The organism is Billgrantia zhangzhouensis, assembly GCF_021404465.1.
GTDB classification, from domain to species: Bacteria; Pseudomonadota; Gammaproteobacteria; order Pseudomonadales; family Halomonadaceae; genus Halomonas; species Halomonas zhangzhouensis.
In genome coordinates this window covers 111,007-166,750 of the sequence record NZ_JABFTT010000006.1, presented here as the reverse complement: position 1 = coordinate 166,750, position 55,744 = coordinate 111,007, and the positions used below count along the sequence as shown (strand labels likewise).

The window sequence follows — 55,744 nt, the reverse complement described above, 5'->3', positions numbered from 1 at the left end:
GACCTTGAGCTGGGAAACCTTCTGGAACGCCGTGACCCACCGCCAGGTCATCGCCTCCTACAAGCTCTCCTTCGGCAGCTCGCTGATCGCCGCAACGATCAACCTGGTGTTCGGCGCCCTGGTGGCCTGGGTGCTGGTGCGCTACCGCTTTCCCGGCAAGAAGCTGGTCGACGCTCTGGTAGACCTGCCCTTCGCCCTGCCCACGGCGGTGGCCGGCATCGCCCTGGTAACGCTCTACGCCAGCACCGGCTGGGTGGGACAGTACCTCGACGTCTTCGGTATCCGCGTCGCTTACACCCAGCTCGGCGTGATCGTGGCGCTGACCTATATCGGCCTGCCCTTCGTGGTGCGCACCGTGCAGCCGGTGCTGGAGGATCTCGACGCCGAGTGGGAGGAAGCCTCCGCCAGCCTCGGCGCCGGCCGCCTCACCACCCTGCGCCGGGTGATTCTGCCGGCGCTGCTGCCGGCACTGCTCACCGGCTATGCGCTGGCCTTCGCCCGCGCGCTGGGCGAATACGGCTCGGTGGTATTCATCTCGGGCAATCTGCCGTTCCGCACCGAGATCACCCCGCTGCTGATCGTCGCCCGGGCCGAACAGTACGACTACCAGGGCGCCGCCGCCATCGGCACGGTGATGCTGGTCGCCGCCTTCCTGATGCTGCTGGTGATCAATGGTCTGCAGTGGTGGACCTCCCGCCGCTACGGTTAACGAGGAGTGATACGTGAGTGACAAACTGGCCAAACGCGTTGGCCTGAGCAGCGTGACGGTGGCACAGGCCCACCCGCGCCAAGGTCCAGCACCGCTGTGGCGCCGCGCCACCGAGGAACCCGCCTGGGTGCGCGTCGCGCTGATCGGCACGGCGCTGACCTTCCTCGCGCTGTTTCTCATGCTGCCGCTGGCGGTGGTGCTCTACAGCGCCTTCGAGCGCGGCCTCGGGGTCTGGTACTCGGCGATTACCGAGCCGGACGCCCTGGCCGCCATTCGCCTCACCCTGCTGGTGGTGGCGATCGTGGTGCCGCTCAACACTCTGTTCGGCATCGCCGCCGCCTGGGCCATCGCCAAGTTCGAGTTTCGCGGCAAGCCGATCCTGATCTCGCTGATTGACATGCCCTTCGCCATCTCGCCGGTGGTGGTGGGGCTGATCTTCGTGATCCTGTTCGGTTCCCAGGGCTGGTTGGGGCCGTGGCTCTCGGCCTACGACCTGCGCATCATCTTCGCCGTGCCCGGCATTGTCATCGTCATTGCCTTCGGTACCCTGCCGTTCATCGCCCGGGAACTGATCCCGCTGATGCAGCAGCAGGGCAAGGAGGAGGAGGAAGCCTCGCTGACCCTGGGCGCGAGCGGCTGGAAAACCTTCTGGCATGTCACCCTGCCTAATATCAAGTGGGGGCTGATCTACGGGATCATCCTGTGCAACGCCCGCGCCATGGGCGAGTTCGGCGCCGTGGCGGTGGTTTCCGGGCGCATCCGCGGCGAGACCAACACCATGCCGCTGCATATCGAGGTGCTCTACAACGAGTACATGTTCACCGCCGCCTTCGCCGTCTCCTCGCTGCTGACCGGGCTCGCCCTGGTGACCATCGCCATCAAGAGCGTGGTCGAGTGGCAGGAAGAGAGGCGCCAGAAACTGGCGGAAGCCTGACATCCCGCTAGCCCCCCCCGCCCTGGAGAACGTATCAAATGAGCATCGAGATCGATCACGTCAACAAGCATTTCCGCGACTTCATCGCCGTGGACAACGTCAGCCTCACCTTCCGCGAAGGCGAGCTGACCGCCCTGCTAGGCCCCTCCGGCTCGGGCAAGACCACTCTGCTGCGTATCATCGCCGGGCTGGAGCAACCCGACACCGGGCGCATCCGCTTCCACGGCGAGGACACCACCGAGTTGCATGTCAGCCAGCGCGGCGTCGGCTTCGTGTTTCAACACTACGCGCTGTTCAAGCACATGACGGTGTTCCAGAACGTCGCCTACGGCCTGACCGTGCGCCCGCGCCGCACCCGGCCCGGCAAGGCCGAGATCCGCGATAAGGTGATGCGCCTGCTGGAGCTGGTGCAGCTCGACTGGACCGCCCACCGCTATCCGCACCAACTCTCCGGCGGCCAACGCCAGCGTATCGCCCTGGCCCGCGCCCTGGCGGTGGAACCCAAGGTGCTGCTGCTCGACGAGCCCTTCGGGGCGTTGGACGCCAAAGTACGCGCCGAGCTGCGCCGCTGGCTTCGCCGGCTGCACGACGAGATCCACGTCACCAGCGTGTTCGTCACCCATGACCAGGAAGAGGCACTGGAGGTCTCCGACCGGGTGGTGGTGATGAACAAGGGCAAGGTAGAGCAGGACGGCTCGCCTGAGGAGGTCTACGACAACCCCGCCAACCCCTTCGTCTACCAGTTCCTGGGCAACGTCAACCGCTTCCGCGCCGGTATCCACGCCGGCGAGGCACGTATCGGCGATATCCGGCTCCCCGCACCGGAGTTCCACGACCGTCGCAACGAGAGCGGACTCGCCTATGTGCGCCCGCATGAGATCGAGGTCTACGCCGAGGCGGTCGCCAGCGACACCCTGCCCGCCAGGATCGAGTTGATCTCGGTAGTCGGCCCCACCGTGCGCCTGGAGTTGCGCACCGACGCTGCCGACGACCTAGTACACGCCGAGCTGCCCAAGCACCGCTTCCACGCCCTCGGCCTGACCCAGGGCAACGACGCCTGGATTCGCCCGGTACAGAGCCGGGTCTTCCTGCCCGACTCGCAAGTGAGCAATGGATAAGCGCAATGGATAAGCAAGGGCGCCGTCGCAGCGTTGTCTATGCCCTTTGGCATGGATGCCTGCGCTGGTGGCGAGCGCCTGGTGGGAGCCAGTGCGGCGGCAAGCCGTGGTTCGGCCCGCCGGATATTCGCGATTGGGTCGATGGACCCTGAAACTGAGCGTCAGGCGTGTTGGTTAACAGCCCCCGCCCCCCCTCCTAGCATCTCGCCCACTAGGTTGCCGCTGACCAGGGTCGGTTCCAGAGGCGTCACGATACCGAGATCTCCTGGGTTGTCGACCATCGGCCACCAAACCGTCAAGCCCGCTGTACGCGCCTCGCGATTCCACTGCGTGAGCCTTGCCCAGTGCTGGCGCCCCTGGCGGGCCAGGCTCATGGCATGGGGTTCGGGCGTGACCCACTCAACACCAGCGTCCAATAGCTGGCGCCAGGCCGAGGGCTCGGTATCCAGCGGTACTCTATGAGCCAGCAGGTGGTAGCCATGTGCGTGAAAGCTTCGGCTTGCATCATGCGCGTGAGCGTCCGTCAACAACCGTAGTGCGCTCAGGCGCAGCACGACCTGGCGTGGGTATAACCCCAGGCGAGCCAACAGCGCCTCGAAGACCGTCCCATGGGAGGCTTCCACGGCTTGGAGATGGCGCCAATGAACGTCGACGATCAGCGGGGCGGCATCGACCCCATGGCGCGAGAGGTGGTGCAAGGCATGTAATACGCGCAGGAAACGGTCCAGAAAGATCACATCCTCCCTATCCCAGCTCAGGAAATAGAGCGGGTCGGTCGTCTGTTGGGCACTATGGTGGTCAAGCAGTTGGATATGGCTGTCGTGGGCCACCGCCGAGAGACCGGCAAGCTCGAAGATAGGCTGCTGGCCTGGCTGTACGCGCTTGCCCGCCAGTTCGGCAGACACCCTGCCGTTCTCATAGAGAAAGCGGGCATGTCGACGCAGGCTGGCTTGGGGGTTGAAGGCCTCTAGATGGGCATTGAAGTAATCGATCACTTGGGTGAGGGGCATGTCGGCTCTCCTTGTCAGATGACGATCAGGGTGGGCGTGCCGCGGTCAGAAAAGAGCGCGCCCGCCGCTCAGTGCACCATGCCCCAGCGCTTGACGGTGATGCGTTCCAGGCTATTGAAGATAAGGTTCTCCACCAGCAGGCCGATCAGGATCACTACCACCAGCCCGGCAAAGACGTTGTCGGTATAGAGCTCGTTACGGTTCTGGAAGATGTACCAGCCGAGCCCGCCTTTCCCAGAGGAGGCGCCGAACACCAGCTCGGCGGCGATCAGGGTGCGCCAGGCGAAGGCCCAGCCGATGCGTAGCCCGGCCAGCAGGGCCGGCAGCGCGGCGGGGATCAGGATATACGCCACATAGCGCAGCCCGCGCAGCCCATAGTTGCGGCCGGCCATGCGCAGCGTCTCGGAGACACCCTGAAAGCCCTGGTGGATATTGACCGCCATCGGCCACAGCACCGAGTGCACCAGCACGAAAACCAGGCTGGCCTCGCCAAGGCCGAACCACAGCAGCGCCAGGGGCAGCAAAGCGATGGCCGGCAGTGGACTGAACATGGATGTCAGACTGCTGAGCAGGTCGCGCCCCAGGCGGGTGGAGACCGCCAGCGTGGTGAGTGCAAGGGCCAGCACGGCGCCCAGGGCGTAGCCCTTGAGCAGCACCGAGAGCGACACCGCACTGCGTTGGATCAAGGTGCCGGAGACCAGCCCCTGCCAGAGAGCCGTTGCGGTATCGCTGGCACCGGGAAGCAGCAGAGGGTTGGCCTGATAGCGGGCGGCCAGCTCCCACAGGAGCACGAGTGCCAGCAGGATCATCCCTTTGCGCACGGCGCTCAGATCCCAGAGGCGTTGCCAGAGGGGGCGAGCCACCGCCAGCTCGCCGGGCTCGACAGGGGGCAGGTCGTGTATTCGGTCGGGCCGGTTGTCGCGACCGAGGCTCAGGGTATGTAGGCTCATGACGGCCTCCTCGTCGTAGACTCGGGGATGGGAAGCGCCTCATCGGCGGCCAGTCGTGGCACCCCGAGGTCGCGGTCATCCGGATACTTGATGCCGGCGCCGGTGTTGAGGGCGACGACCCTCGCATCGGCGGGAATCTCCCCCAGGGTGCTCAACTCCCGAGCGGCGGCCAGTACGGCAGCCCCCTCAGGGCAGACGAAGGTGCCCTCGAGCTGTGCGGCGCGACGCTGCTCCCAGTCGATGGCGGCTTCGCTGACGGCGATGGCCCGACCGTCGGTCGCGTAGAGGGCTTCCAGCACCAGGAAGTCGCCCAGCGCCTTGGGTACATTGATGCCGAAGGCCCGCGTTCTGCTCTGATCCCAGAAGCGCGACTCGCGAGCGCCCTCCTGCCAGGCACGCACGATGGGTGCGTAACCCTTTGCCTGGACGGCGACCAGTCGTGGCAAGGGCCCCTTCACCCAGCCGATGGCCTGGAGCTCCTGCAGCGCCTTGTAGATGCCGATCAGGCCTACGCCGCCCCCGGTGGGGTAGAGAATCACATCGGGCAGCTGCCAGCCGAGCTGCTCGGCCAGCTCCAGTCCCATGGTCTTCTTGCCTTCGATGCGATAGGGCTCCTTGAGTGTGGAGGCATCGAAGACGCCGGTGGCTGCGACGAAGCCTGCCACCTGACGACCGGCATCGCTGATCAGGCCATCGACCAGCGACAGGTGGGCGCCAGCCAAGGAACACTCTTGCCGCGTAATGTATGGAGCATCCTCGGGCATGGCGATGGTGGCCTGGATGCCCGCACGGGCGGCATAGAGGGCCCAGGCGGCCCCGGCATTGCCGTTGGTGGGCATGGCCAGATGAGTGACGCCCAACTCCCGTGCGCGGGAGATGCCGACCGCCGCGCCACGGGCCTTGAAAGAGCCGGTAGGGAGCAACCCTTCGTCCTTCATGACAAGCCTCGGTAGCCGCATGTCGTCGCCCAGTCGAGGCAGCTCGACCAGCGGGGTCACCACCTCGCCCAGGCTGACGATCGCCTCGGGCTGGGCCAGCGGCAGCAGCTCGTGATAGCGCCACAGGCTCCAGGGGCGCTCGGCTAGCTGCTCAGGCCGCCAGGTCGCCGCCAGGCGCGTCAGGTCGTAGCGCACCAGCAGCGGTGAGCCGCAGGCGCAGAGCTGTCGCAGGCTGTCCAGCGCGTAGTCAGCCTCGCAGCGTGGGCAGGCCAGGTGGCTGGCATAGCGATAGGGACGGGATTCGCTCATGACGGCCTCTCGTGCTCGAACAACAGCCGGTGAATCTGCTGGGTGCGCGCCTTAGTGGCGGCGCTGCCGAGGCTCGTCAGGTTATCCATTTCGCAGCCCAACTCGGCGCGGACGCGTCCGGGGTGAGGTGAGAGCAGCAGCATCCGGTTGCCGATGATCTGCGCCTCCTCGATGGAGTGGGTGACGAACAGCAGGGTGAAACGGACTTCCTCCCATAGGGCCAGCAGCTCTTCCTGCATCTTGCGTCGGGTCAGCGCATCCAGCGCGGCGAAGGGCTCGTCCATCAGCAGGATACGCGGCTGCATGGCCAGCGCCCGGGCGATGGCGACCCGCTGCTTCATGCCGCCGGAGAGAGTGTGGGGATAAGCATCGGCGAAGGCGGCGAGCCCCACCTTTTCAAGCGTTGCCAGGGCTCTTTGTTCCGCTTCGCGGCGCCCCAGGGTGCGCGAGGCCAGCAGGGGGAACATCACGTTCTGCTTGACCGTCTTCCAGGGCGGCAACTGGTCGAACTCCTGGAATACCACCACTCGGTCGGGCCCCGCTCCGGCGACCCGCTGGCCATCGAGCCGGATCTCTCCCTCTACCGGTGAGAGAAAACCGGCCACTGCCTTGAGCAGGGTCGATTTGCCACATCCCGAGGGACCCAGCAACACGTAGCGGTCTCCTTCCTGCACATCGAAGCTGACCCGCTGGGTGGCCTTCACCACCTGGCGGGGCGTGCGGTACTCCAGGGTGACGCCATCCACCGCCAGGCGCGGCGTGCCGGTGTGTGGGTGCGGTGTGGTGCTGGCTTGCCGCCTGGCCAGGGAAGTTGCCGTAGCTGCCGTCATCAGCTTCCCTCCCAGGCATGAGCCTCGTCGAAGAAGTACTCTTGCCAGCTTTGCGGCAAGTGGCCAATCGCCTCTACCTGGTGCAGAAACTCCGCCAGGGGATAGGTGTTGCGCGGCACCAGCGAGAAGCTCACCTGTTCGTCGGTGATCAGGGACGTTAGAAAGCCATTGTCCAACTGGCTACCGGTGACGCGGCGGTAAGTCTCTGCGGCGCTGGCCGGGTCTTGCTCAATGTAGTCTCGGGCCTCGGCCAGGGCCTCGAGAAAGACGGCATATACCTCTGGGTTCTGCTCGCGGTAGCGTTCGGTGGCATAAAGCAAGGTGGGGGAGATAGGGCCGCCGAAGATCTCGTAGGAGTCGGTCACCTTGTGGATGCCTTCTTGCTCCAGCGCCTGGTACTGGAAGGGAATGGCCGAGAAGTGAGCGCTGATCTCGGTGCCGTTGGAGAGCAGGGCGGCAGTGGCATCCGGGTGCGGCAGTGCGACGGTATTGACTTCCAACTGATCGTAGGATTCGAGGCCGAAGGTGTCGGCCACCGCCTTCTGCAGGAAGCGCGACTGCACCGACACCCCGACGGCGGGTACGGCGATGCGGTGTTCCGGGCCGAAGTCCTCGAGCGAGGACACCGCGGGATCGTTGGTCAGCAGAAAGTTGGGAAATTCGCCCAGAGAGGCCACGCCCTTGACGTTGGCACTTCCTCGGGTGCGATCCCATACCGTGAGCAGCGGGCCCACGCCGGCACTGGCAATATCGATCGCGCCTGAGAGCAGTGCGTCGTTGACCGCCGCGCCGCCGGAGAGCTGGCGCCACTCCACCTCGATATCGAGGCCCCGCTCGGCCCCGAGCATCTCGATCAGTGCCTGGTCGCGGACTACGTGCAGCAGCAGGTAGGTAATGCCGAACTGCTCGGCGATGCGAATGCGCTCGTTGGCTTCTACGGGCTGTCCGCCGACGGTAGTGGCCAAGGCCAACAGGGCGATTCCGGTGACACGAGAGTGCTGTATTGGCATGGATGGCTCCCAGTTCCAGGATGAGTCAAGGAACTGTCACCTTGCCGACGTTGGAAAGTGCTCGCCAATGAGTTGTCCTGCTGTGCAAATCACTTAACCAGCGAAATATTTTTCAGCTCTTGTCGAATCTGCTTATCGTGATGTGTTAAGCGGGAATTGCCATTGGGAAGCTGCCATGGCCACTGCTTGTATAGGGCAACCCAATCCCTGCAGATAATGGAGAACTCCCATGCCTGAACAAGCGCCCAAGGTGAGAAAACTAAGCGGCCATATCGGTGCCGAGATCAGTGGCCTGGATCTGGCTAGACTGGACGACCGGGGGTTTAAACGACTGCATGACCTGTTTCTGGAGCATCAGGTTCTTGTACTGCGCGACCAGATGCTGACTCGCGACCAGCATATCGCCCTTGGGAAGCGCTTCGGTGAACTCCATGTCCACCCCATGGCCAAAGGACCGGAAGGCTATCCGGAAATATTCCCTATCGAGGCGGGGGCCAACTCCTCCAACGATCCCAAGGCGATCCGCGCAGGCAAGAAAGCCGTCAATGGCGGGCATTGGCACTCGGATGTCTCCTGCGACCCGGAGCCGCCTTTGGGCAGTATTCTCTACCTGCGCGAGGTACCCGAGTTTGGTGGCGACACCCTGTTCTCCAGCGGTTATGCCGCCTATGAGGCGCTGTCGCCCGCCATGCAGATCTTTCTTGAGGGGCTGACCGCCGTGCACTCGGGGGAGGCCACCTACCGGCTCCACTATGGTAACCAGGCTGCCCAAGATCGCAGCTGCTTCGGCATCAAGAGTGACACGCCCTATCCTGAGGCGGTGCACCCGGTGGTGCGACGTCACTCGGAGACTGGCCGCAAGAGCCTGTTTGTCAATCGGGGGTTCACCCGCGAGATCGTTGAGCTGGGGCATGCGGAGAGCCAGGGCCTTCTGGAGTTTCTCTATCGCCACCAGGAGACACCGGAGTTCCAGGTGCGCGTGCAATGGACAGCCAACACGGTGACCCTCTGGGACAACCGCTGCACCCAGCACCGCGCCGTGTTCGATTATGCCGGGAAGGCCCGGCGAGGGGAGCGGGTCACGATCAAGGGCGATCGCCCTCATGCCGTGGTGCGACATGAGTCGCTGCAGAGCACCTTGGCCGGGGCCTGAGCTAAGCACTCGGCCAAGTAATGCACGTAAGTCATGGCCAAGCACGCCCTCTCCAGATACTCCATAGCCAGGTATTTCATGACCATCGCTAGGCGCCTTGCCGTTTTCGACATGGCAGGGGTGCGCCACGGGTGCCATGCTGAAAGCCTACCGCTTGCATGCTGGAGAGATTCATGTCACTGCCGTTTCGCTGGCATCGCCTGCTATCGCTGTTGTGCGGTGCCATGTTGTTGACAGGCTCGATGGGAGTCGGTGCGCGGGAACTGGCCGCCGATATCGACGAAATGGTCGAGGTGGAAGTCGCCACGGTCGGGCTGGCGGGCTTCGGTGGGCCGCCGGTGGTGCTGCTGCGCGAGCCGGGGGAACGTGAGGTGATCCCGATCTTCATCGGCATCAACGAGGCCGGTGCCATCCTGCGCGGACTGTCCGGTGAGAGCTCGCCGCGTCCCATGACCCACGAGCTGCTGGGCAGCATGCTTGACGAGTTCGACGCCATCCTCGAACGGGTCTTCGTCGATGCTATCGTCGACCATACGTTCCTCGGCATGCTCGAGCTGCGCCTGCAGGGGCGCGAGGAGATGCTGCTCATCGACAGCCGGCCCAGCGATGCCATTGCCCTGGCCATTCACGCCGGGGCGAGCATCCACGTGGCACCGCAGGTGCTCGAGGCGGCCCGGAACATTCAATACGAAGGGTTGGACGATCAAGTGGTCGTGGCACTGGGCATTACCGTTGCGCCGGTCACCGATGACCTGCGTGAAGCGCTGGGCCTGCCCGGTCGGCCTGGCGTGCTGGTCAGCGATGTGCATGGCCCGGCCGCCGAGGCCGGCCTCGAGCCTGGTGCACTGGTGCTCGAAGTGAATGGCGAGGTGCCTGATACGCCCCTGCGCTATCTCGAGCTGGTGCGCGATACCGCTGTGGATGAGGATGCCCGGCTGCGCTACTGGCAGGATGGCGAGGAGAACGAGATGGAGATCACCACCGACGTGCCTCCGCGCCAGCCCATGCCGAGGCCTCGGCAGGACGTACCCGGTATTCGCACCTGAGCAGAGCGCCTCGCGCGGAGAAGGGACTAGGGGCGAGCCTCATGCAGTCGCGTCAGCCCCTCCTGTGCCGTCGAGGCCACCAGCCGCCCGCTGCGGTCGTAAATGCTGCCGCGGGCGAAGCCGCGGGCGCCGCCGGCCCAGGGGCTGTCCATGTCGTAGAGCAGCCAATCATTGACCTTGGAATCGTGGTGGAACCATAGCGCATGATCGAGGCTGGCGATCTGCAGCTTGGGGTCGCGGAAGGTGATGCCATGCGGCACCAACGAGGTGGTCAGCAGGTTGAAGTCAGAGCTGTAGGCGAGCAGGTAGCGGTGCAAGGCCGGGTCGTCAGGCAACTCGCCGGTGAGGCGGAACCATAGTCGCTTGCGCGAGGGCTGGCCCGGTTCGGCCTCGTCGCCTAGGTGCAGGAACTCGATGGGGTGGCCGGGGAAACGCTCCAGGCGCGCATGCGGCACCCCTTCCAGCGCATCGGGTGGTATGACGTCGGGCATCGCCATCTGATGGGCCATGCTCTCTTCGCGACCATGAAAGGAGGCGCTGCAGAAGAAGATGGGGCGCCCCTTCTGGATGGCGGTGACGCGCCGGGTAGTGAAGCTGCCGCCGTCGCGCACGGCGTCGACCTGATAGACTACCGGGCGATGAGGGTCGCCGGGACGCAGAAAATAGCCATGCAGCGAGTGCGCCCGACGTGAAGCATCCACCGTGTGGGTGGCGGCCGAGAGCGCCTGGCCGAGTACCTGCCCGCCGAACAGCTGCGGCAGGCCAAGGTCCTGGCTGCGGCCGCGAAACAGGTTCTCCTCGATCTCTTCCAGGCCGAGCAGGTCGACGAGCTCATTCAGGGCGTCGGTCATGGGGCATCCTCAGGGCGACTCATACGGTTGTTTCAGGCATCAGCATAACGGAGTCGACGCCGATGCGCAGTGACGAATTCTACATGCACCGGGCGCTGGATCAGGCCCGCGAGGGGTTGGCCGTCGGCGAGGTGCCGGTGGGAGCCGTGGTGGTGGATCCTGCGGGAGAGATCGTCGGTGCCGGCTATAATGCGCCGATCTCGGGCCACGACCCCAGTGCTCATGCCGAGATTCGTGCGCTGCGCGCGGCGGCCGAGCGGTTGGGCAACTACCGTCTCGATGGCTGCACCCTCTATGTCACCCTGGAGCCTTGCCTGATGTGCACCGGGGCGATCATTCACGCACGCATCGCGCGTGTGGTGTATGGCGCCGCCGAACCGCGTACCGGCATGGTGGAATCCAAGGCCAATCTCTTTGCCCAGCCTTGGCATAATCACCGGGTTGCGGTGGAAGGGGGCGTGCTGGCGGCACGCGCTTCCCGTCTGCTCAAGGCCTTCTTCGAAGCCAGGCGCGAGGGTGGCGAAGCGGCATCAGGCACGCTCGATGGTGGTTAACGACGGAGCGCCCCTGACCCGATTGCGTCCTTCGGCCTTGGCGCGGTAGAGCGCATCGTCGGCGGCCTGCATGATGGCCGCTACGTCCAATGGCCCTTCGACCAGCGTGACCGCGCCCTGCCGGCCGAGGAGCGCCTAGTGAGCGGCACGAAGGCCAGGCAAGTGAAGAAGACGGCACGACGATACATGGTCACGTTCTTCTAGAGCAGAGGGGAAATGATGTCGAACAGAGGCGCTTCATCGTCCTCGCCGTTTGCCAGTTCGTTGAGCTGCAGGTACTGCTGCTGGCTGCGATCGACGTAGGTCAGGATCTCGTAGTAGCGCCGAATGTTGCGCACGTAAATGACCGGCTCGCCACCACGGGCATAGCCGTGACGGGTCTTGCTGTGCCACTCGTGCTGCTGCAGCAAGGGCAGGGCCTCGCGGACGTCTTCCCAACTGTCGGGGTCGCCCCCCATTTCCTCGGTGATAGTGCGTGCGTCGTACAAATGGCCGAGCCCTACGTTGTAGGCTGCCATGGCCATGTAGAGGCGATCGTCGCCTTGGATCGACTCGGGCAGACGCTCCTTGAGCTGGCGCAGGTAACGCGAGCCCCCATTGATGCTCTGGGCCGGGTCGAGACGATCCTCCACCCCCACCTCTCCGGCGGTGGGCAGCGTCAGCATCATCAGGCCCCGCACACCGGTAGGGGAGGTGGCTTCGGGATCCCAGTGCGACTCCTGGTAGCCCAGCGCTGCCAGCAGTTTCCAGTCGAAGCCGGTGTTGCGGGCCGCCTCGCGGAACAGTTCGGCATAGGTGGGCAAGCGCTCGTTGAGGTGATCGATGAAGACCCTGGCGCCGACGTACTCCAGATAATCGTCATGGCCGAAGTGGCGGGCGACCAGTTCGTCGAGCCACCCTTCGCGCTGCAGCTCGGCGAGGAAACGGTTGGCCTCCTGCTGGAGTCCGAGGCCGCCCCGGGCGGGAAAGGCCCAGGCCATGGTCAGCGGTTTGCCCAGCGGGAAACCGCGCTCCACCCCGGGAAAGAAAATGCGGTTGATACGGAATTGGTGCTCGAAAAGCACGGCGGCATCCAGGCTGCCGTTCTCTACACGACCGAGCAGTTCAGCTACTTCCAGGTCCGATGATTCCTGCCAGCCCAGCTCCGGGTGCTCGGCCTGCAGCTCGCGCAGTACGCGGTCGGTACCCGAGCCGCGAATGGTGCCGATGGTCAGGCCCGCAAGGCCTTCGGGGGAGTTGACCGGCGGCAGGCCGCGGCGATAGACCAATAGCGGTTGCAGGTCGAGGATCGGACGGCTATAGATGAGATCCTGCTGGGTCAAATCGAGAGGCAGGGAGGCGGCGGCCAGGTCGCCTTCCTCGCGCACCGTGTCCAGCGCGCTCTGAATGTGATGGCGGGCATCCAGCGTCAGGCTGACGCCGAGGAACTCGGCGAAACGGCGCATCAGCTCATACTCGAAGCCCGTCGGGCCGTGACGTCCCTCGTAATAGGTGGTTGGCGTGTTGCGCGTGTGGATGCTGATGAAGTCGCGCTCGCGTACCTCTTCCAGCAGGCCGCCGGCGGGCTTGAAGTGGCGATAGGGTGTCAGGCACAGCACGACCCCCAGCAGCAACAGGGCGGCCAGGCGCAAGCGGCTCAGCAGGATACGGTTATCAAGCTCGGGCATTCAGGTGACGATCGGCGATGAGAGCTTCACCATAACGGCACGAGCCGCGGCTGTCACCCGCTGCATTTCGTATGCCCACTGCTTTCCAGTATCATAGCGCCTTTCTGCGCCGCCTTGCGGCCCCTTCCTCCGCTTGCTTCAGAGGCTTCAAGACATGCTCGAACTTCGAGGCGCGCCTGCCCTTTCCGCTTTCCGTCACGACAAGCTGCTGGCTGCCCTGCGCGCACGGGTTCCCGAGGTCGAGTCCCTGCACGCCAATTACGTGCATTTCGTGGATCACGACGATCAACTGTCCGACGATGAACGGGCTCTCCTCGGCCGACTGCTCGACTACGGCAGCAGGAGCGCGGGCGATGACTCCCAGGATGCGGACCATGCCGAAGGCCAGTTGTTCCTGGTGGTGCCGCGAATCGGCACCCAGTCGCCATGGTCGTCCAAGGCCACTGACATTGCCCACAACTGTGGTCTGGCCCGGGTACGCCGACTCGAGCGCGGCATCGCCTATCGGGTGGCGCTCAAGGCGCCGATGTCCGAGGCGGCTTTCACCGCAATGGTCGAGATCCTCCACGACCGCATGACCGAGAGCGTACTGACCGACGCCTCCGATGCCGCTCGGCTGTTTGCCCATCACGAGCCGGCTCCGCTGGGGCGGGTGGATATCCTGGAAGGCGGTCGCGCAGCGCTGGAGGAGGCCAACGTCGCGCTGGGCCTGGCGCTGGCCGAGGACGAGATCGACTATCTGGTCGGGGCGTTCCGCGAACTTCAGCGCAACCCTACCGACGTCGAGCTGATGATGTTCGCCCAGGCCAACTCCGAGCACTGTCGGCACAAGATCTTCAACGCCGACTGGATAATCGACGGCGAGGCGCAGAGCCACTCGCTGTTCAAGATGATCAAGAACACTTACCAGGCCTCGCCCGCGGACATCCTTTCGGCCTACAGCGACAACGCTGCCGTGATCAAGGGCACCGAGGCAGGTCGTTTCTTCGCCGCGCCGCTGACCGGCAAGGCTGCGGAGCGCGCGGTGTACGCCGCGCATCGCGAGCCGATCCATATCCTGATGAAGGTGGAGACCCACAACCATCCCACTGCCATTGCCCCCTTCCCGGGTGCGGCCACGGGCGCCGGCGGCGAGATCCGCGACGAAGGGGCGACGGGTATCGGCGGCAAGCCCAAGGCGGGCCTGACCGGCTTTACCGTTTCCAACCTGCGTATTCCCGAGTTCGTTCAGCCCTGGGAGGCGTTCGATTACGGCAAGCCCGAGCGCATGCAGTCGGCGCTTTCGATCATGCTCGAAGGACCGATCGGTGGGGCCTCGTTCAACAATGAGTTCGGTCGTCCCAACCTGACTGGCTACTTCCGTACCTACGAACAGGACACCCTGGGAGCCGGCGGCATCGAGCGTCGCGGCTACCACAAGCCGATCATGATCGCCGGCGGCTACGGCAACATCCGCGAGGGCCACGTCCAGAAGGGCGAGATCCCGGTGGGCGGCAAGCTGATCGTGATGGGCGGGCCCGCCATGCTGATCGGCCTGGGCGGCGGTGCGGCCTCGTCGATGGCCTCCGGTGCCTCCAGCGCCGACCTCGACTTCGCCTCGGTGCAGCGCGAGAACGCCGAGATCGAGCGGCGTGCCCAAGAGGTGATCGACCGCTGCTGGGCGTTGGGCGAGGCCAACCCCATCCGCTTCATCCATGATGTCGGCGCCGGCGGTCTCTCCAACGCCCTGCCTGAGCTGGTCAAGGACGGCGAGCGCGGTGGCCGCTTCGAGCTGCGTGCGGTGCCCAACGCCGAGCCCGGCATGAGCCCGCTGGAGATCTGGTGCAACGAGGCCCAGGAGCGCTACGTGCTGGCGGTGGCGCCGGAGGATCTCGATACCTTCGATGCGCTGTGCGAGCGTGAACGTTGCCCCTACGCGGTGGTGGGCGAGGCCGTCGAGTCGCATCATCTCGAAGTGCGCGACGGCCATTTCACGACGAAACCGGTCGACCTACCGATGAGCGTGCTGTTCGGCAAGCCGCCCAAGATGCAGCGCGAGTTCCAGCGCGAGTCGCTGGAGCTGCCCGGCGTAATGCTCGACAACCTCGATCTGCGCGAGGCGATGGAGCGTGTGCTGCGCCTGCCTACGGTGGCCTCGAAGAGCTTCCTGATCACCATCGGCGACCGCTCCATCACCGGCATGGTGGCCCGCGACCAGATGGTCGGTCCGTGGCAGGTGCCGGTGGCCGACGTTGCCGTGACCACCGCAAGCTTCGATACCCATGCCGGTGAGGCGATGGCCATGGGCGAGCGCCCGCCGGTGGCATTGATCGACCCGGCCGCGAGCGCCCGGCTGGCAGTGGCCGAGACCATTACCAACCTGGCGGCAGCGCCCATCGCTAAGCTCGGCGACATCAAGCTCTCCGCCAACTGGATGAGCGCCGCGGATCATGTCGGCGAGAACCAGGCGCTGTACGATGCCGTTCACGCCGTGGGCATGGAACTCTGCCCGAAGCTCGGCATCGCCATTCCGGTGGGCAAGGACTCCATGTCCATGCGCACCGCCTGGCAGGCCGGGGAGGGTGACGAGGCTGAGGAAAAGAGCATCACCGCGCCGCTGTCGCTGGTGGTCACCGGCTTCGCCCCGGTCACCGATGCGCTGAAGACCCTCACGCCGCAGATCAACCTCGACCAGGACGAGTCAGACCTGATCCTGATCGACCTGGGCGGTGGCAAGAACCGCCTGGGCGGCTCTGCGCTGGCGCAGGTCTACGGTCAGCTCGGCGACGAGTGCCCCGACCTCGACGACCCTGACGACCTCAAGGCCTTCTTCGCCGTGATCCAGGGGCTCAACGCCGATGGCAAGCTGCTGGCCTATCACGACCGCAGCGACGGCGGCCTGCTGGTCACGTTGCTGGAGATGGCCTTTGCTGCCCATGCCGGTCTCGAGATCAAGCTCGACTGGCTGATCGATGAGCCGACCCAGGCGGTGGATGCGCTGTTTGCCGAGGAGCTTGGCGCAGTGATCCAGGTCAATCGGCAACATACCGAGGAAGTGCTGGCCCAGTTTGCCGCCGCCGGTATCGAGACCTGCGGTGTCATTGCCCGGCCACGCTACGATGACCAAGTGCGCGTGACCCTGTTCGAGGAGCCGCTGCTCGAGACCACCCGGCTGCTGGCCCAGCGTACCTGGGCCGAGACCAGCTATCGCATGCAGGCGCTGCGCGATAACCCCGACTGCGCCAAGAACGAGTTCGACGGCCTGCTCGATGGCCGCGACCCGGGCCTCTCGGTCAGTGCTACCTTCGAGGTCGACGAGGACGTTGCGGCCCCCTTCGTCAACACGGCGCGCCCGGCGGTGGCCATCCTGCGTGAACAGGGCGTCAACGGCCACCTGGAGATGGCTTGGGCCTTCGACCATGCCGGCTTCGAGGCGGTGGACGTGCACATGAGCGATATCCTTGAAGGGCGGGTCTCCCTCGAAGCGTTCAAGGGGTTGGTCGCCTGCGGCGGCTTCTCCTACGGCGACGTGCTGGGTGCCGGTGGCGGCTGGGCCAAGTCGGTGTTGTTCAACCCGCGCGCACGGGAGCAGTTCGCGGCGTTCTTCGAGCGCGACGACAGCTTCGGCCTCGGCGTGTGCAACGGCTGCCAGATGCTTGCCCAGTTGAAGGAGTTGATTCCCGGCGCCGAGAACTGGCCGCGCTTCGTGCGCAACGAGTCCGAGCAGTTCGAGGCGCGGGTGGCCATGGTGCAGGTGGAGCAGAGCCCATCGATTCTGCTGGCTGGCATGGAGGGCTCGAGGCTGCCTATCGCCGTGGCCCATGGCGAGGGGCGCGCCGAGTTCCGCAACAGCGCTCATCTGCGCAGCATGCAGGGCAGTGCGCAGGTCGCCCTGCGCTATATCGACAACTACGGCCAAGTGACCACCCATTACCCGGCCAACCCCAACGGTTCGCCTTCCGGCATCACCGGCCTGACCACTCCGGACGGTCGTGTCACCATCATGATGCCGCATCCCGAGCGCGTGGTGCGGGCGGTAACCAATTCCTGGCGCCCCGCGGAATGGACCCGCGACGGGGCCTGGATGCGTCTGTTCCGCAACGCTCGCGTATGGCTGGGCTGAGTTCGCTCCCGGCAAAATGAATGAGGCGGCCCCGGGCCGCCTCTTCGTTCCACGCTGTTCTGGCTCGTCCCAGCCGTGATGCTGTGAATCCGACAGGCGCTGCCTAGCCTCAGGCGCGCTGTTCCATCTGAGCAAACTCGTTACGGGAGGCGAGAAACCCCTCCAGCACGGCCTGTTCCGCCTGTTTCTGCTTGATTACCGAGGTCAGGGCGGGATAGAGAGCCGGAACGGTACTGGCTTCACGCAGATGCTTGTGGAAGCGCAGCGAGGTTTCGGCATCGTTCACCGCCTGGGTCAAGGTCTCGAAGGCCAGGAAAGGCGTATCGATGAAGAAGGGAGGAGGCACGGTGGCCTGAGAAGGCTGAATCGCATGGGGTTCCGATAGGTCCAGTTGGCGCGAGAGGCGGCGCAGTTCCTCGACGCGCATTTCGCACTGGATACCCAGCGAGGCCATCAAGCGGCTCACGGCGGTATCGAAGGGTAGGAAACTGAAGGCGAGGCGTCGGTAGCGTGCCACCTCGGCGCGCTCGTGTGCCTCTGCGAGTGTCAAGAACTCATCCAGTACCAGGGCGAGCCTAGCGTTCGTGGTTGGTCTTTCTGGCATGGCAGTGTCCTCTTGTCGAAGGTCGAGCAACAGTCACTCCCACCGCAAATCCTGCGGTTGACATGGTGCTCTAGAAATACCCCCGGTTTGCATGACCTTCATCAAGTTTCGCGACGTCTAGGTCTGATGAAGCAGTGATTCCATCCACTGGTATGACGTAAGCCACATGCATCACCTATGCCCTCTCGTGGCCTCGTCCGACACAGCACTGAATCTTTACTATAGACGAACCGGCGAACAACCATTGAAGGAAATTGAAACGAATGTTTGACAACTGTAGCCGTCGCGCCAGACTGCCTGGGTGGACGACACGAGGCAGCAGGCATGACACGACAAGTTTTCCATGAACGGGTGACACTGGCGTTTCAAGACCACGTCGCCGAGGTTACCCTGGCACGGCCGCGCGAGCACAATGGTCTCGACTGGGCAATGATCGACGCGCTGCTGGCGGCACAGCAGCACCTGTGCGAACTCGAAGGGCTGCGTGCCGTGGTGCTCGAAGGTGAGGGAGAGAGTTTCTGTGCTGGACTCGACATGGCCGCGATCATGTCCCGCCCGGAGCGGCTGCCCTCGCTGCTGGCTCCCGACGAGCAGGGCATCAACCCGGTGCAGCGCCTGGCGCTGGGTTGGCGCGACGCCGGCGTACCGGTGATTGCCGCCTTGCATGGGCATGTCTATGGCGGTGGGTTGCAGATCGCCCTGGGCGCTGATGTTCGTGTCGTACATCCCGAGGCCCGGTTGGCGTTGCTGGAGATCGTCTGGGGCATCATTCCCGACATGGGCATCAGCGTGACAGGAGAGAGTATTCGCAGCGACGTGTTGCGCGAGCTGGCCTGGACCGGGCGCAAAGTGGACGGTCGCGAAGCCGTTTCGCTCGGCCTGGCCACTCGTCTGGCCGACGACCCCCATCGTATCGCACGCGATATCGCCACGTCGGTGGCGGCCCGCTCGCCCAAGGCAGTGGCTGCGGCGCGTGAACTCTTCGCCCGCTCGGCCGGCATGTCCGAGCGCGAGCGCCTGGCGCTGGAGGCCAGTCTGCAGCGCGGCCTGCTCGGCGGCGAGGAACAACTGGAAGCGGTGGCGGCCCGGATGGCCGGTCGTGAGCCGCGCTTCAAGGGTTCGTAGTGACCGCGCCATCGCTGCGGCCCTACCAGCACGAGGCCGTGCACCGCGTCGTAACACACTTTCGCAACTCCGACGAGCCGGCGGTGGTGGTGTTGCCCACCGGCAGCGGCAAGTCGCTGGTGATCGCCGAGTTGGCGCGACTTGCTCGCGGGCGGGTACTGGTGCTGGCCCATGTGCGCGAGCTGGTGGAGCAGAACCATGCCAAGTTCCTGGCCTATGGGCTCGAGGCGGATATCTTCAGCGCCGGGCTGGGGCGCAAGGAGAGTGCCCGTCAAGTGGTGTTCGGCTCGGTACAGTCGGTGGTGCGCAACATCGAGTACTTCGATGCGTCCGCTCAGGAACAGGGCCAATTCACCTTGTTGGTGATCGATGAATGCCACCGGGTCTCGCCGGACAAGGATGCCAGCTACCGTCGTGTGATCGAACGCCTGCGCCGGGCCAATCCCCGGCTGAAGGTGCTGGGGCTGACCGCCACGCCTTATCGCCTGGGGCAGGGCTTCATCTACCATCGCCATCATCACGGTATGGTGCGCGGTGACGAGGATTGCTTCTTTCGCGATTGCGTGTTCGAGCAGCCGCTGCGGCTGATGGTCAAGCAGGGTTACCTTGCGCCGCCGAGACGTATCGATGCGGCGGTCGAACGCTACGATTTCTCGGCGCTGGCGCCAAGCGCGAACGGCCTGTTCCGGGAAGAGGAACTCAACCGGGTGACGGCGGGCAACCGCGCCACGCCGGGCATCGTCGCCGAGATCGTCGAGCGCGCCGCCAAGCGTCGTGGTGTGATGCTGTTCGCTGCCACCGTGGCTCATGCCGAGGAGGTGCTCGGCTACCTGCCGGCCGCCGAGGCGGCGCTGATCACCGGCGAGACGCCATCGCGCGAGCGAGAACGCATCATTGCCGCCTTCAAGGCCTGCGAACTCAAGTACCTGGTCAACGTGGCGGTGCTCACCACCGGCTTCGACGCGCCTCATGTCGATCTGATCGCCATTTTGCGGCCTACCGAGTCGGTGAGTCTCTACCAGCAGATCGTCGGTCGCGGCCTGCGCCTGGCCCCGGGCAAGGGCGACTGCCTGATCCTCGACTACGCCGGCAATCCCTGGGACCTCTACGCGCCGGAAGTGGGCAGCCCGCGCCCGGCCTCGGACACCGAGCCGGTACAGGTCGAGTGCCCCGCCTGCGGCCACGCCAACCTGTTCTGGGGTCGCAAGGAGGGCGAGATCGTCATCGAACACTTCGGCCGCCGCTGTCAGGGGCTGGTCGAGGACGAATCGGGCAAGCGCGGCCAGTGCGATTTTCGCTTTCGCTTCAAGGTGTGTGGCGACTGCGGCGCCGAGAACGATATCGCCGCGCGGCGCTGCCACGGCTGCCAAACCCTGCTGGTCGATGCCGACGACAAGCTCAAGGAGGCGCTGCGCCTCAGAGATGCCCGCGTGCTGCGGGTAGCCGGCATGCAGCTCGAAGCCACCGTCAATGGGCGTGGGCTGCCACGGCTCAAGGTCACCTATCATGACGAGGATGGGGCGAGCCTGAGTGAGTGGTTTGCCCTGGAAACCCCCGCCCAGCGTGCCGCCTTCGGTGCCGTGTTCCTACGCGACCACCTGCGCGCACCGGGAGCGCGCTGGCAGCCAATGAGCGCGGAGGAAGTCATCGCCGAGCGTCGGCGTCTGCGCCACCCCGACTTCGTCGTGGGGCGCAAGGTGGGGCGCCACTGGCAGGTGCGCGAGAAACTCTTCGACTACACCGGCCGCTTTCGCAAGGCCGAGACGGCGGAGTAGGCGAATCGGGTCAGGTCGAATCTTCCGCCTGCCGGGGCTCGCTATCTTGCCTAGGTTCGGTGAAGGGCTCGCCGGAGCCATCCTTCTCGGTGTCGCCATCCTCGAACGGCGAGAAGGAGGGGGCTTGTCTGCTGGCGGCAAGCTCTCCGAAAGCCTCCTTGAGAAGGGCATTCTCGGGATCCATGTCGATATTGCCATGGAAAGCGCTGCCATCCTCGAGCATCAGGCACGGTGTCACGATCGTTCCCCTGACATTGGCGCTCTTGTGAATCGTGGCCCGGTGCGATGCCACCAGGTTACCTTCGACCTCACCAGAAACATGCAGGGTATGGGCGTAGACATCGCCGAGAATACGGCTCCCATCCCCCAGGGTGACGGTATTCTGCTTGCAGGTGATCGTTCCCTCGACGTGTCCTTCGACGGTCAGGTCCTCACCGGCATCGATGGTCCCGTGTACGCTAGTGTGGCTGCCGATCACCGAAACGCTGGATCGTGGCGCGGACATCTCCTGGCGGAGCGGAGTCCGGTCGGTATCGGTGGTGACGACGCTGGTCGCCGTTGCCTCCGGTTGACGATGCTTTGCCTTGTGGAACATGCAGCCCTCCAAGATCGACGAGTAGCCAAGCAGCCTAGCTCGCTTGTGGTGATATCAAAGCGTTGAGCTATGCAGTATCCAGCAGCCTTTTCTCGACACCGTGCGCGAGACCTGACACCTATAAGGAATGATACGAGGACATGGAGTAGGAACGTGGGCATTCAGACATGGCTTATCTTTCTTGGCGTGGCCACCATGACGCTGATCGTCTGGGATGGCGGACGGCGCAAGAAACAACGCCTGGCGGCGGACCTGCCGCCGAGCGCGGCGCCGGAAGTGGCGGCTGCCCGAGCGCATCCGCTTCCGGCCGAGCCAATGAGCGAGCAGGTTGTCGAGACGGCAAGTGTCGAGACGTCGCCCACCGCCCATTTTCCCGAAGGCAGCCGTATCGGCTTGGCGACGCACGTGTCGGGCAACCTGGTTGCGCGTGAACCGGTAGTGGTCAAGGGTCGCATCGAAGGCGCCATCATTGCCCAGGACCATCCTGTCATGGTGACGATGAGCGGTAGGGTATCGTCGTATCTGGAAGGCCATAAGGTCAGCGTAGATGGGCAAGTGGCAGGCATGGTCAAGGCCGGCGACAAGATCACGCTGCTATCGCAGGCGCGCGTTGAGGGCTCCCTGGAGGCCAGGCGGCTGGAATGCGTCGCCGGCGCCCGCATTCGCGGGGAGGTGGCATCGGTGGAGCCGCTCGGCGGGATCCCGATGGACGCTGGTACGAAGGCTGAATCGGGCTTACCCTGACCCTTGCGCTCTTGCTAGACTGTGCGATCGACCTTCAGACGAGCCCTGCCGGGAGGCCAGGCCCCGCGTGAGCGAGATGCCCCAGATGGACACGCCGGAGCGGCACGAGACGTCCGATGCCGCGGTGCAGACGGAGGCACTGGCGCGTCTGTTCGACGAGCCGATCACCGAGCTGCCCGAGGATCTCTACATTCCGCCGGAAGCGCTGCGAATCTTTCTCGAAGCCTTCGAGGGGCCGCTCGACCTGCTGCTTTATCTGATTCGTCGCCAGAACCTGGATATCCTGGCCATCGACGTGGCCGCCATCACTCGCCAGTACATCGAATACGTGGAGCTGATGAAGGCCATGGAGATCGAGCTGGCCGGCGAGTATCTGCTGATGGCAGCGATGCTGGCCGAGATCAAGTCGCGTACGCTGCTGCCGCGCCCGCCCAAGGAGGCGGGCGATGACGAGGAGGAGGATCCGCGCGCCGAGCTGATCCGCCGCCTGCAGGAGTACGAGCAGCTCAAGAGCGCTGCCGAGGCGTTGGCCGAGCTGCCGCGGGTGGGCCGCGACTGGTTTCCGGCGCGGGCGGCGCTGCCGCCGTTGCAGGCAAGGGTGATCCACCCCGACGTGGAGCTCGACGAGTTGCTCGGGGCCCTGGCCGGCATCCTGCGCCGTGCCGAACTCAACCAGGCCCACCAGGTGGGACGCGAGGTACTATCGACCCGCGAGCGCATGCTGGCGATCATGGACCGGCTCAATCACGAGCACTACACGCCGTTCGAGGCGCTGTTCACCCTGGAGGAGGGACGCGCCGGTGTTATCGTCACCTTCATGGCCATTCTCGAACTAGCCAAGGAGGCGATGATCGAAATCGTGCAGAACGCCCCGCTATCGCCGATCCATGTGCGTGCCCGGGCGCCGCGAGAGCAAGCCGAGGAGGAGGTCTACGACGACGGTACCGATGTCGAGAGCCCTTTTGCCGTAGAATCCTTGGTCGAAGCAGAGGAGAGGATGTCCGGGGAGGGCGATACCGCATGACGGCCATGGAGCTGCCTGACAGCCTCGACGAGATCCTCGAGGCGGCCCTGCTTGCTGCCGCCGAGCCGCTGTCGCTGGAGCGCCTCGAAGGGTTGTTCGACGACCACGAGAGGCCGCAACGGCGCAGTCTGCGTGAGGCGCTGGAGCAAGTTGCGGCGCGCCACGACCGTGGTGCCATGGAGCTGATCGAGACGGCTTCGGGCTACCAACTGCGTATTCGTCCACGTCTTTCGCCTTGGGTGTCGCGCTTGTGGGACGAGCGTCCACAGCGCTACTCCCGGGCTTTGCTGGAAACCCTGGCGTTGATTGCCTATCGCCAGCCGGTGACTCGCGGCGACATCGAGGAGGTGCGCGGGGTAGCGGTGAGCAGTTCGATCATGCGCACACTGGCCGAACGCGGCTGGATTCGGGTGGTCGGACATCGTGACGTACCGGGCCGCCCGGCGGTTTATGCCACCACTCGCCAGTTCCTTGACGACTTCGGGCTCAAGACGCTGGACGAACTGCCGCCCATGCATGAGCTGAAGGGGATGGCGGAGCCGATATTCGAGGATGAGGCGCCGCCGCCGCCCAGCACTCTGCTGGCGCAGGCCGATGAGGCATCGAGCGGAAGCGAGGAAGACGTCGGTGACGGCGGTGACGACTTCGAAGACGAAGACGGCGAAGATAGCGAAGATGGGAATGAGCGTATCGCCACAGAGGATACGCTTGCCGAAGCGACGGCCGGGACGGCCGACGTAGCACACGCCGGGAAGGCGTCCGACAGGCCAGGGCTGAGCTTTGCCGATCTCGAGGCACGCCTGGCCGAACGTGCCCGCACCAGCGTCGATGATGACGGCGGAGCGGGGGCGGAATCCACCGTAGACGAGAAGTCAGACGACACATGACCAGCAACACCGAAAAACTGCAGAAGGTCCTGGCCCGCGCCGGCCTGGGCTCGCGCCGCGAGATGGAAGCGGCCATCGAGGCCGGGCGCGTCAAGGTCAACGGCAAGGTTGCCTCCCTCGGCGACCGCATCGAGATGCGCGACCGGGTCGCCTTCGACGACCGCCCGGTGACCCTGCGTGGGGCCGAGGAAACGCCGCGCCGGGTGATCATGTACAACAAACCGGAAGGCGAGTTGTGCACGCGCAAGGATCCGGAAGGCCGGCGAACCGTGTTCGAACGCCTGCCGCGCCTGAAGGGCGAGCGTTGGATCGCCATTGGCCGCCTGGACATCAATACCAGCGGTCTGCTGCTGTTCACCACCGACGGCGAGCTGGCCAACCGGCTGATGCATCCTTCCACCCAGATCGAGCGCGAGTACGCCGTGAGGGTGATGGGAGAAGTGCGCAAGGAGCACGTGGTGGCCATGGTCGAGGGCGTCATGCTCGAGGACGGGCCGGCGCGCTTCACCGACGTGCAGGAATTCGGCGGCGAGGGCATCAACACCTGGTTTCACGTGGTGATCATGGAAGGGCGCAACCGCGAGGTTCGCCGCCTATGGGAGTCCCAGGGGCTGACGGTCAGCCGCCTGAAGCGGGTACGCTATGGCAATATCTTCCTCGACAAGCGGGCCAAGGCCGGTGAGTGGGTGGAACTCTCCCAGGACGAAATCGACGACCTGGCCCTGGCGGCCGGCCTGGCGCCACGCAAGGTGCCCGAGCTGACGCCGGACGAGAAGAACCGCTGGAGCCGTGACAAGCACAAGCGCCGCCCGGTGCAGGCGATGCGTAAGCCCAGGAGCCCCAAGGGCAGATAGCGAACGCAGGCAGGACGAAAGTCAAAAAAAGTCCTTGCCAGCCAAGGGTGTGATCAGTAATATCTGCACCCGTTCGGAAGGGTCGTTAGCTCAGTTGGTAGAGCAGTTGGCTTTTAACCAATTGGTCGTAGGTTCGAATCCTACACGACCCACCACTTCCGGGCCTGGAAGCTTGCTACAAGTGCTGGGTCGTTAGCTCAGTTGGTAGAGCAGTTGGCTTTTAACCAATTGGTCGTAGGTTCGAATCCTACACGACCCACCAGATTGCCGACGCCCCCGTCTCGCTTGCGAGGCGGGGGCGTGTCCGTTTTACGCGCCGGTGAGCGGCGCGACGCCAGCGAAGGCCAGCATATCCCGATAGCGGCATAGAGTCGGGGTATGCAGGGTGAGTGTGGTGCAGCTCGATGCGAAGCGCCGGTAACGCTCTACGAGATGGCGTTCCAGTTCGGCATGGCTGGCCACGCTGAGCGCGCGAGTACGATAGGCGAGCGTGATATGGAAACGGTAGGCGTCGTCTCCGCTGCGCCGATGACGCAGACGGTGGTGCAGGGTATGGCGCGCCGTGGCGAGGGCCCGTTCGGTGGCCGCGTCCTTCCCGCGCAGGATCAGTTGGATCTCACCGCTGGCATTGAGCGTCAGTGCGCAGGGGCGCATGGGGAAGCGTTCCGGTAGCCGGACCCCGGCCAGGCGTTGCAGAAAGATGTCCGTCACGCTGTCCAGGGGGGTGTCGAGGTCGATGTCCTCCGGCCATTCCCGGGGATCGCGCAACCGGTCGTTGACACCGCGAAAGAGCGTCATGTGGAAGCTGTCGCAGGGCAGGAAGGTGTGGGCCCGAGTGCCAGGGGCGGTGCGTAGCTCCCGCGACAGTTCAACCAGGGCGGCGAAGTCGGCCCCGTGGGGGGCCAGGTGCGTGACGATGGTGTTGCCGGGATAGGGCCGTGCGCGGCCGTCGGCGAAGAACTTGGCGCGGGTGGCGGCCGCTACCGGCAGCATCTCTTGAGGGTCTCGTGGCATCTCGAAGCGTCTCGCGTTGCGTTACCTGGGGGCTGCCTCGCTCCGTGGCCTGGCTTCAGGCCGCCGGTTCGATGGTGACGGCGATGAGTTCATGGTCGGAGAGGGGCGTGTCACCGTCGAGAGCCGGCACGATGCGAGGGGCCGTGCCGACCAGCCCCCGGGCGAAGAACCAGTCGTAATGAGCGTCGGCCTGCTGGGCAGCGTTGGGTACGAGGCTGTGGCGTGAGGTCGGCGCGGACAGATTGAAGTCTTCCCAGGCATAACCGTGGTCGCGGGCGATATCGAACAGCGGCTCGTCGCGATGATCTCGGTGGGGATGGCGGGCGCCGGCATTGAAGTCGCCGCCGATCAGCACGGGGTCGCCAGCGGCGAAGGCATCGACGGCCTCGAGCAGATGGGCCATCTGACGCCCCCGCCCCGCCGGGCCGGTGTCGCTCTCGAGGTGCACCGAAACCACGACGATGCTGCCGCCCGCTCGCGCGAAGCGTGCCGCTAGCGCCATGCGTCCGCCCAGGCGGTGCTGGCCGCGGCGCGGTGCGCTGAACCAGTCCGCCTCGCTGGGGAGATGGATCAAGCCGACGGCGGAGGGCTGTGCCGCTGCGGTGAGGCCGTTGCCATGGAAACCGTGCAGGTTGGCCTCGACGCTCCGCGTCGGGTGGAAGGGGCTGGCGGGGGCGGTCAGTTCGAGAAATTCAAGCCCGAAGGCGTGACCATGGCGCTGGGCTTCGGCCAGCAGGCGAATCGAGTCGTGCTGGCCGGTACGGCGCATGCCCACGTCGAGTTCGCTCAATAGCACGATGTCGAAGCCATGGGCGGCGAGCAGTCTGCCGCTGCGCAGGGGAAAGTGGCACTGCTGCACGTTCCAGGCGGCGACCCGCAGCGGGCCCGGTGGCAGGGGGCGCTCGGGAAAGCCCGCCAGGGCGACCTCGCCGAACGCCGCGACTTGCGCATGCAGATGGGCATGTTCGGCGCTGTTGCCGGCGGCGGCCAACATGGCGCGCCGCCGCTTGGGGGCAACGGGAGTGAGGGAGGTGACCGGACGAGTGGCGCTCATGGGCGGGCTCCACGGAGGATGCCGGCCCGCTTGAGCCGTGGCAGGAACAGGATTAGGGCGATGAGGGCGAGCATGCCGAGCAGAATCGGGCTCTGGAAGAAGACCCACTGGTCGCCCCGCGCCAGCTTGACGGCCAGGCGATAGTTATCCTCGAGCATGGCGCCGAGGATCAGACCCAGCACCAGGGGCACGAGGGGATAGCCGGCTTTCTTGATCGCGTAGCCGATCAGGCCCATCGCCAGGGCGACGCCCATGTTGTAGGTGGCCTTGGTCACGGCTTGGCCGTCCACCGCGAAGGTGCCGACGAGGGAGAGTAGCAGTACCAGGGGGATCAGCAAGGAGAGTGGCACGCGCAGAATGTGCGGGAACAGCCTCACGCCGATGAGCTGGAAGGCGAACATGGCGACCAGGGCGAAGGCCATGCCGATGAAGATGGCGTAGACCAGTGGCATGTTGTGCATGAACAGCTCATTGCCCGGCACCACCCCCTGGATCATCAGCGCGCCCAGTACCACGGCGGTGGCCGCGTCGCCAGGGATGCCCAGGGTGAGAACGGGGACCATGGCGCCGCCGGTCACCGCATTGTTGGCCGATTCCGGTGCCATGACGCCCTCGACGCTGCCGCTACCGGTGCTTTCCAGGCCCGAGTCCGGCGTGTGGGTCAGCGCCCGGGCCCTGTCGTAGGCGAGGAACACGGCAATGCTGGCGCCCGCGCCGGGCAGCATGCCGACGAGGGTACCGATGCCACTCGATTCGAGCAGGACGCGCCACATCCGCTTCAGCCGCGCGGCGGAAGGAAACAGGTTGCGCAGGCGCAGGGCGGGGACCGCCGGCCTGGGGGCCTTGAGGCGTTCGAGATCGACCAAGGCCTGGGAGACGCCGAACAGGCCGATCAGGGCGGGAATGAGTTCGATGCCGTTGTGCAGGGGCGTGCGTGCGAAGATCTCGGGGAAGGGCATGCGCGGCGCGTTGGTATAAGGGTCGGAACCAAGCAGGGCCAGGAGGATGCCGAAGGCCGCCATGGCCATGCCGCGCACGACCTGACCGCCGGAGATGGAGGCGATGAGCGTTAGGCCAAGCAGGGCCAGGCCGAACTTCTCCACCGGCCCGAACAGCAAGGTCGCCCGCGCCAGTAACGGAGCGAAGCTCATCAGCACGATGAGGCTGAACAGGCCGCCGATCAGCGAGGCCAGGGCCGCGCTGCCTAGCGCCAGTCCGGCGCGGCCCTGCTTGGCCATCTTCAAGCCGTCGGCGATGGTGGCGATGGCGTTGGGGTTGCCCGGGGTGCCGAGCAGGATCGCCGGTATGGAGGCGCCGGCCACGGCGCCGGCGTAGACCGCGAGCAGCATTGCCACACCGGTGGCGGTGGGCAGGTGGAAGCTGACCGGCAGCATCAGCGCGACGCCCATGGTGGCGGAGAGCCCGGGCAGGGCGCCCAGCACGATGCCGAGGATGGAGCCGGCGGCGATCCACAGCAGGGTCTCGATGCTCAGTATGAGCTGCAACCCGGCGGCCAAATCATGCATGGAAATACCTTTGAGGATGGGGGCCCGCCATCACCAGCTCAGCAGGCCGGCGGGCAGTTGGACGAGGAACAGCAGACGGAAGACGACATAGACGGCCATGGTCGCGCCGACCGACACCTGGATCAGCAGGCGCCGCTGTGGGTCGGCGATCAGCCGGCGCAGCGCCTGCCCGGCCAGGAGCATGGCCAGGGCGAGCGCGAGGGCGACACACAATGCCTGGGCGTTGGGCTCCCGGGCCAGGGTCGCGCCATGCTCCCGGGCCAGCCAGAAGCCGGCGCGGATCGTCCCGCGCGCCAGTGAGTAGAGGGCGGTGGCATAGGCCAGGGCGACGGCCAGCCCGGCCAGCCCGGCGAGGCCGCCGAGCATGCCGATGCGATGCGTCACGTGGCGCAGGTTGAGCAGGGTCAGGCCATAGAGCAGCAGGGTGGAGGCGAGAATGAAGCCCAGGGGCCGAAACAGTACGACGAAGGCGACCGCCAGGGCGACATGGAGTGCCAACAGTCTCGGTGCCGGCTCCACTCCCGCCTCGCCGCCGTGCTCCGCCGAAGCCGTCGCCCCATGGCGTGCCTTGAGTGCCTCCCACAGCATGGTGACGGCCAGGATCAGGGCCACCGTGAGCGGCACGATCCGGCTGCCCGGATCGTAACCCGCGTCATCGCCGATCATGCGCTCCACATCGAGGCTCAGGGTGAAGGCGATGTAACCCAGCGCGAACAGGAACAGGGAAAGGGGGAGCGCCAGCGCAAGGGGAGGCCGAACAGGCATCGCCATCACTCGCGATAGAGGCCGGCTTCACGCACGACCGGCTCGTAGCCCGCCACCAACTCGTCGAAATAGGCCTGGGCCTCGTCGAGCACGGAGAAGGTGGAGATGATGCCCTGCTCCTGCATGAAGCGCTGGTAGGCGTCGGATTCGTAAGCCGCGCCGATCGCCTCGGCCAGCGCCTGCTTGGCTTCGTCCGGCGTGCCCGCGCGCACGGCGATGGAGCGGAAGGAGCCGCCGGGCACCTCGAGATTGTCGAAACCCGCCTCGGCCAGTGTGGGAACCTCGCGGAATGCCTCCAGGGTGCTGCGCTCGTCGGTCAGGATAGCCAGCGGCTGGAAGTCGTCGAGATTGGAGAGCAGTTCCGACTGGGAGAAGATGCCCGCTTCGCAGCGCCCCCCGAGGACGTCCGTGCGCAGATTTTGCCCGCCGTCGAAGGGTGTGACGTTGAAGGCGTGGTCGAAAGCGAGGTTGATGGCGACCGAGGCGATCCCCGTCGCGCCGCCCATGCCGGCGTTGCCGAGGCAGAGGGTGCCGGGTTCCTCCTGGGCCGCTTCCACCAACTCGGCGAAGGTGGTGTAGGGGCGGTCGGCGAGCACGGCGACGATGAAGGCGTCCCAGTTGAGCGCGGCGACCTGCTCGAGTTCATGGTAGCCCTCGGTCAGACCCTGCATGGTGGCCCCGATGGTGTGGGTGCCGGCAATGAGCAGGGAGTAACCGTCGGCGGGCCGGCTCAGCAACTCGTCGGTGCCCTGGGCGCTGCCGGCACCGCCGATGTTGGCCACCTGCAGGCGCGCCGGCAGATGCTGGCGCATCTCCTCGACCAGTGGCCGTATGGCGGAGTCGGTGCCGCCGCCCGCGGCGTGCGGCACGATCACGCTGATCACCAGTTCTTCGTTGGGCCAGTCCTGGGCCAGGGCCGGCATGTTGGGTGCGGCCACCAGCAGCGTGGCCGCCAGCAGGGTCGCTTGGGTCTTGCTCGGACGCATATCGCCTCTCCCGGTTCTGTGCAGTGGCGCAGCCCGTGCAGGTGCCGGGGCCGCGTGGCAACGGAGCGCTCAGGGGCGCCGTTCGTCTGGGCATGATATTAAATTGACGGTGTCAATTTAATGACACCATGACAGTGCCGGGCGTGGTGGCGTCAGCCGCGGGGTGAGGGGGACTGACCCAGGCGTGGAGAGGAGGTGCGATAGATCGGCAGGAAGGCCGCGCCGAGCGCCGAGGCAAGAGGCCCGAGAGGCGAGACGCGAAAGCGGGTGTCGCGACCTTGCTGGGCGCGCAGATGGGAAACCGCGTCGCCGAGCCTGGCGGCGAGGGGAGCGGGAATCTGGCCGCCGAGGACAATTTCGTCGGGTGCGAGCGTGCAGTCGAGCAGAGAGATGGCATGATGCAGTTGGTCGCCGGCGCGTTCGATCCAGGCGTCGAGGCGGGGATCGGCGCGTTCCAGGGCGGCATCGATGTCGGCCCCGCCCGCGATCCGCGTGCCGCTCGCGCGGAGGGTCTCGACCAAGTCCAGCGCCGAGGGGCGCGGCGTGCCACGGGGATAGAGGCGGCCGATCTCTCCGGCGTTGCCGTGGCGGCCGCGATAGAGTTTGCCGTCGATCACGAAGCCGGCGCTGAAGCCATAGCCGACGTTGACCAGGGCGAGGTGGCGTACCCGGTGATCGGTGCGGCTGTAGTACTCGGCCAGCGCGGCGGCGGTGGAGTTGTTCTCCACCCAGGTCGGGCGCTCGAAGGCGGAGAGAAAGATGTCGAGGTCGACCCCGGCGAGCTCGACCAGGGCGTCGAAGGTCTCCATGACGATGGGCCTGCCGGGGCGGAAATAGCCGGGCAGGGCGATACCGACGCCGATCACCGGTCACCGCGGCAGCATGCCCTCCAGTTCGCGCACCATGGCGCTGCACTGCCGGGTCAGCGCCGTGGCGCCGTGGCAGCGCAGCGGGCGGCTCAACCGAGCGACACGAATGCCGCGGAAATCGATGCCGACGACCTCTATTTCATGCAGGGAGAAGGCCAGGCCGATGGAGTAGGCCGCCTCGGGGCGCAGCGAGAGCGGCAGGGCGGGCTGGCCGCGCAGCCCGGAGCGCCGGGCGCCCTCCATGACCAGGCCGAGATCCAGCAGTTCCTTGATCTGGCGCGTCAGGGCCGCGGGCGAGAGGCCGGCGAGCACCGCCAGCTCGGCGCGGGATGAGCCCTCGTGGTTGCGCAGCAGATCCAGGATCGTGCGCTGGCTGGGCGAGAGCTCCTGGAGTCGACGTTTGACCGGCACGAGTCCGTTCCGTTGTTGGCAGGCTGGGCAAGATAGCATTCGCCCACGGTCCGTTCCAGGCGGGGAGGGTTGAACTTCTCGGGTATGGCTCCATCTCAAGGGCAGAGCGTCCCGCGGAGTGTCACTTCGCCGCGGAATCTGGTGTAAGATGACGTGACGGGCCCGGTGGCGAGAGACGCTGCCGGCCCAAGGCGTATCGCCCGTACGGAGCGTACGACTCGCGATATACCCGGTACACGCAGGGGGAGCCCCTGCCAGTCACAGTGGTAGACACGATGACGATCATGACTTCCCGCGTCGAGGTGCGTGAGCATCTCGCCCGCGCCTACTGCCCCACCCGCATTCCCGCCGAAGACGAGGCTCGCATCGAGGAGATCAAGCGTCTGCTCGTTCAGCACAATGCGGTGCTCGTCGCCCATTACTACACCGACGATGCCATCCAGCAGCTGGCCGAGGAGACTGGTGGCTGCGTGGCCGACTCGTTGGAAATGGCCCGCTTCGGTGCACGCCACGATGCCGATACCCTGGTAGTGGCCGGAGTGCGTTTCATGGGCGAGACGGCCAAGATCCTGTCGCCCGAGAAGCGTGTGCTGATGCCTACGCTGGAGGCGACCTGTTCGCTCGACATCGGCTGCCCGGCCGAGGAGTTCAGTGCCTTCTGCGATCAGCATCCCGACCGTACCGTGGTGGTCTATGCCAACACATCGGCGGCGGTCAAGGCGCGCGCCGACTGGGTGGTGACCTCTTCCATCGCGGTGGACGTCATCGAGCACCTGCAAGCCCGCGGCGAAAAGATCCTGTGGGCGCCGGACAAGCATCTGGGCAGCTACATCCAGCAAAAGACCGGTGCCGACATGCTGCTGTGGGACGGTGCCTGTATCGTCCACGAGGAGTTCAAGGCCAAGGGAATCGAGGACCTGAAAAGGCTCTATCCCGAGGCAGCCGTGTTGGTGCACCCGGAGTCGCCGGCCTCGGTGGTGGCGCTGGCCGACGTGGCCGGCTCCACCTCGCAGTTGATCAAGGCGGCCAAGGAGCTGCCTCACGACAAGCTGATCGTTGCCACCGACCGTGGCATCTTCTTCAAGATGCAGCAGATGGTGCCCGAGAAGACCCTGTTCGAGGCGCCCACCGCCGGCAATGGCGCGACCTGCAGGAGCTGCGCTCACTGCCCGTGGATGGCGATGAATGCGCTGGACAACCTGGCCGGCGCCTTGCGCGAAGGCAGTGGCGAAATCTTCGTCGACGCCGAGCTGCGTCGGGCCGCGCTCAAGCCGCTGGAGCGGATGCTCAATTTCAATTCCTGAGCTTCGGGCTTCGGGCTTTTTTACCCTAAACTGCTCGTGGCTCGCGGCTCGCGGCTCGCGGCTCAGAACTTCTCCATCGTCTCGCGATAGCCGACGAAGTCCTCGCGCCGCTGCTCGATGCGCGCCCGGGCGTTGGTGTCGCCGCTCTGCTCGGCGACCTGGCGGGCCACGTCGAGCTGACGAATCGCGCGTTGAATGTCGCCGGTGAGCTGCATCTGCTCGGCCCGGGCCAGGTGGCCCCAGGCCTCGCGGCCGCTGCGGCCCGCAGCTTCGGCGAGCAAAGTGAAGACCTGCGGGTCCTCGGGACGGCGGTCGGACAGCTCGCGCAGGATGCGGTAAGCCTCGTTAGGATCGCGTTGCAGCAGGGCCTCGCCCAGGATGCGGGTGGCCGGCATATGGCCAGGCATCAGGCGCAGGATGCGTCGGCTGCGTTCGATGGCATCGTCGTAGCGGCCGGCATCGAACGCCACTTCGGCGGCACTCACCGGCATGATGGCCAGGTCGGGCAGCTCCTGGGCCAGGGAGTCGAGCTGAGTCAGCGCGGTATCGGTCTGCCCCTGATGGGCAGCGATCAGGGCGTCCAGATAGCGCCTGGCAACTTCCGGGGCGTTGTCTTGGGCCAGACGCGTTGCTGCTTGCTGCGGATCGCGCTGATGAACCGTCAGCAATGCCCGGGCGCGGACCAAGTGATAGCTCGGGTCACCCTCGCGGGGGCGCACGGCGGTGAGCTGAGAGGCACGGGATTCGGCATCGCTGATACGCGACTCGGTGAGCGGGTGAGTGAGAAGGAACTCCGGTGGGTTCCCCCCCTGCAGGCTCACCTGGCGCTGCATGGCGCGGAACATCCTGACCATGGCGTCGGGGTCGAAGCCGGCCTGGGCCATGGTCTGCATGCCCAGGCGGTCGGCTTCCTGCTCGAAGCGCCGCGAGTAGGCGAGCTGATCCTGAATGAAGGCCGCCTGGGAACCCATGGCGGCAGCGATGCCGGCGTCACCTCCGCCGCTGGCAGCAATCAACATACCGGCCAGCATCGCGGCCATGGCGGGTAGCTGGGTTTGTTCGGCCCGCGCCTGCCCCCGGGCAAAGTGGCGCTGGGAAAGGTGGCCCAGTTCGTGGGCCAGCACCGAAGCGACGGCATCCTCCTCGTTGGCGAAGGCGAACAGGCCGGTATTGACACCTATCACCCCACCCGGCACGGCAAAGGCGTTGAGGGCGCGGTTGTCCACCAGCGTGACCACGGTGCGAGTGTCGGAGAGACCGCTGTAAGGAATCAGGCGCGATACCAGCGATTCCATGTACTCCTGTGCGATAGGGTCCTGCCAGAGTGGAGCCCGGGCGCGAAACTGGCGCAGCCAGGCTCGGCCCAGGCGGAACTCCTCGCCGTGCATGGCCTGGCTGCTGCCGGTCAGGCTGGGTAGTCTATAGTCCTCCGTGGCGACCGTCGGGGCGGGGGCCGCCAGGGCCAGGGCCAGGGCCGTGGCAGCGGTGGTCAGGCTGAGTCGGGAGTTGCGCAGCATGTGCCTATCTCGTTCGAAGCGGCGGAGGATAAACCATCCGACATTGATTCGGCCCGCAAAGTGCCTTTAAATCTCAAGGGTTTTGCACTTTCCTGCAAGGGCCGCTGCCTAACTTGCAGGAACGTTCGATATTTTCCCGGGAGACGACATGGCTGTGCAACCAGATGATGTACTCGATGCCTGCGGCCTGCCCTGCCCGCTGCCATTGTTGAAGGCCAAGCAGGCGCTGGCCCGGCTCAAGGCTGGCCAGGTACTCGAGATCATGGCGACCGATGCTGGCTCCTGGCGTGACTTCGAAACCTTCGCCGAGAACAGCATTCATGTGCTGGTGGGACGAGAGGAGCGCGGCGAGATCTACCATTACTGGCTGCGCAAGGGCGAGGAGCCTGTCGCATGACCTTGCGCGCGGTTTTCAAGGGCTGGATCGAGCACTACTTCTCCGACGAGGAAGCGGTCATCCTGCTGGTGCTGCTGGTGTTCGGCTTCGCCGTGGTGATTCTCTTCGGCCGCATGCTGGCGCCGTTCCTCACCGCCCTGGTCATCGCTTTCCTGTTGCAAGGCGGTGTCAACGCCCTGACGCGGCGCGGCGTGCCGCACCTGATGGCGGTGACGTTGGTCTTTCTTGCCTTCATCGGCGTATTCCTGGCCCTGGCTTTCATTCTGATGCCACTGATATGGAACCAGCTCGTGGGGCTGGTGCAGGAAACGCCACGAATCGTCGCCAGCGGCCAGCGCTGGCTGGACGACGTGCAGGAGCGTTACCCCAACCTGGTCACACCGGACCAGGTCCAGGAGTGGATCGCCGTGGCGGGACGCGAGCTGACCCAGTTCGGTCAGCGCGCCCTGACCCTTTCACTGGCCTCGCTGGGTAACATCCTGGCCCTGATCATTTACCTGGTGCTGGTGCCGATCCTGGTCTTCTTCCTGCTCAAGGACCGCGAGCAGTTGGTGAATTTTACGCTATCGCTCCTGCCCCAGCAGCGTTCGCTGATGACGCGAATCTGGCAGGAGATGGATACCCAGATCGCCAATTACGTACGCGGCAAGTTCGTCGAGATCATCATCGTCGGCACGGTATCGTTCTTCACCTTCGCCTTCTTCGGGCTGCCCTATTCGGCGCTTCTCGCCGTGCTGGTGGGGTTCTCGGTGCTGGTTCCCTACATCGGAGCCGCCGTGGCGACCCTGCCGGTGGCCGCCGTGGCTGGTTTCCATTTCGGCATGAGCGAGCAGTTCCTCTACGTACTGATCGCCTATGGCGTGATCCAGGCGCTCGATGGCAACGTGCTGGTGCCGATCCTGTTCTCCGAGGCGGTCAACCTGCACCCGGTATCGATCATCGTGGCCGTGCTGTTCTTCGGCGGCGTCTGGGGGTTCTGGGGCATCTTCTTCGCCATCCCCCTGGCAACGCTGCTCAAGGCGCTGGTCTATGCCTGGCCAAGAGGCATCCGGCAATACCATGACGAGCAACAGCCCGATGAACTGGAGCACCAGGCAGAGGAATGAGGAAGCGCTTCGTCAGCGTGCCTGACGAAGCGCCTTCGGGCCTCAGCCGGCGGCGTGAAGCGCCTGGGCGGCTTCCAGTACCTCCTGGGCATGCCCCTTGACCTTGACGCCGCGCCACTCACGGGCGAGCTTGCCTTCGGCATCGATCAGGAAAGTGCTGCGTTCGATGCCAAGATGCTCCTTGCCATACAACTTCTTCAGCTTGATGACGTCGAACAGCTTGCAGACTTCCTCGTCCTTGTCGGAAATCAGTTCGAAGTTGAAGGCCTGCTTGGCCTTGAAGTTCTCCTGGGCGCGAATGCCGTCCCGGGAGACTCCGAGGATGACCGTATTGGCCGCCTCGAAATCGGCCTTGCGGTCGCGGAAGTCGCCGCCTTCGGTGGTGCAGCCGGGAGTGCTGGCCTTGGGGTAGAAGTAGACCACCACCTGGCGTCCCTTGAGCGCGGAGAGCGAGACGGTGGTATCGCCGGTGGCGGCGGCGGTGAAATCCGGTATGGGTTGGCCGATGGCAAGCGTCATGCGAGGCTCCTTGGTCGTAGTGAAGGCGTTTCATTACACGCAGGCCGGGGCGCGCTGTCAAAGCGAGTGGCAAGAGCGCGTCGGCCGTGCTGTACAGGCTTGTGCGGCCTGAGTACCATTTACCCTTTGCTCGTGGCTCTTTCGATGAACGATGTCGATGTGCAACGCCCGAGCGCGGCATGAGCGGATATGGCGTAGAGGACAAGAGGATGATCACTGGCAGTATCGTCGCCCTGGCGACGCCGATGAAGGCCAATGGCGATATCGACTGGGAGGCGTTGCGCCGCTTGGTGAACTTCCACCTGGACAACGGTACCGACGGTATCGTGGCGGCCGGTACCACCGGCGAGCCGACCACCATGTCCTTCGCCGAGCACTTCGATGTGATTCGTGCGGTGGTGGAGGAGGTCGACGGACGCATTCCGGTGATCGCCGGCACGGGGGCCAATGCCACCTCCGAGGCCGTGGAGCTGGCACGCTACGCCAGCGAAGTGGGGGCCGACTACTGCCTGTCGGTATGTCCCTACTACAACAAGCCCACCCAGGAAGGGCTCTATCGTCACTTCAAGGCGGTGGCCGAGGGCAGCCGCTTGCCGGTGATCCTCTACAACGTGCCCGGCCGGACCTGCTCCGATCTCTACAACGAGACCGTGATGCGTCTCGCCGAGGTCGACAACATCATTGGTCTCAAGGATGCCACCGGCAACCTGGAACGCGCCGAAGACCTCATCGCGCGGCTCAAGGGTAGCGGTTTCATGCTCTACTCCGGTGACGATTCCACCGCCTGCGAGTTCATGCTGATGGGCGGCAATGGCGATATCTCGGTCACCGCCAACGTTGCGCCCAGGGCCATGCATGAGCTGTGCGTCGCCGCGGTCGCAAGTGACGCCGACCGAGCTCACCAGATCAACACCCGGCTGATGCCGTTGCATACCAACCTGGGCATCGAGTCCAACCCGATTCCGGTCAAGTGGGCCCTGCATCGCATGGGTATGATCGAACAGGGTATCCGTCTGCCGCTCACCTGGTTGTCCGGCAAGTACCATGCGACGGTGGACGAGGCCCTGCAACTGGCTGGTGTAATCGACGATTGAGGCGGCGTGGAACGCTCCCGCCGCCCCGATACTCTGACTGCAAGGTGAATGCATGAACTCTGCGCTGAAATGGATGCCGCTGGTGGCCCTCGCTGCCCTGGCCACTGCTGGCTGCGCCCGCGAAGGCTTCTACGACGATCGCAACATCGACTACGTGAAGGCTCAGCGCAGCGCACCCTTGGTGCTGCCGGAGGGGCGCAATGAGCAGCGTTATCGGGACGTCATGCCGGTGCCGGAGGCTCAGGGCAGCCTGCGTACCGGCGACGGGCGCTTCCGGGCACCGACGCCGGAGCGCCTGCCGGCGGGCCGCGAGGTGGAGCGCGATTTCGTCGAACGGCGCGAGGTCGGCAGCGACCACTGGCTGGTAGTCGGGGCCGACCCTGGCATGGTGTGGCCGCAACTGCAGGATTTCGCTCGCGCTCGCGGTCTGCAGGTACAGGCTAGCGACGATGTGCGCGGCATGCTGGAAACGGCCCAGGGACGACTGAGCGTGCGCCAGGGACTGCGTGCCGGTGACAGCGAGGTGCGTTGCGACCAGAACGGTCGTCCCGTGTCGGCCTGTCTCGATGCCCTGGAGCAACACTTCAGCGCGCGGACTGCCACCGCCAGTGCCGCGTCGCTGGCCGGCCAGCAGATCGCCCGCGAGGATCGCCTGAGGCTCGAGCAGCTCGATAGTGGTGAGTGGGTGGTACGCATCCCGCTCGATATCGACCGTGTCTGGGCTGAGTTGAGCCACCAACTGGAAGCCGATTTCAGCGTGGAGGATCGGCGCGAGCTGCTCGAGCAGAATCCTCAGCAGCATGACTTCCTGGTTAATTACATGACTCTCTCCGAGCAGGGTCGTAACCCTCTTCAAATCGTTTTTAGTCCTGATGTGCGTCGGATGCCCCAGGAGATCCGCCTGGTTCTCGAGTCCAACGGTCCCGAGCGCACCACGCTGAGGGCGGTCAACGAGAGCGAGCGACGTTTTAGCGAAGAAGACACTCGCGAGCTGCTCGACCGGGTGTCGGGTCTGCTGCGCTGATGCCTCTCGAGGGGGGCATCGAGCCGCTGTCGGTCGCAGGCAAGCTTCGCTTTGCCTCTCTCGGCAGCGGTAGCAAGGGCAACGCCACGCTAGTCAGCGATGGCGAGACCATGGTGCTGATCGATTGCGGCTTCGGCCTACGCGATGCCGAACGTCGCCTGGCACGCTTCGGTGTTCATCCTCGTCAGCTCGATGCCGTGCTGGTGACCCACGAACACGGCGACCATCTGCGTGGCGTGGGTCCCCTGGCACGGCGCCATGCCGTGCCGGTCTACATCACGCCGGGGACCTGGCTGTCCGGGCGGCTGGGCGAGGTGCCCCAACGCCACTGGATCACGCCGCAGTCGCGTTTTGCCGTGAAGAGCCTCACCATAGACCCCATCACGGTACCCCACGATGCCCGCGAGCCGGTGCAGTTTCGCTTCGAGTCCCGCGACTGTCGGTTGGGGGTGCTGACCGACCTGGGGCACCCCACCGAACATGTCACGGCTGCCTTTCGTGGCTGCGATGCGTTGATTCTCGAATGCAATCACGATCGTCACATGCTCGAGGTCGGGCCTTATCCGCCGCGACTCAAGCGCCGGGTGGGGGGCAACTGGGGACATCTGGCCAACGTCCAGGCGGCGGCGCTGCTCCAGTGCCTGGGACTCGATCGCCTGCAGCGTATCGTCTGCTCCCATCTTTCGGAACACAACAATCGCCCCGAGCTCGCCCTCGAGGCCTTGACGCCGCTGCTCGACGGCGACGCGTCTCGCCTGACGATTGCCGCCCAGGACAGCGGGCTGCATTGGCAGGCGATCCACTGAACGGCCATCCTTATCGTCACGCGTCATCTTTCTGGAGACTCCCATGGAAAAGCGCCAAGAACTCTATGCCGGCAAGGCAAAATCGGTGTATGCCACCGACGATCCCGATCTGCTCGTCCTGCATTTCCGTGACGACACCAGTGCCTTCGACGGCGAGCGCATGGAGTCGTTGGCGCGCAAGGGCATGGTCAACAACCGCTTCAATGCCTTCATCATGGAGAAGCTGGCTGCGGCGGGCATTCCCACCCACTTCGAGAAGCGTCTCTCCGATACCGAGAGCCTGGTCAAGAAACTCGAGATGATTCCGGTGGAGTGCGTGGTGCGCAACATCGCCGCCGGTGGCCTGGTCAAGCGCCTGGGCGTGGAGGAGGGACGCGAGCTCACTCCACCCACCTTCGAGCTGTTCCTCAAGAACGATGCGCTGCACGACCCGATGATCAACGAGTCGCTGGCCGAGACCTTCGGCTGGGCCACGCCCGAACAGCTCGCCGAAATGAAGTCGCTGACCTATAAGGTCAATGAGGTGCTCAAACAGCTGTTCGCCGACGGTGACCTGTTGCTGGTGGACTACAAGCTGGAATTCGGCCTGTTCAAGGGGCGCATCGTGCTGGGCGATGAGTTCTCGCCGGACGGTTGTCGCCTGTGGGACGCGAAGACCCGCAACAAGATGGACAAGGATCGCTTCCGTCAGGGGCTCGGCGGTGTAATCGAGGCCTATGAAGAGGTGGGACGTCGTATCGGTGTGGAATTTGCCTGATCGTGACCAACGCGCTTGTCGCTTCCGGAGGGCCCTACGGGGCCCTTCGTCGTTTCAGGCGGTAACGATTTCCACCACTTCCATCACCGGCGCGCCGTCCTCGTCAGTGCTGCGAAAGCGCACGTCGACGTCGCGCAGGCGCACACCATATACCCTCTCTTCCGCTCCCTTGCGATAGGCCGGACGCGGATCCTGGGCCAGCACCTGGCGGATCAGTTCGCGCAGCGAAGCGGCGTCCTCACGTGCGGCCAGCGCCGCTCTGGCCTCGTCGCTGAAGCGCACCGCCAACTGTGGAGGCGGTTCGGGCGCATAGCCGGCGCGCGCTTCTGGATGCGACTCGGCCCAAGGCAGGTAGGGTTTGATGTCAAGCACTGGAGTGCCGCTGATCAGATCGCAGCCTGCCAGTACCAGGCGTATCCCTGCGCGGGTATCGACTGCACTTAGTTGCACCAGCGACTGTCCCAGACGGTTGGGTCGATGAGTGCTGCGGCTGGCGAAGACGCCGACCTTGGCATTGCCGCCAAGCCGTGGTGGGCGCACCAGCGGTGTCCATCGCGGTGGACTCTGATGAAAGACGAAGGTCAGCCACAGATGGCTGAAGGCCTCGAGGCCGCGCACGGCAAGCGGGTCGTCATAGGGCGGGACGAGGACAAGGCTGGCGCATGCTGCCTTTGCCAGTCCGGGCTGGCGCGGTACGCCGAACTTGTCGGGGAAATCGCTCTCGATGTAGCCGATGGGCTGTACCGAATAGCGTTCCATGGGGAGAGGCGGGTTGCTCATGCCAAGGATTATGCCTGCCATTGGCCGCAGCGGCGAGCTTGTGTACTCTGCTTGCCGTGATGGTTCACGTGAGACATGAGCAGAGACGATGGGAACGATGACGACGAACGATTCGCCGAACTCGGCGGCGCGCTCGCTACGGATTCTTTACCGCCAAGCCAGAGCCCGCGACGGCGCCGATCAGGCCGAGGTCTTCCATCACGCCGTGATGCAGGGCGCGGCTGCTCACTACAGCGTGGAGGAACGTGAGTCATGGGTTGCCACGATGCCCCGGGAAGCCAGCGTATGGGCGGCACGCCAAACGCTCTACACGACGCTGGTGGCCACCTGCGATGGGCGCTGCGTCGGCTTCTTGGAGCTAGACGTGCCCGGCGCCCACGTCCATACCCTCTACGTCTGGCCTTCGCTGGTGCGGCGCGGAATCGGCAGTACGCTACTGCTGCATGCCGAGCGGTTGCTGCTCGAGCATGGTCATGGTCGTGCCACCCTCGATGCCAGCCGCATGCTGGCCGAGAGCCTGCTGCGCCACGGCTGGCAGGATCTCGGCGTCGAGTGGGTCACACGTGGCGGAGTGAAGCTCGAGCGAAGGCGCCTGGAAAAGCGCCTCTCGGCAATAGAGACGTAACGCCACCCGTGCGGGGCTCGTTCAGGTGTTGCGTAGCTCAGTGATACGCATCGACAAGTCGATCGCCTTGACGTCCTTGGTCAGGGCGCCGCTGGAGATGCAGTCGACGCCGGTCTCGGCAATCTGGCGCAGAGTGGTCTCGTCTACGTTGCCGGAGGCTTCCAGCGTGGCCTGGCCGGCGTTGCGCTTCACTGCCTCACGCATATCATCGAGGCTGAAGTTGTCCAGCATGACGATGTCGGCTCCCGCTGCCAGTGCCTGATCGAGTTCCTCGAAGCTCTCCACTTCCACCTCCACCGGCAGGTCGCGGGCGATGCTGCGCGCCTCCTTGACAGCGGCTGCAATGCTGCCGCAGGCGGCGATGTGGTTTTCCTTGATCAGGAAAGCGTCGTAGAGCCCAATGCGGTGGTTGTGACCGCCGCCGCAGGTGACGGCGTACTTCTGCGCCAGTCGCAGACCGGGCAAGGTCTTGCGGGTGTCGAGCAGACGCACCCCGGTACCCTCGAGCAGGTCGACGTAGTGCCGAGTGCGGGTGGCGGTGGCGGAAAGCGTCTGCAGCAGGTTGAGGATGGCGCGTTCGCCGGTGAGCAGGATTCTTGCGGGCCCCTCGAGTTCGAGGAAGCACTGGTCGGCTTCCAGGCGGTCACCGTCGGCAGCGCTCCAGCGCAGGCGAACGCTGGGGTCGAGGCGTCGAAAGATCTCCTCGACCCAGGCCACGCCGCACAGGACCGCTGGCTCGCGAGTGATGACCCGGGCCGTGGCCCACTGCGTTTCCGGAATCAACTGCGCGGTGATGTCACCCGGCCCGACATCCTCGGACAGTAGGTGAGCGGCGGCTTCACGGATCGCTTCGACAAGGGCGTCCTGATAATGCATGGCGTGCCTTTTCATGTTCATGGAGCGTCGGGACCGTCATTATAGGGAATCCATGTCCGTGACGTCAGGGGAGCAAGATGAGAATCGAGAAAGGCTGGCTTGAAGGCGTCCGACGCGTGCCGTCGCCGAATCAGGACGCGCGTCCGGAAGGCGAGGTGTCGGCAGTGGTGTTGCACTCGATCAGCCTGCCACCCGGCGAATTCGGCGGCGAGCACATCGAGCGGTTGTTCACCAATACGCTCGATGCCGATGCTCACCCATTCTTTTCCGGTATCGCGCAGCTGCGCGTTTCCGCTCACCTGTTGATTCGGCGCGACGGTGAATGCGTGCAATTCGTGTCCTTCGACCGGCGTGCCTGGCACGCCGGCCGTTCCTGTTGGATCGATGGGGGACGGGCGCGGCGGGCGCTGAACGACTTCACCGTAGGCATAGAACTGGAAGGTGACGAGGTTCATGCCTATCGCGACGTTCAGTACCGCGCTCTTACCACAGTCACGAAGGCTCTCAAGGTAAACTACCCTGACATGAACTTGGCGCGCATCACCAGCCATGCGCGAGTGGCGCCGCTGCGCAAGACCGATCCCGGTGCGGCCTTCGATTGGGCCTATTTTCGCCAGTGTCTCAAGACGTTGGGTTGATCGATGCGGAGGTGGTCGAGACAGGGCTCAAAGTGATCATACGGTAGTTTTATTACATTCGAACATTTTCGGATGAAACTATTGGCAGGACTGCGTAACAGCTTGTGTTGCAATGCAATATTGCGAATGTGGAAAAAAATTCCACTCTTGTTCGATTGGCAGGAAGGCCACTTTACGGTATGTTCTACGCCATTCGTTGTATGCGCCGCTGTAAAATGACTACAACAGCCGCGTCGCGGCCTGACATTCCCCTGATCGTCAGTAGTGCAACCTGCCTCGGCGCCTGCCGCATGGGGCCACCTGACATCACATTGTCACTCGGAGAGACGTCTATGAGTCTGGAGGCAAGAGAGGATTTCGATCCGGTCGAAACCACGGAATGGCTGGATTCCCTGGAGTCGGTCCTGGATCGTGAGGGCGAGGAACGCGCCCGGTTCCTGCTGTCACGCTTGGCCGATCGGCTGCGCCGCGACGGCATGCAGGCACCCTTCTCGGTGACGACGCCGCATCGCAACACCATTCCGGTGCACCGTGAAGCGCCGATGCCGGGCGACCTGTTCATGGAGCGTCGCATCCGTTCGCTGATCCGCTACAACGCCATCGCCCAGGTAATCCGCAACAACCGCGCCAACCCGGGCCTGGGCGGACACATCGCTAGTTTCATGTCTGCCGCCACGCTCTACGACGTCGGCTTCAATCACTTCTTCCGCGCGCCCAACGGCGACTTCGAGGGCGACCTGGTCTACATCCAGGGCCACGTGGCGCCTGGCGTGTATGCCCGCGCCTACCTGGAAGGGCGCCTCACCGAGGCGCAGATGGACAAGTATCGCCAGGAAGTCGACGGCGATGGCCTCTCTTCATATCCGCACCCCTGGCTGATGCCGGACTTCTGGCAGTTCCCCACCGTTTCCATGGGGTTGGGGCCGATCCAGGCGATCTACCAGGCCCACGTGATGAAGTATCTCGATTCGCGTGAGCTGAAGAACATGCACGATCGCAAGATCTGGTGCTTCATGGGCGACGGCGAGTGCGACGAGCCGGAATCGCTGGGTGCCATTCACCTGGCCTGCCGCGAGAAGCTCGATAACCTGATCTTCGTCATCAACTGCAACCTGCAGCGCCTGGATGGTCCGGTGCGCGGCAACGGTCGCATCATCGACGAGCTCGAGGGCGTCTTCCGTGGTGCCGGCTGGAACGTGCTCAAGGTGGTCTGGGGCCGGCTGTGGGATCCGCTGTTCGAAAAGGACAAGAAGGGTATTCTGCAGAAGCGCATGGACGAGGCGGTCGACGGTGAATACCAGAACTACAAGGCCATCGACGGCGGCTACACCCGCGAGCACTTCTTCGGCAAGTACCCGGAAACCGCCGAGATGGTCAAGGACATGTCCGACGAGGACATCTGGCGTCTGAACCGCGGCGGCCATGATCCGTTCAAGGTATATGCGGCCTATCACGAGGCGGTGAACAATGCCAACGGCCGTCCCACCGTGATCCTGGCGCATACCGTCAAGGGCTACGGCATGGGTAGCGGCGAGGGCGAGGCTTCCATGGAAGCCCACCAGGTCAAGACCATGGAGTACGAGGCGCTGAAGAAATTCCGCGACCGCTTCGGCATTCCGCTGACCGACGAGCAGCTCAAGGAGGTGCCGTACTACAAGCCGGACGACGACTCGCCCGAGCTCAAGTACATGCATCTGCAGCGCGAGCGCCTGGGCGGCTACCTGCCACAGCGCCGCAGCGACTTCCAGGCGCTGACGATCCCCACCCTCGAGGACAAGACCTTCGCCACCCAATTGGCTGGTTCCAAGGGGCGCGAGATCTCCACTACCATGGCCTTCGTGCGCATCCTCAACGGCCTGGTGAAGGACAAGAAGATCGGCCAGCAGGTGGTACCGATCATCCCTGATGAGGCGCGTACCTTCGGCATGGAGGGCATGTTCCGCCAGCTCGGTATCTATACCTCCGAAGGCCAGAAGTACGAGCCCGTCGACAAGGGTCAGATCATGTTCTACCGCGAGGATCAGAAAGGTCAGATCCTCGAGGAAGGCATTACCGAGGCGGGAGCCATGTCGGCCTGGATGGCGGCGGCGACCTCCTACAGCAACCACAACTTGCCGCTGCTGCCGTTCTACATCTACTACTCGATGTTCGGCTTCCAGCGTATCGGCGACCTGGCCTGGGCCGCCGGCGACCTGCAGGCACGGGGTTTCCTGGTCGGCGGTACCGCCGGACGCACCACGCTCAACGGTGAGGGTCTGCAGCACCAGGATGGCCACAGCCACCTGCAGGCGGCGATGATCCCCAATTGCCGCAGCTACGACCCCACCTATGCCCATGAGGTCGCGGTAATCGTCCAGGATGGCCTGAAGCGCATGTTCGCCGACAAGGAGAACTGCTTCTACTACCTGACGGTGATGAACGAGAACTACGAGCACCCCGAGCTAGAGAACGTTCCGGTCGATGACATCATCAAGGGCATGTATCTGCTGCGCGAGCAGCAGGGCGACAAGGGCCACGTGCAGTTGCTCGGCTCCGGCACCATCCTGCGTGAGGTGGAAGCCGCTGCCCAGATGCTGGCCGACGAATGGGGAGTGGGTTCAGAGGTGTGGAGCGTGACCAGCTTCAATGAGCTGCGCCGCGAGGCTCTGCTACTCGAGCGCGAAGCATTCCTCAATGCTGCCGACGAGCCGGTCAAGCCGCACGTCACCCGCTGCCTGGAAGGGCGCAAGGGGCCGGTCATCGCCTCCACCGATTACATGCGTCTGTTCGCCGACCAGGTACGTGCCTGGGTGCCGACCGACTACCATGTATTGGGAACCGACGGCTACGGCCGCTCCGATACCCGCGAGAAGCTGCGCCACTTCTTCGAGGTCGATCGCTACTTCGTGACCGTGGCGGCGCTCAAGGCGTTGGCCGACCGCAGCGAGCTGGATCGCAAGGTCGTTGCCGAGGCGATCAAGAAGTATGGCATCGATCCCAACAAGCCCAACCCGCTGACGAGCTGATCCGGTGCCAGGCGGGCTCGGGCCCGCCTGTTCCAGGCACGATTTGGAAGGAGCGCGACCTTGAGTAGCGAAATCATAAAAGTTCCCGATATCGGCGGCAGCGAAGACGTCGAGATCATCGAAATCGCGGTATCCGAAGGGGATGTCATCCAGCCTGAGGACACCCTGATTACACTGGAATCGGACAAGGCCAGCATGGACGTGCCGTCACCCAAGGGCGGCAAGGTGGTGCGCGTGCTGGTGAAGGAGGGCGACACCGTCTCCGAGGGCGACGACATCGTCGAACTCGAGGTGGAAGGCGACGGCACAGACGATGCCGGCTCTCAGGGCGATACCGGTTCTCAGGGCAGGGAGGAGAAGTCCGAGGCCGAGGCTCCCAGGCAACAGGCACAGGCCGCCGAAGACAAGCCGGCAGCCAAGTCAACTAGTGGCGGCAAGCGTACCGTCGAGATCAAGGTGCCCGACCTGGGCGGCTCCGAGAACGTCGAGATCATCGAAGTGGCGGTCGCCGAAGGCGATGAGATCAGTGAGGAAGACACGCTTATCACCCTCGAGTCGGACAAGGCCTCCATGGACGTGCCCAGCCCCTACTCCGGAAAGCTGGTTTCCCTCACCGTCAAGGAGGGCGATACCGTCTCCGAGGGCGACGTGATCGGTACCATGGAGATTGCCGGCGAAGGCGGCGAAGTGGTCGAGTCGGAAGCCGTCGAGACCACGACCGAGCCCGCCGAACAGGCTGAGGCCCCGGCCGAGGAAGAGGCGGTCAGCGGCGAGCCCGAGCGCAAGGAGATTCGCGTTCCCGACCTCTCTGGCTCGAGCGACGTGCCGATCATTGAGATCGCCGTCAGCGTCGGCGACGAGATCGACGAGGAGGATCCGCTGGTCACTCTGGAATCCGACAAGGCCTCCATGGACGTGCCGAGCCCCTACAAGGGCAAGCTGATCGAACTGACCGTCAAAGAAGGCGATAGCGTCTCCGAGGGCGATCTGATCGGCTATATCGAGGTGGCCGGTGCCAAGCCGCGGGCGGCGACGCCCAAGTCCAGCAAGGCGCCGAGCGAGCCGAGCGAAAAGCCGGCATCGCCCACCCAGGCCAAGCCGACTCCATCCGGCACGCCGAGCCCCGAGGCCCAGATGGCGGCCCACAAGCCGCGCGACGGCAAGTTGGTCCACGCCGGCCCCGCCGTGCGCATGCTGGCCCGCGAGCTGGGCGTCGACCTGGGGCTGGTCAAGCCGAGTGGCCCCAAGGAGCGCGTGCTCAAGGAGGACGTGCACGCCTACGTCAAGCAGGTGATGGCGGGGCAGGCCAAGACGCCGGCCGCCGCACCGGCGGCTGGTGGGGCTGGCATTCCGCCGGTGCCGGATCAGGACTTCAGCCAGTTCGGTGAAGTGGAAGAGAAGCCGATGGGCCGCCTGCTCAAGATGGGCGCGACCAACCTGCACCGCAGTTGGCTCAACATCCCCCACGTGACCCAGTTCGACGAGGCTGACATCACCGAGCTGGAAGCCTTCCGCAAGTCGATGAAGGCCGAAGCCGAGGCCCAGGGTGCCAAGCTCACGCCGCTGCCGTTCCTGATCAAGGCGTGTGCCTTTGCTCTGCGCAAGTTCCCACAGTTCAACGTCAGCTTGAAGAGCGACGGCGAGACGCTGGTGTGGAAGAAGTTCGTCCACATCGGTATCGCGGTCGACACTCCCGACGGGTTGATGGTGCCGGTGATCCGCGATGCCGACAAGAAGTCGCTGATCGAGCTGGCCAAGGAGAGCGTGGAACTGGCCGGCAAGGCGCAGTCGAAGAAGCTCAAGCGCGAGGAGATGACCGGCGGCTGCTTCACCATCTCCAGCCTGGGCTCCATCGGCGGCACCGCCTTCACGCCGATCGTCAACGCCCCCGAGGTCGCCATCCTCGGCGTTTCCAAGGCACAGATGAAACCGGTGTGGAACGGCGCTGACTTCGAGCCGAGGCTGATGATGCCGCTGTCGCTCTCCTACGATCACCGGGCCGTCAATGGCGCCGATGCGGCACGCTTCACCGCCTTCCTGGCGGCGGCGCTGGGTGACATCCGACGCCTACTGATGTAATCATTGCCGGAAGCTGTACCGACGGCGCCCTGCAGGGCGCCGTCGGTGTCTGGGGGCCTCCACTTTCGGGTGGGGATACCAAAGTGCAACCCCGCCGTAATTGGCTGATAATACAGCGGCTTTGATCATACAAGCAGAGCTCGTCCGGCAGCGAGCGGTTGTCTGGTGCCTCCGCCGCGGTTATCGTTCATGACATTCCGTTTACGCACAAGAATTTTCACTCTCTCAAGGAGCAGCTAGATGCGTTTGATCCTGTTGGGTGCCCCGGGTGCCGGCAAGGGCACCCAGGCCCAGTTCATCTGCGAACGCTATAACATCCCGCAGATTTCCACCGGCGACATGCTGCGTGCTGCCGTCAAGGAGGGCAGCGAACTGGGCCTGAAGGTCAAGGAGATCATGACCAACGGTGGTTTGGTGTCCGACGACCTGATCATCTCACTGGTCAAGGAGCGCATCGCACAATCCGACTGCGAGAACGGCTTCCTGTTCGATGGTTTTCCGCGCACCATCCCCCAGGCCGATGCCATGAAGGAGGCCGGGGTCAAGATCGACCACGTACTCGAGATTGCCGTGGCGGATGAAGAAATCGTCAAGCGATTGGCGGGGCGCCGGGTGCATCCAAGCTCCGGTCGTGTCTACCACGTCGAGTACAATCCGCCCAAGGAAGAAGGCAAGGACGACCTCACCGGCGAGGCACTGATCCAGCGTGACGACGACCGCGAATCCACCGTGCGCAACCGCCTGGCGGTCTACCACGAACAGACCGCTCCGCTGGTCGACTACTACCAGCAGTGGGCCCAGGAGGAGCCTGACGTTGCGCCTGCCTATCACCGTGTGGAAGGCATCGGCAGCGTCGACGAGATCACGCGCAAGGTAACCGAGGCGCTGGACGGCTAACGTTTGCCACCAGCTCTCTTCTGCAGTGGCCCGCCTCGGCGGGCCACTGTCGTTATGCGCCATCGTCGTTACGGGCCATCGTCCCGCACTGCGCGGCGGCGTATAATGGTCTGCCCATGCTCTGACGCGATATTCCCTATGCCGATCCTGCTGGCCCTCGATGCCTCCTCCAGCGCCTGTTCCGCCGCCCTGCTGCAGCGTGACGATGCCGGGGAGCGACTCGTTTCCCGCTTTGCCCTGACGCCCCGTGAGCATACCCGCCGGCTGCTGCCGATGATCGATGAAGTCCTGGCCGAGGCTGGTGTGACCGCCGCCGAGCTGGATGGCATCGCCTACGGGCGTGGCCCCGGATCCTTCACCGGGTTACGTATCGCTGCCGGTACGGCCCAAGGGCTGGCTTATGGTTTGGGTCTCCCGCTACTCGGCGTGTCGACGCTCGAGGCATTGGCCCTGGCCGCGCATCGGCGTCATGGCGTCGAGCACGTCGTCACTGCCATGGACGCACGCATGGGCGAGATTTACGTCGCTGCCTGGCGCTGTCGTGACGGTGCGATAGAGGCGCTGCTCGCGGAGGCCGTGATGCCGCCCGAACACCTGAGGCTGCCGCCTCTGGGTGAGGACGATGGCTGGTACGCCATCGGCTCCGGCTGGTCGCTGTGGGAGGCGATACCGGCTGAGGTACAGGCACGCCTCGGTCGGCACGACGCCGAGTCGGAACCGGCGGCCGAGGAGATGGTCTTGCTGGCCGCCCGAGACTATGCGCAGGGTGCTCGCCCTGCCGCCCATGAGAGCCAGCCGATCTATCTGCGCGACCAGGTGGCGTGGCAGAAGGGCAAATGAACCGTCGCGACCGGCTGCGAGACACTGAGTCAGAAAGTGGCGGGCTGACGTTGCGCCGCGAAGGTGACGCCCTGGTGCTGGCCGGTGATCCGGCCCTCTACGGCAAACCGCTAAGGGTGGACTTCGCCGAAGGGCGGGCGGCCCATCGGCGCCGCTTCGGCGGTGGCCGCGGCCAGCTCATCGCCCGTGCCTGCGGCCTTGCTTCAGGCATCACGCCTAGCGTGATAGACGCCACCGCCGGCCTGGGGCGCGACGCCTTCGTGCTGGCGAGCCTCGGCGCCGAGGTGCTGCTGATCGAACGCGTGGCGGCGATCCATGCCCTGTTGGAGGATGGCTTGGCGCGCGCCGCCCGGGACCCCGAGGCGTCGGCGATCGTCGCCCGCATGCACCTAGCACATGGCGATGCCATTCGCGATCTCGCCGCGCTGGTCACTGCCAGCACGGTGGCGCCCCAGGTGATTCACCTCGACCCCATGTTTCCCCACCGCGAGAAGTCGGCGCTGGTGAAGAAGGAGATGCGCCTGTTCCGCGAACTCGCTGGCGACGATGCCGATGCGCCGCGCCTGCTCGAGGCGGCGCTGGATGTGGCCACCCACCGCGTGGTGGTCAAGCGCCCGCGCAAGGCGCCACCCATCGCGGGCCCGGCGCCACAGCACGTCATCGAAGGCAAGACCAGCCGCTACGACCTCTACGTTCACCGCTCGCTCAAGGCCTGATGCCGTGCTGCTCCGATCCGTTCACCGGTCTCACTTCACCACCTGGGGCGAGGGATGCCGGGGGTAGGCCGAATCTACCCGTGGCTGACGAGCTGGAGCCTGTGCCGCAGCGCCGGATCGAACAACTCGCCGGTTTGCTGCGCGGCGCGGCGCAGCCGTTCGTCGTACCGCAGCAGCCCGTCCTCCTCCCAGATCCAGCCTTCGGTTTCCAGGCTCTCGATCAGGCTGGCGAACAGCTTGCGATCGAAGAACTCCGGTGCGTCGCGCCCGGAGAGCAGCGCCAGTCGCTCGGCCAGTTGCTGGCTGCGCTCGGCCAGGGCTTCGCGTCCCAGCTTGCCGGGCGCCTGGTCGAGCAAGATGGCCAGCAGCAGGTAGCCGCGTTCCAGCGAAGGTTGCATCAGGCGTCCCAATAGGTGCAGTTGCTCGCCGGCTTCCAGCGCCTCGGCACGCTGCCAGCCGCTCTCCCGGCGTTCGAGCAACCCTTCCGCGCATAGCGCGTCGAGCATCTTGGGCAGGGCTTGGGACAGGTTGCTCGGTTCGAGGAACAGTTCACGCGCCAGAATCGGCCAGGGCGGGGCGAGCCGGGCCAGCAACGTATCGTGATCGTGACGCGGAACATGGCGAAAGGCGAAGGCGGCGAGGCCGGCCAGGGCGAAGAGATGCAGTACGTTGTTGCGATACCACACCAGCAGGCTGGCTTGCTCCGCCGTTGCCGTGAGAATGCCGCCGAGCGGATGCGGCCGGCGCTCGATCATGCCCAGGGCGACGACATGATCGATCCATTGCTCGGGTTCGTCCTGGGGCAGGCTGATGTGCTCGCCTCCCGGACAGTGGCGCTGCAGAGCCGCCAGCAGTGCCAACTGACGCGACATCAGGCTGGCCTCGATGGCATGGTGGGGCGTGGCCAGTAGTACCAGTGCCACCAGGTTGACCGGGTTGAGCGCTGCGGCGGCATTGATTCGCCGGGACAGCTCGTCGCCGACCCGGGGCACGGCCTGGCTGAGCCAGGCCGGCTTCGCCTGGGCGATGTCGTCACGCCAGCCTGGCGTGCCGGCATCGAGATAAGGACCCAGCAGCAACGGCTCGCCGACATTGACGGCGACCTTGCCGAAGGGCTGACGCAGCTGACCGACGACCCGCAGCAGCGCCCAAGGTGTCTCCTTGCGCTTCTTGCCGCCGCGCATTTCGCGCTGATAGCTGGCGTTCTCGATGATACGTTCGTAACCGATATAGACCGGGATGAAAGCCAGCCGGGTCGGGTTGCCGCTGCCGGCGCTGCGGTAAAACGAACGCAGCGTCATCGACAGCATGCCGGGGCGGGGGGCGAGCATGCGTCCGCTGCGTGAGCGTCCGCCTTCGATGAAATACTCCAGCGGATGGCCGCGTTCCAGTAGCCGGTGCAGGTACTCGTTGAAGACCGCCGCATAGAGCGGCTTGTCGCGGAAGCTGCGGCGCATGAAGAACGCACCGCCGCGGCGCAGCAGCGGACCGATCAGCGGCATGTCGAGGTTGCGTCCGGCGGCAATGTGCGGCGGCATCAGGCCGTCGCGATAAAGCACGTAGGAGAGCAGCAGATAGTCGATATGGCTGCGATGGCAGGGTACGTAGACCAGCGTATGGTCGCCGGCCAATGCCTTGACTCGTTCGAGGCCGTGTACCTCGACACCGTCGTACAGCCGGTTCCACAGCCGGCGCAGCAAGCCGTCCATGAAGCGCAGTACCGGGTAGGTCATGTTCGAGGCGATTTCGCGACCGTAGCGCAAAGCACGCCGCTGTAAACGCTCTGGCGAGCGCTTTTCGGCAGGTGCGAGTTCGCCGATCACCCGGCGCACCTCGGGGCTGGCCGCCACGCCCTCTATCAGGGTGCGGCGGTGGGAAAGGTCGGGGCCGAGCACGCGCGTACGCATGCGCCGGAAGTGGATACGCAGCAGCCGTGCGCTCTTACGGTTGGCCACGGCGGGGCCACGCTCGTCGAGCAGGTCGCGCAGGCGTAGCGGGGCGCCGAAGTGGACTTCGACGCTCTTGCCGTTGACCAGTACCGATAACGCCCGGCGTAACCGTCCGGCCAATTGCCAGCTGTCGGCGGCCAGCAGGCGCCAGAAGCCGAAGCGTTTGCCGGGAGCACGTCCCCAGAACACGCTTATCGGGATGAGTTGGATATCGGCCTGGGGATGGGTGGCCAAGTGTTCCAGCGCCTGGCGAAAGGGAGCTTCGAGCGCCCGCGCCCGCTGCCATAGCCGGCGCTGCCTGATGGGGAGTGCGACGCTGGTCGGCAGTTCGATACCATTGAGGTCGATGCTTCCACGCGCTGGGGGCAGCCCATGGCGTTTACACAGCACATCGAGCAGCAGGGCGTCGGAGAGTGCTGGGTGAGGCAGTACGTAGAGCGTGGGCAACCCAGGATCGATATCCAGGTCGCTGGGATCGGGCTCGATGAGCCGGGTCTCGACCCAAGCCTTGATCATTCCTTTCAGTGGGGCACGAAGTAATGTGAGCAGTGTCTGGGCCAGGGCCATCCGATTGCCTCGAGGTCGAACCAGGGGCCAGTATAGCGATGGTGTCAAGTTGGGTCAGGTGCTTTCCTGATCGAGTAAATGGTGTGTCAATCACATGGATTAGCGAATGGGGAGCATGCCATGCATGACGTGTGGCGAGACGGCAATCGGTTCGAACTGCTGGCGGAGGCTTCGTGTTTTCTGCCGGTGATGTCTGCTGCCATCAAGGAGGCACGCCACTCGATCCTTATCGAACTCTACCTGATGCAGTCGGGCCGACTGGCGACGGCATTGATTGATGCGCTGTGCCGTGCGGCGGGGCGAGGCGTCACGGTTGCCTTGATGCTGGATGCCTACGGGGCCATGGGACTTGGCAGTGAGGACCGTCGGCGCCTGGAGGAGGCTGGTGTGGCGCTGAGGCTGTTCAATCCGCTGGGGTTGCGTTCGCTGACCCGCAATCTGACCCGGGATCACCGCAAACTGATGGTGATCGACGGTCGCATTGCCTTCACTGGCGGCTTCGGCGTGGTCGACGAATTCCTCGACGCCTGGTATGAGGTTGCGGTGTGCATCGAAGGGCCGGTGGTCGCCGACTGGGTATGGCTGTTCTCGCGACTGTGGGACTCGCCGCTGACGCGTGGCACGGGGGCGGCAGCTCTGGTTCGACACCTGCGGCTCGAGCGCAATCCGCAGGAGAATGGCCGCGGCATGCGTGGCCGGGTGGTATGGGGCCAAGGCTATCGCTACCAGGCAATTCGTCACTCGCTCTATGGGCGGGTGTCGTCGGCCCAGCGCCGCATCTGGCTGTGCACGCCTTATTTCGTGCCCACCTTCAGCCTGCGCATGCGGCTGGCGCGGGCCGCCCGCCGTGGGGTCGACGTGCGCCTGCTGCTGCCCGGCCATGACCATGACCACCCCTGGGTACGCTATGCCGGCCAACGCTTCTACCGGCGCCTGCTGCGTGCTGGCGTGCGGATCTTCGAGTTCCAGCCGGCCTTCATCCACGCCAAGTTCTCATTGGTCGACCAGTGGTCGAGCCTGGGGTCGTGCAATTTCGACCATTGGAGCTTGCATTGGAACCTGGAGGCCAACCAGGAAGTGGACGACGTCCGCTTTGCCAATGAGGTGGCGGCTCTGTTCGAGCGAAATTTCGCCGCCAGCCGCGAGATCACCCACCAAGCCTGGGTGCAGCGGCCGCGCTGGCAGCGCTTCAAGGAGTGGTTATTCGGCAGCTTCGACGCTTGGTTGACGCGGCTGCGGTGACGGGCTATTGCACTTGGCTGGCGACCCTACCGCTTGCCCCTGCCGGGACCGCGCCCGGCGGGCTTCTTCTTGCGCGGCATGGGCTTGGGCGTCTCCGGCGGTACGCGGTAGTGCAGGTAGAGGTCCAGCACCAGGTCGGGCAGTTGACCGGCCAGCGACTCCAGGCGCGCAGTGTCCGCTGTCATGTCGGCCATGTCCGGCTCGTCGTCGAACAGGCCGGAAAGCGCCATGAACGGTATCAGCAGGGTGGCGACCGTCTCTTCGTCCTGTTCGAACCAGGCGGCTTCGTCGAGGAATACACCCTCCATGAAGCCGGCACACCAGTCGCCGATGGGCGTCTCCTCCGGTGGCAGACCGTCCAGGGTGAGCTCGAAGGGCAACTCGGGCAGACCGCCCTGTTCCAGGGTATCGATGGCGTTGCCGCGCAGCTTCTCCAGCAATCCCAGGATCACGCTGCGTTCGCTATCGTCGGTAAAGGCCGGCTCGCCGTGGAACAGTTCGGCCACCCAGGCGGCGGGCTCTACCTCACGCGGCGCCACGGCCAGGGCGACGAGGAAGCCATGGGCCGAGATCAGGTCCAGGGCATCGGGATCGACGCGTTCGGAGTCGAGAAAATCGTCGAGGCGTTCGAGTTCTTCGTCCTCGAGCAGAGGGTGGGGCAGGGGCGTATCGGACATCAGGCTCTCGCATGTCATCGGAAAGGCGAATCGTGGCCGCGCTGGGCTGGACAGCGGCGTGGCGGGACGTCATTTTAGCACCCATGAAACGACCCGTGCTTCCCGATCCTTGCCCCGAGTGGCTGGCAAGCCTCGACGAGGCTGCGCTTCACCAAGCCCTGTTGGACAGGGTAGAGGCAGCCTGGCAGCTGTGCCGCCATTACCATCCCGAGCTGCCCCGGCCCATGGTCTGGTGCGACCTGCGCGGCAAATGCGCCGGCCAGGCTCACTACGGCCGCGGCGGGCTTCGTTTCAACCGGGTGCTGTATCGTGAGAATCGCCAGGCCTTTCTCACCGAGGTGGTGCCGCACGAAATGGCCCACTGGCTGGTGCGGCACTTGAGCGACGGCCACCGGGCCAGGCCCCACGGGCGCGAGTGGCGTACCGTGATGGAGCGGCTGTTCGGGCTCGAGCCGCGGGTGACCCATCGCTTCGATGTTGGACGCGCGAGCCCGACGCCGTATCGCTATCATTGTGGCTGCCAGGAGCACTTTTTCACTTCACGTCGTCACTCGCTGGCGCGCAATGGACGCCGCTACCGCTGTTTGTCGTGTGCTCAGACCTTGGTCTATCAGCCCTTTGTAGAGCATGGATGTGTTGTTGCAAGCACATGATTGCAAAGGAAAAAATCCTGATACCAAGGTCTAAGAGTTAGGCCCGCTTCGACGGTATATGCTGAAGGGCGAATCTGATGCCGGCGCAACCAATAACAAGGCAGCCGGTAACATCCACCGAGAGGGTGCATCTCCTGGAAGAGGCTAGCCAATGACCGATCAGAAAGTCTATCCGGTACGCGACGACATCGCCGCCAACACCTGGATCGATCATGAGAAGTATCAGGCCCTGTACAAGCAGTCCGTCGACGACCCCGAGGGT

Annotated in this window: 52 protein-coding genes and 2 tRNA genes (2 of these 54 running past the window's edge); 32 read left to right on the top strand and 22 right to left on the bottom strand. The window is 64.9% G+C overall.

The features are described from left to right. The 3 genes in view from cysT to HOP51_RS09670 are tightly spaced (at most 52 nt apart) and all read left to right on the top strand, a layout consistent with a single transcriptional unit that may run on beyond the window. Window positions 1–709: the 3' portion of a sulfate ABC transporter permease subunit CysT gene (gene cysT / locus HOP51_RS09680; RefSeq protein WP_234273704.1), read on the top strand. The gene continues 125 nt to the left of window position 1, outside the view; 709 of the gene's 834 nt are visible here — the last part of the coding sequence; its start codon lies off the left edge, out of view; it ends in the stop codon at window positions 707–709. 52 nt (window positions 710–761) lie between these two features. Then, window positions 762–1,643, top strand: coding sequence for a sulfate ABC transporter permease subunit CysW (gene cysW / locus HOP51_RS09675; protein WP_234273797.1), 882 nt, complete (start codon window positions 762–764; stop codon window positions 1,641–1,643). 38 nt (window positions 1,644–1,681) lie between these two features. Beyond that, a complete protein-coding gene (locus HOP51_RS09670; protein ID WP_234273703.1) occupies window positions 1,682–2,761 on the top strand; it encodes a sulfate/molybdate ABC transporter ATP-binding protein in 1,080 nt (359 codons plus the stop codon). A gap of 161 nt (window positions 2,762–2,922) precedes the next feature. On the opposite strand, the gene HOP51_RS09665 is transcribed toward HOP51_RS09670, so the two are convergent. The 5 genes from HOP51_RS09665 to HOP51_RS09645 all read right to left on the bottom strand — a co-directional run bounded on the left by HOP51_RS09665 (window position 2,923) and on the right by HOP51_RS09645 (window position 7,808). Further along, complete coding sequence (locus HOP51_RS09665) at window positions 2,923–3,771, bottom strand: hypothetical protein (protein ID WP_234273702.1); 849 nt, start codon at window positions 3,769–3,771, stop codon at window positions 2,923–2,925. A gap of 68 nt (window positions 3,772–3,839) precedes the next feature. Further along, window positions 3,840–4,721 (bottom strand): ABC transporter permease, encoded by an 882-nt coding sequence (locus HOP51_RS09660; RefSeq protein WP_234273701.1) that lies wholly within the window; start codon window positions 4,719–4,721, stop codon window positions 3,840–3,842. After that, entirely contained in the window at window positions 4,718–5,968 is a 1,251-nt protein-coding gene (locus HOP51_RS09655) for a threonine synthase (RefSeq protein ID WP_234273700.1), read from the bottom strand. The genes HOP51_RS09660 and HOP51_RS09655 overlap by 4 nt, the downstream gene beginning before the upstream one ends. Then, window positions 5,965–6,798 carry an ABC transporter ATP-binding protein gene (locus tag HOP51_RS09650; protein WP_234273699.1) on the bottom strand — a complete coding sequence of 278 codons (834 nt, stop codon included), beginning with the start codon at window positions 6,796–6,798 and terminating at the stop codon, window positions 5,965–5,967. Before HOP51_RS09650 ends, HOP51_RS09655 begins: the two co-directional genes overlap by 4 nt. Next, window positions 6,798–7,808 carry an ABC transporter substrate-binding protein gene (locus HOP51_RS09645; protein ID WP_234273698.1) on the bottom strand — a complete coding sequence of 337 codons (1,011 nt, stop codon included), beginning with the start codon at window positions 7,806–7,808 and terminating at the stop codon, window positions 6,798–6,800. Before HOP51_RS09645 ends, HOP51_RS09650 begins: the two co-directional genes overlap by 1 nt. Window positions 7,809–8,037: 229 nt before the next feature. Here HOP51_RS09645 and HOP51_RS09640 point away from each other — a divergent pair, with 229 nt between their 5' ends. Both HOP51_RS09640 and HOP51_RS09635 read left to right on the top strand, forming a co-directional pair. Beyond that, on the top strand, window positions 8,038–8,961 hold the full coding sequence (locus HOP51_RS09640) for a TauD/TfdA dioxygenase family protein (RefSeq protein WP_234273697.1): 924 nt from the start codon (window positions 8,038–8,040) through the stop codon (window positions 8,959–8,961). A gap of 173 nt (window positions 8,962–9,134) precedes the next feature. Continuing rightward, a complete protein-coding gene (locus tag HOP51_RS09635) occupies window positions 9,135–10,007 on the top strand; it encodes a bifunctional nuclease family protein (RefSeq protein WP_234273696.1) in 873 nt (290 codons plus the stop codon). A 26-nt stretch (window positions 10,008–10,033) separates the two neighbouring features. On the opposite strand, the gene HOP51_RS09630 is transcribed toward HOP51_RS09635, so the two are convergent. After that, a complete protein-coding gene (locus tag HOP51_RS09630) occupies window positions 10,034–10,858 on the bottom strand; it encodes an acyl-CoA thioesterase (RefSeq protein WP_234273695.1) in 825 nt (274 codons plus the stop codon). A gap of 62 nt (window positions 10,859–10,920) precedes the next feature. Here HOP51_RS09630 and tadA point away from each other — a divergent pair, with 62 nt between their 5' ends. Beyond that, window positions 10,921–11,412, top strand: coding sequence for a tRNA adenosine(34) deaminase TadA (tadA, locus tag HOP51_RS09625; protein ID WP_234273694.1), 492 nt, complete (start codon window positions 10,921–10,923; stop codon window positions 11,410–11,412). A 200-nt stretch (window positions 11,413–11,612) separates the two neighbouring features. Here the strand turns inward: tadA and mltF are convergent, their stop codons facing one another. Then, the gene (gene mltF / locus HOP51_RS09620; RefSeq protein ID WP_234273693.1) at window positions 11,613–13,079 is read right to left on the bottom strand and encodes a membrane-bound lytic murein transglycosylase MltF; all 1,467 of its coding nucleotides are present in this window, start codon (window positions 13,077–13,079) and stop codon (window positions 11,613–11,615) included. A gap of 154 nt (window positions 13,080–13,233) precedes the next feature. On the opposite strand from mltF, the gene purL reads away from it, so the two are divergent. Continuing rightward, complete coding sequence (gene purL / locus HOP51_RS09615; protein WP_234273692.1) at window positions 13,234–17,181, top strand: phosphoribosylformylglycinamidine synthase; 3,948 nt, start codon at window positions 13,234–13,236, stop codon at window positions 17,179–17,181. A 109-nt stretch (window positions 17,182–17,290) separates the two neighbouring features. Here the strand turns inward: purL and HOP51_RS09610 are convergent, their stop codons facing one another. After that, the gene (locus tag HOP51_RS09610; RefSeq protein WP_234273691.1) at window positions 17,291–17,785 is read right to left on the bottom strand and encodes a hypothetical protein; all 495 of its coding nucleotides are present in this window, start codon (window positions 17,783–17,785) and stop codon (window positions 17,291–17,293) included. A gap of 324 nt (window positions 17,786–18,109) precedes the next feature. On the opposite strand from HOP51_RS09610, the gene HOP51_RS09605 reads away from it, so the two are divergent. Together HOP51_RS09605 and HOP51_RS09600 are read left to right on the top strand one after the other, a co-directional pair. Then, entirely contained in the window at window positions 18,110–18,910 is an 801-nt protein-coding gene (locus tag HOP51_RS09605) for a crotonase/enoyl-CoA hydratase family protein (protein ID WP_234273690.1), read from the top strand. After that, window positions 18,910–20,685 (top strand): DEAD/DEAH box helicase, encoded by a 1,776-nt coding sequence (locus HOP51_RS09600; RefSeq protein WP_234273689.1) that lies wholly within the window; start codon window positions 18,910–18,912, stop codon window positions 20,683–20,685. Before HOP51_RS09605 ends, HOP51_RS09600 begins: the two co-directional genes overlap by 1 nt. Before the next feature lie 10 nt (window positions 20,686–20,695). On the opposite strand, the gene HOP51_RS09595 is transcribed toward HOP51_RS09600, so the two are convergent. Further along, on the bottom strand, window positions 20,696–21,280 hold the full coding sequence (locus tag HOP51_RS09595) for a bactofilin family protein (protein ID WP_234273688.1): 585 nt from the start codon (window positions 21,278–21,280) through the stop codon (window positions 20,696–20,698). Window positions 21,281–21,433: 153 nt separating this feature from the next. On the opposite strand from HOP51_RS09595, the gene HOP51_RS09590 reads away from it, so the two are divergent. The 6 genes from HOP51_RS09590 (at window position 21,434) to HOP51_RS09565 (ending at window position 25,051) form a co-directional block, all read left to right on the top strand. Continuing rightward, window positions 21,434–22,024, top strand: coding sequence for a bactofilin family protein (locus HOP51_RS09590; RefSeq protein ID WP_234273687.1), 591 nt, complete (start codon window positions 21,434–21,436; stop codon window positions 22,022–22,024). 67 nt (window positions 22,025–22,091) lie between these two features. Next, window positions 22,092–23,048 (top strand): segregation and condensation protein A, encoded by a 957-nt coding sequence (locus HOP51_RS09585; protein ID WP_407061794.1) that lies wholly within the window; start codon window positions 22,092–22,094, stop codon window positions 23,046–23,048. Beyond that, window positions 23,045–23,935, top strand: coding sequence for an SMC-Scp complex subunit ScpB (gene scpB, locus HOP51_RS09580; RefSeq protein WP_234273686.1), 891 nt, complete (start codon window positions 23,045–23,047; stop codon window positions 23,933–23,935). The genes HOP51_RS09585 and scpB overlap by 4 nt, the downstream gene beginning before the upstream one ends. Beyond that, a complete protein-coding gene (gene rluB / locus HOP51_RS09575) occupies window positions 23,932–24,789 on the top strand; it encodes a 23S rRNA pseudouridine(2605) synthase RluB (RefSeq protein ID WP_159549878.1) in 858 nt (285 codons plus the stop codon). The genes scpB and rluB overlap by 4 nt, the downstream gene beginning before the upstream one ends. 79 nt (window positions 24,790–24,868) lie before the next feature. Beyond that, window positions 24,869–24,944: transfer RNA gene (locus HOP51_RS09570), tRNA-Lys, on the top strand. Window positions 24,945–24,975: 31 nt separating this feature from the next. Continuing rightward, window positions 24,976–25,051, top strand: a tRNA-Lys gene (locus HOP51_RS09565). Window positions 25,052–25,098: 47 nt separating this feature from the next. On the opposite strand, the gene HOP51_RS09560 is transcribed toward HOP51_RS09565, so the two are convergent. From HOP51_RS09560 to HOP51_RS09530, 7 genes are all read right to left on the bottom strand, one after another. Beyond that, window positions 25,099–25,803, bottom strand: coding sequence for a DUF1868 domain-containing protein (locus HOP51_RS09560; protein ID WP_234273685.1), 705 nt, complete (start codon window positions 25,801–25,803; stop codon window positions 25,099–25,101). A 55-nt stretch (window positions 25,804–25,858) separates the two neighbouring features. After that, on the bottom strand, window positions 25,859–26,857 hold the full coding sequence (locus tag HOP51_RS09555) for an endonuclease/exonuclease/phosphatase family protein (RefSeq protein ID WP_234273684.1): 999 nt from the start codon (window positions 26,855–26,857) through the stop codon (window positions 25,859–25,861). Further along, complete coding sequence (locus HOP51_RS09550) at window positions 26,854–28,383, bottom strand: tripartite tricarboxylate transporter permease (RefSeq protein WP_234273683.1); 1,530 nt, start codon at window positions 28,381–28,383, stop codon at window positions 26,854–26,856. Before HOP51_RS09550 ends, HOP51_RS09555 begins: the two co-directional genes overlap by 4 nt. Window positions 28,384–28,413: 30 nt before the next feature. Then, the gene (locus HOP51_RS09545) at window positions 28,414–29,148 is read right to left on the bottom strand and encodes a tripartite tricarboxylate transporter TctB family protein (protein ID WP_234273682.1); all 735 of its coding nucleotides are present in this window, start codon (window positions 29,146–29,148) and stop codon (window positions 28,414–28,416) included. A 5-nt stretch (window positions 29,149–29,153) separates the two neighbouring features. Continuing rightward, entirely contained in the window at window positions 29,154–30,134 is a 981-nt protein-coding gene (locus HOP51_RS09540; protein ID WP_234273681.1) for a Bug family tripartite tricarboxylate transporter substrate binding protein, read from the bottom strand. A 152-nt stretch (window positions 30,135–30,286) separates the two neighbouring features. After that, the gene (locus HOP51_RS09535; RefSeq protein ID WP_234273680.1) at window positions 30,287–31,000 is read right to left on the bottom strand and encodes an ROK family protein; all 714 of its coding nucleotides are present in this window, start codon (window positions 30,998–31,000) and stop codon (window positions 30,287–30,289) included. Between the two features lie 3 nt (window positions 31,001–31,003). After that, entirely contained in the window at window positions 31,004–31,414 is a 411-nt protein-coding gene (locus tag HOP51_RS09530) for a winged helix-turn-helix transcriptional regulator (RefSeq protein ID WP_234273679.1), read from the bottom strand. 275 nt (window positions 31,415–31,689) lie between these two features. On the opposite strand from HOP51_RS09530, the gene nadA reads away from it, so the two are divergent. Next, on the top strand, window positions 31,690–32,718 hold the full coding sequence (gene nadA / locus HOP51_RS09525; RefSeq protein ID WP_234273678.1) for a quinolinate synthase NadA: 1,029 nt from the start codon (window positions 31,690–31,692) through the stop codon (window positions 32,716–32,718). A gap of 62 nt (window positions 32,719–32,780) precedes the next feature. Here nadA and HOP51_RS09520 read toward each other — a convergent pair whose 3' ends face one another. Then, a complete protein-coding gene (locus HOP51_RS09520; protein WP_234273677.1) occupies window positions 32,781–34,235 on the bottom strand; it encodes a M48 family metalloprotease in 1,455 nt (484 codons plus the stop codon). 148 nt (window positions 34,236–34,383) lie between these two features. On the opposite strand from HOP51_RS09520, the gene HOP51_RS09515 reads away from it, so the two are divergent. Then, entirely contained in the window at window positions 34,384–34,632 is a 249-nt protein-coding gene (locus HOP51_RS09515; protein WP_234273676.1) for a sulfurtransferase TusA family protein, read from the top strand. Next, complete coding sequence (locus HOP51_RS09510) at window positions 34,629–35,738, top strand: AI-2E family transporter (RefSeq protein WP_234273675.1); 1,110 nt, start codon at window positions 34,629–34,631, stop codon at window positions 35,736–35,738. The genes HOP51_RS09515 and HOP51_RS09510 overlap by 4 nt, the downstream gene beginning before the upstream one ends. A gap of 42 nt (window positions 35,739–35,780) precedes the next feature. Here the strand turns inward: HOP51_RS09510 and HOP51_RS09505 are convergent, their stop codons facing one another. After that, window positions 35,781–36,257, bottom strand: a complete 477-nt coding sequence (locus HOP51_RS09505) for a peroxiredoxin (RefSeq protein ID WP_159549893.1) — start codon at window positions 36,255–36,257, stop codon at window positions 35,781–35,783. Between the two features lie 209 nt (window positions 36,258–36,466). Between HOP51_RS09505 and dapA the strand changes: the two genes are divergently transcribed. From dapA to purC, 4 genes are read left to right on the top strand one after another with little or no spacing between them, the layout of a single operon-like run. Further along, a complete protein-coding gene (gene dapA / locus HOP51_RS09500) occupies window positions 36,467–37,351 on the top strand; it encodes a 4-hydroxy-tetrahydrodipicolinate synthase (protein ID WP_234273674.1) in 885 nt (294 codons plus the stop codon). A 52-nt stretch (window positions 37,352–37,403) separates the two neighbouring features. Beyond that, entirely contained in the window at window positions 37,404–38,375 is a 972-nt protein-coding gene (locus HOP51_RS09495) for a lipoprotein, NlpB (protein ID WP_234273673.1), read from the top strand. Beyond that, window positions 38,375–39,181, top strand: coding sequence for an MBL fold metallo-hydrolase (locus HOP51_RS09490; protein WP_234273672.1), 807 nt, complete (start codon window positions 38,375–38,377; stop codon window positions 39,179–39,181). The genes HOP51_RS09495 and HOP51_RS09490 overlap by 1 nt, the downstream gene beginning before the upstream one ends. Window positions 39,182–39,224: 43 nt before the next feature. Continuing rightward, on the top strand, window positions 39,225–39,938 hold the full coding sequence (gene purC / locus HOP51_RS09485; RefSeq protein WP_234273671.1) for a phosphoribosylaminoimidazolesuccinocarboxamide synthase: 714 nt from the start codon (window positions 39,225–39,227) through the stop codon (window positions 39,936–39,938). Window positions 39,939–39,992: 54 nt separating this feature from the next. Here purC and tsaA read toward each other — a convergent pair whose 3' ends face one another. Continuing rightward, entirely contained in the window at window positions 39,993–40,718 is a 726-nt protein-coding gene (gene tsaA / locus HOP51_RS09480; RefSeq protein WP_234273670.1) for a tRNA (N6-threonylcarbamoyladenosine(37)-N6)-methyltransferase TrmO, read from the bottom strand. Between the two features lie 88 nt (window positions 40,719–40,806). Here tsaA and HOP51_RS09475 point away from each other — a divergent pair, with 88 nt between their 5' ends. Next, window positions 40,807–41,343 (top strand): GNAT family N-acetyltransferase, encoded by a 537-nt coding sequence (locus HOP51_RS09475; protein WP_234273669.1) that lies wholly within the window; start codon window positions 40,807–40,809, stop codon window positions 41,341–41,343. Window positions 41,344–41,364: 21 nt separating this feature from the next. On the opposite strand, the gene nadC is transcribed toward HOP51_RS09475, so the two are convergent. Then, window positions 41,365–42,219 carry a carboxylating nicotinate-nucleotide diphosphorylase gene (gene nadC / locus HOP51_RS09470; protein ID WP_234273795.1) on the bottom strand — a complete coding sequence of 285 codons (855 nt, stop codon included), beginning with the start codon at window positions 42,217–42,219 and terminating at the stop codon, window positions 41,365–41,367. A gap of 77 nt (window positions 42,220–42,296) precedes the next feature. Here nadC and ampD point away from each other — a divergent pair, with 77 nt between their 5' ends. The 6 genes from ampD to HOP51_RS09440 all read left to right on the top strand — a co-directional run bounded on the left by ampD (window position 42,297) and on the right by HOP51_RS09440 (window position 50,394). Beyond that, window positions 42,297–42,857: a 1,6-anhydro-N-acetylmuramyl-L-alanine amidase AmpD gene (ampD, locus tag HOP51_RS09465; RefSeq protein WP_234273668.1), complete on the top strand. Its 561-nt coding sequence runs from the start codon at window positions 42,297–42,299 to the stop codon at window positions 42,855–42,857. Window positions 42,858–43,189: 332 nt separating this feature from the next. Next, complete coding sequence (gene aceE, locus HOP51_RS09460) at window positions 43,190–45,862, top strand: pyruvate dehydrogenase (acetyl-transferring), homodimeric type (protein ID WP_234273667.1); 2,673 nt, start codon at window positions 43,190–43,192, stop codon at window positions 45,860–45,862. Between the two features lie 60 nt (window positions 45,863–45,922). Next, entirely contained in the window at window positions 45,923–47,941 is a 2,019-nt protein-coding gene (gene aceF / locus HOP51_RS09455; protein ID WP_234273666.1) for a pyruvate dehydrogenase complex dihydrolipoyllysine-residue acetyltransferase, read from the top strand. Between the two features lie 240 nt (window positions 47,942–48,181). Further along, entirely contained in the window at window positions 48,182–48,838 is a 657-nt protein-coding gene (gene adk, locus HOP51_RS09450; RefSeq protein ID WP_234273665.1) for an adenylate kinase, read from the top strand. Window positions 48,839–48,976: 138 nt separating this feature from the next. Beyond that, window positions 48,977–49,678 (top strand): tRNA (adenosine(37)-N6)-threonylcarbamoyltransferase complex dimerization subunit type 1 TsaB, encoded by a 702-nt coding sequence (gene tsaB / locus HOP51_RS09445; RefSeq protein ID WP_234273664.1) that lies wholly within the window; start codon window positions 48,977–48,979, stop codon window positions 49,676–49,678. Further along, window positions 49,675–50,394, top strand: coding sequence for a class I SAM-dependent methyltransferase (locus HOP51_RS09440; protein ID WP_234273663.1), 720 nt, complete (start codon window positions 49,675–49,677; stop codon window positions 50,392–50,394). The genes tsaB and HOP51_RS09440 overlap by 4 nt, the downstream gene beginning before the upstream one ends. A 74-nt stretch (window positions 50,395–50,468) precedes the next feature. Here HOP51_RS09440 and plsB read toward each other — a convergent pair whose 3' ends face one another. Continuing rightward, window positions 50,469–52,910, bottom strand: coding sequence for a glycerol-3-phosphate 1-O-acyltransferase PlsB (gene plsB / locus HOP51_RS09435; protein WP_267957676.1), 2,442 nt, complete (start codon window positions 52,908–52,910; stop codon window positions 50,469–50,471). A 120-nt stretch (window positions 52,911–53,030) separates the two neighbouring features. Here plsB and HOP51_RS09430 point away from each other — a divergent pair, with 120 nt between their 5' ends. After that, a complete protein-coding gene (locus HOP51_RS09430; RefSeq protein ID WP_234273661.1) occupies window positions 53,031–54,152 on the top strand; it encodes a phospholipase D-like domain-containing protein in 1,122 nt (373 codons plus the stop codon). Between the two features lie 26 nt (window positions 54,153–54,178). Here HOP51_RS09430 and HOP51_RS09425 read toward each other — a convergent pair whose 3' ends face one another. Further along, complete coding sequence (locus tag HOP51_RS09425; protein WP_234273660.1) at window positions 54,179–54,829, bottom strand: YecA/YgfB family protein; 651 nt, start codon at window positions 54,827–54,829, stop codon at window positions 54,179–54,181. 83 nt (window positions 54,830–54,912) lie between these two features. Between HOP51_RS09425 and HOP51_RS09420 the strand changes: the two genes are divergently transcribed. Both HOP51_RS09420 and acs read left to right on the top strand, forming a co-directional pair. Continuing rightward, on the top strand, window positions 54,913–55,482 hold the full coding sequence (locus HOP51_RS09420) for a SprT family zinc-dependent metalloprotease (protein WP_234273659.1): 570 nt from the start codon (window positions 54,913–54,915) through the stop codon (window positions 55,480–55,482). Window positions 55,483–55,633: 151 nt separating this feature from the next. Next, window positions 55,634–55,744: the beginning of an acetate--CoA ligase gene (gene acs, locus HOP51_RS09415; protein WP_234273658.1), read on the top strand. The gene runs 1,836 nt beyond the window's last position; only the first 111 of its 1,947 coding nucleotides appear in the window; its start codon is at window positions 55,634–55,636; its stop codon lies beyond the right edge, outside the window.

Coding starts and splice junctions, on each gene's coding strand:
- HOP51_RS09670 (WP_234273703.1), top strand. CDS start 1,682: ATGAGCATCGAGATCGATCACGTCAACAAGCATTTCCGCGACTTCATC.
- HOP51_RS09665 (WP_234273702.1), bottom strand. CDS start 3,771: ATGCCCCTCACCCAAGTGATCGATTACTTCAATGCCCATCTAGAGGCC.
- HOP51_RS09660 (WP_234273701.1), bottom strand. CDS start 4,721: ATGAGCCTACATACCCTGAGCCTCGGTCGCGACAACCGGCCCGACCGA.
- HOP51_RS09655 (WP_234273700.1), bottom strand. CDS start 5,968: ATGAGCGAATCCCGTCCCTATCGCTATGCCAGCCACCTGGCCTGCCCA.
- HOP51_RS09650 (WP_234273699.1), bottom strand. CDS start 6,798: ATGACGGCAGCTACGGCAACTTCCCTGGCCAGGCGGCAAGCCAGCACC.
- HOP51_RS09645 (WP_234273698.1), bottom strand. CDS start 7,808: ATGCCAATACAGCACTCTCGTGTCACCGGAATCGCCCTGTTGGCCTTG.
- HOP51_RS09640 (WP_234273697.1), top strand. CDS start 8,038: ATGCCTGAACAAGCGCCCAAGGTGAGAAAACTAAGCGGCCATATCGGT.
- HOP51_RS09635 (WP_234273696.1), top strand. CDS start 9,135: ATGTCACTGCCGTTTCGCTGGCATCGCCTGCTATCGCTGTTGTGCGGT.
- HOP51_RS09630 (WP_234273695.1), bottom strand. CDS start 10,858: ATGACCGACGCCCTGAATGAGCTCGTCGACCTGCTCGGCCTGGAAGAG.
- tadA (WP_234273694.1), top strand. CDS start 10,921: ATGCGCAGTGACGAATTCTACATGCACCGGGCGCTGGATCAGGCCCGC.
- mltF (WP_234273693.1), bottom strand. CDS start 13,079: ATGCCCGAGCTTGATAACCGTATCCTGCTGAGCCGCTTGCGCCTGGCC.
- purL (WP_234273692.1), top strand. CDS start 13,234: ATGCTCGAACTTCGAGGCGCGCCTGCCCTTTCCGCTTTCCGTCACGAC.
- HOP51_RS09610 (WP_234273691.1), bottom strand. CDS start 17,785: ATGCCAGAAAGACCAACCACGAACGCTAGGCTCGCCCTGGTACTGGAT.
- HOP51_RS09605 (WP_234273690.1), top strand. CDS start 18,110: ATGACACGACAAGTTTTCCATGAACGGGTGACACTGGCGTTTCAAGAC.
- HOP51_RS09595 (WP_234273688.1), bottom strand. CDS start 21,280: ATGTTCCACAAGGCAAAGCATCGTCAACCGGAGGCAACGGCGACCAGC.
- scpB (WP_234273686.1), top strand. CDS start 23,045: ATGACGGCCATGGAGCTGCCTGACAGCCTCGACGAGATCCTCGAGGCG.
- rluB (WP_159549878.1), top strand. CDS start 23,932: ATGACCAGCAACACCGAAAAACTGCAGAAGGTCCTGGCCCGCGCCGGC.
- HOP51_RS09560 (WP_234273685.1), bottom strand. CDS start 25,803: ATGCCACGAGACCCTCAAGAGATGCTGCCGGTAGCGGCCGCCACCCGC.
- HOP51_RS09555 (WP_234273684.1), bottom strand. CDS start 26,857: ATGAGCGCCACTCGTCCGGTCACCTCCCTCACTCCCGTTGCCCCCAAG.
- HOP51_RS09550 (WP_234273683.1), bottom strand. CDS start 28,383: ATGCATGATTTGGCCGCCGGGTTGCAGCTCATACTGAGCATCGAGACC.
- HOP51_RS09545 (WP_234273682.1), bottom strand. CDS start 29,148: ATGCCTGTTCGGCCTCCCCTTGCGCTGGCGCTCCCCCTTTCCCTGTTC.
- HOP51_RS09540 (WP_234273681.1), bottom strand. CDS start 30,134: ATGCGTCCGAGCAAGACCCAAGCGACCCTGCTGGCGGCCACGCTGCTG.
- nadA (WP_234273678.1), top strand. CDS start 31,690: ATGACGATCATGACTTCCCGCGTCGAGGTGCGTGAGCATCTCGCCCGC.
- HOP51_RS09520 (WP_234273677.1), bottom strand. CDS start 34,235: ATGCTGCGCAACTCCCGACTCAGCCTGACCACCGCTGCCACGGCCCTG.
- HOP51_RS09515 (WP_234273676.1), top strand. CDS start 34,384: ATGGCTGTGCAACCAGATGATGTACTCGATGCCTGCGGCCTGCCCTGC.
- HOP51_RS09510 (WP_234273675.1), top strand. CDS start 34,629: ATGACCTTGCGCGCGGTTTTCAAGGGCTGGATCGAGCACTACTTCTCC.
- HOP51_RS09505 (WP_159549893.1), bottom strand. CDS start 36,257: ATGACGCTTGCCATCGGCCAACCCATACCGGATTTCACCGCCGCCGCC.
- dapA (WP_234273674.1), top strand. CDS start 36,467: ATGATCACTGGCAGTATCGTCGCCCTGGCGACGCCGATGAAGGCCAAT.
- HOP51_RS09495 (WP_234273673.1), top strand. CDS start 37,404: ATGAACTCTGCGCTGAAATGGATGCCGCTGGTGGCCCTCGCTGCCCTG.
- HOP51_RS09490 (WP_234273672.1), top strand. CDS start 38,375: ATGCCTCTCGAGGGGGGCATCGAGCCGCTGTCGGTCGCAGGCAAGCTT.
- purC (WP_234273671.1), top strand. CDS start 39,225: ATGGAAAAGCGCCAAGAACTCTATGCCGGCAAGGCAAAATCGGTGTAT.
- tsaA (WP_234273670.1), bottom strand. CDS start 40,718: ATGAGCAACCCGCCTCTCCCCATGGAACGCTATTCGGTACAGCCCATC.
- HOP51_RS09475 (WP_234273669.1), top strand. CDS start 40,807: ATGGGAACGATGACGACGAACGATTCGCCGAACTCGGCGGCGCGCTCG.
- nadC (WP_234273795.1), bottom strand. CDS start 42,219: ATGCATTATCAGGACGCCCTTGTCGAAGCGATCCGTGAAGCCGCCGCT.
- ampD (WP_234273668.1), top strand. CDS start 42,297: ATGAGAATCGAGAAAGGCTGGCTTGAAGGCGTCCGACGCGTGCCGTCG.
- aceE (WP_234273667.1), top strand. CDS start 43,190: ATGAGTCTGGAGGCAAGAGAGGATTTCGATCCGGTCGAAACCACGGAA.
- adk (WP_234273665.1), top strand. CDS start 48,182: ATGCGTTTGATCCTGTTGGGTGCCCCGGGTGCCGGCAAGGGCACCCAG.
- tsaB (WP_234273664.1), top strand. CDS start 48,977: ATGCCGATCCTGCTGGCCCTCGATGCCTCCTCCAGCGCCTGTTCCGCC.
- HOP51_RS09440 (WP_234273663.1), top strand. CDS start 49,675: ATGAACCGTCGCGACCGGCTGCGAGACACTGAGTCAGAAAGTGGCGGG.
- plsB (WP_267957676.1), bottom strand. CDS start 52,910: ATGGCCCTGGCCCAGACACTGCTCACATTACTTCGTGCCCCACTGAAA.
- HOP51_RS09430 (WP_234273661.1), top strand. CDS start 53,031: ATGCATGACGTGTGGCGAGACGGCAATCGGTTCGAACTGCTGGCGGAG.
- HOP51_RS09425 (WP_234273660.1), bottom strand. CDS start 54,829: ATGTCCGATACGCCCCTGCCCCACCCTCTGCTCGAGGACGAAGAACTC.
- HOP51_RS09420 (WP_234273659.1), top strand. CDS start 54,913: ATGAAACGACCCGTGCTTCCCGATCCTTGCCCCGAGTGGCTGGCAAGC.